Annotated in this window: 45 protein-coding genes; 29 read left to right on the top strand and 16 right to left on the bottom strand. The window is 72.2% G+C overall.

Annotated features, from left to right (window positions below; translation table 11 throughout):
- Window positions 1-115 precede the first annotated feature (115 nt).
- Window positions 116-226, bottom strand: a complete 111-nt coding sequence (locus ACZ7GZ_RS35225; RefSeq protein WP_470991048.1) for a keywimysin-related RiPP — start codon at window positions 224-226, stop codon at window positions 116-118.
- 437 nt (window positions 227-663) lie between these two features.
- Here ACZ7GZ_RS35225 and ACZ7GZ_RS35230 point away from each other — a divergent pair, with 437 nt between their 5' ends.
- Both ACZ7GZ_RS35230 and ACZ7GZ_RS35235 read left to right on the top strand, forming a co-directional pair.
- The gene (locus tag ACZ7GZ_RS35230) at window positions 664-846 is read left to right on the top strand and encodes a hypothetical protein (protein ID WP_471030634.1); all 183 of its coding nucleotides are present in this window, start codon (window positions 664-666) and stop codon (window positions 844-846) included.
- Between the two features lie 45 nt (window positions 847-891).
- On the top strand, window positions 892-2034 hold the full coding sequence (locus tag ACZ7GZ_RS35235; protein WP_471030730.1) for a glycosyltransferase 87 family protein: 1143 nt from the start codon (window positions 892-894) through the stop codon (window positions 2032-2034).
- On the opposite strand, the gene ACZ7GZ_RS35240 is transcribed toward ACZ7GZ_RS35235, so the two are convergent.
- Window positions 1983-3635, bottom strand: a complete 1653-nt coding sequence (locus ACZ7GZ_RS35240) for a DNA repair helicase XPB (RefSeq protein WP_471030637.1) — start codon at window positions 3633-3635, stop codon at window positions 1983-1985. The two genes, ACZ7GZ_RS35235 and ACZ7GZ_RS35240, sit on opposite strands and share 52 nt — an antisense overlap.
- A gap of 62 nt (window positions 3636-3697) precedes the next feature.
- Window positions 3698-6376, bottom strand: a complete 2679-nt coding sequence (locus ACZ7GZ_RS35245; RefSeq protein ID WP_471030640.1) for a helicase-associated domain-containing protein — start codon at window positions 6374-6376, stop codon at window positions 3698-3700.
- Window positions 6377-6500: 124 nt separating this feature from the next.
- Between ACZ7GZ_RS35245 and ACZ7GZ_RS35250 the strand changes: the two genes are divergently transcribed.
- Both ACZ7GZ_RS35250 and ACZ7GZ_RS35255 read left to right on the top strand, forming a co-directional pair.
- Window positions 6501-7613, top strand: a complete 1113-nt coding sequence (locus tag ACZ7GZ_RS35250; protein ID WP_471030641.1) for a hypothetical protein — start codon at window positions 6501-6503, stop codon at window positions 7611-7613.
- Window positions 7614-7678: 65 nt separating this feature from the next.
- Window positions 7679-8314, top strand: a complete 636-nt coding sequence (locus tag ACZ7GZ_RS35255) for an HAD family hydrolase (protein WP_471030644.1) — start codon at window positions 7679-7681, stop codon at window positions 8312-8314.
- On the opposite strand, the gene ACZ7GZ_RS35260 is transcribed toward ACZ7GZ_RS35255, so the two are convergent.
- A complete protein-coding gene (locus ACZ7GZ_RS35260) occupies window positions 8272-8541 on the bottom strand; it encodes a hypothetical protein (RefSeq protein WP_471030646.1) in 270 nt (89 codons plus the stop codon). The genes ACZ7GZ_RS35255 and ACZ7GZ_RS35260 overlap by 43 nt on opposite strands.
- A 171-nt stretch (window positions 8542-8712) precedes the next feature.
- Here ACZ7GZ_RS35260 and ACZ7GZ_RS35265 point away from each other — a divergent pair, with 171 nt between their 5' ends.
- Window positions 8713-9096, top strand: a complete 384-nt coding sequence (locus ACZ7GZ_RS35265) for a cold-shock protein (protein WP_023549364.1) — start codon at window positions 8713-8715, stop codon at window positions 9094-9096.
- 24 nt (window positions 9097-9120) lie between these two features.
- On the opposite strand, the gene ACZ7GZ_RS35270 is transcribed toward ACZ7GZ_RS35265, so the two are convergent.
- The 4 genes from ACZ7GZ_RS35270 to ACZ7GZ_RS35285 all read right to left on the bottom strand — a co-directional run bounded on the left by ACZ7GZ_RS35270 (window position 9121) and on the right by ACZ7GZ_RS35285 (window position 12719).
- Window positions 9121-9987 carry a 1,4-dihydroxy-6-naphthoate synthase gene (locus ACZ7GZ_RS35270; protein ID WP_471030648.1) on the bottom strand — a complete coding sequence of 289 codons (867 nt, stop codon included), beginning with the start codon at window positions 9985-9987 and terminating at the stop codon, window positions 9121-9123.
- A complete protein-coding gene (locus ACZ7GZ_RS35275; protein WP_471030649.1) occupies window positions 9968-10723 on the bottom strand; it encodes a futalosine hydrolase in 756 nt (251 codons plus the stop codon). Before ACZ7GZ_RS35275 ends, ACZ7GZ_RS35270 begins: the two co-directional genes overlap by 20 nt.
- On the bottom strand, window positions 10696-11169 hold the full coding sequence (locus ACZ7GZ_RS35280; RefSeq protein ID WP_471030650.1) for a DUF2771 domain-containing protein: 474 nt from the start codon (window positions 11167-11169) through the stop codon (window positions 10696-10698). Before ACZ7GZ_RS35280 ends, ACZ7GZ_RS35275 begins: the two co-directional genes overlap by 28 nt.
- Before the next feature lie 143 nt (window positions 11170-11312).
- Window positions 11313-12719: an MFS transporter gene (locus ACZ7GZ_RS35285; protein ID WP_471030653.1), complete on the bottom strand. Its 1407-nt coding sequence runs from the start codon at window positions 12717-12719 to the stop codon at window positions 11313-11315.
- Between the two features lie 308 nt (window positions 12720-13027).
- On the opposite strand from ACZ7GZ_RS35285, the gene ACZ7GZ_RS35290 reads away from it, so the two are divergent.
- The 4 genes from ACZ7GZ_RS35290 (at window position 13028) to ACZ7GZ_RS35305 (ending at window position 19370) form a co-directional block, all read left to right on the top strand.
- The gene (locus tag ACZ7GZ_RS35290; RefSeq protein WP_471030654.1) at window positions 13028-13954 is read left to right on the top strand and encodes a DUF3027 domain-containing protein; all 927 of its coding nucleotides are present in this window, start codon (window positions 13028-13030) and stop codon (window positions 13952-13954) included.
- Between the two features lie 150 nt (window positions 13955-14104).
- Window positions 14105-15106: an esterase/lipase family protein gene (locus ACZ7GZ_RS35295; RefSeq protein ID WP_471030656.1), complete on the top strand. Its 1002-nt coding sequence runs from the start codon at window positions 14105-14107 to the stop codon at window positions 15104-15106.
- Window positions 15107-15176: 70 nt separating this feature from the next.
- Entirely contained in the window at window positions 15177-18377 is a 3201-nt protein-coding gene (locus ACZ7GZ_RS35300) for a sacsin N-terminal ATP-binding-like domain-containing protein (protein ID WP_471030658.1), read from the top strand.
- Between the two features lie 162 nt (window positions 18378-18539).
- Entirely contained in the window at window positions 18540-19370 is an 831-nt protein-coding gene (locus ACZ7GZ_RS35305) for a hypothetical protein (RefSeq protein WP_471030661.1), read from the top strand.
- A gap of 99 nt (window positions 19371-19469) precedes the next feature.
- On the opposite strand, the gene ACZ7GZ_RS35310 is transcribed toward ACZ7GZ_RS35305, so the two are convergent.
- Both ACZ7GZ_RS35310 and ACZ7GZ_RS35315 read right to left on the bottom strand, forming a co-directional pair.
- Window positions 19470-21869, bottom strand: coding sequence for a cation-translocating P-type ATPase (locus tag ACZ7GZ_RS35310; RefSeq protein ID WP_471030663.1), 2400 nt, complete (start codon window positions 21867-21869; stop codon window positions 19470-19472).
- Window positions 21870-21915: 46 nt separating this feature from the next.
- The gene (locus tag ACZ7GZ_RS35315) at window positions 21916-22182 is read right to left on the bottom strand and encodes a DUF2530 domain-containing protein (RefSeq protein WP_471030666.1); all 267 of its coding nucleotides are present in this window, start codon (window positions 22180-22182) and stop codon (window positions 21916-21918) included.
- A gap of 167 nt (window positions 22183-22349) precedes the next feature.
- Here ACZ7GZ_RS35315 and ACZ7GZ_RS35320 point away from each other — a divergent pair, with 167 nt between their 5' ends.
- Window positions 22350-23801, top strand: a complete 1452-nt coding sequence (locus ACZ7GZ_RS35320) for an NCS2 family permease (protein ID WP_471030669.1) — start codon at window positions 22350-22352, stop codon at window positions 23799-23801.
- A 19-nt stretch (window positions 23802-23820) separates the two neighbouring features.
- On the opposite strand, the gene ACZ7GZ_RS35325 is transcribed toward ACZ7GZ_RS35320, so the two are convergent.
- Window positions 23821-24003: a ribbon-helix-helix protein, CopG family gene (locus ACZ7GZ_RS35325; protein WP_450794219.1), complete on the bottom strand. Its 183-nt coding sequence runs from the start codon at window positions 24001-24003 to the stop codon at window positions 23821-23823.
- A 154-nt stretch (window positions 24004-24157) separates the two neighbouring features.
- Between ACZ7GZ_RS35325 and ACZ7GZ_RS35330 the strand changes: the two genes are divergently transcribed.
- Window positions 24158-24595 carry a MarR family winged helix-turn-helix transcriptional regulator gene (locus tag ACZ7GZ_RS35330; RefSeq protein WP_076087155.1) on the top strand — a complete coding sequence of 146 codons (438 nt, stop codon included), beginning with the start codon at window positions 24158-24160 and terminating at the stop codon, window positions 24593-24595.
- 26 nt (window positions 24596-24621) lie between these two features.
- On the top strand, window positions 24622-25968 hold the full coding sequence (locus ACZ7GZ_RS35335; RefSeq protein WP_471030672.1) for an MFS transporter: 1347 nt from the start codon (window positions 24622-24624) through the stop codon (window positions 25966-25968).
- 87 nt (window positions 25969-26055) lie between these two features.
- Here the strand turns inward: ACZ7GZ_RS35335 and ACZ7GZ_RS35340 are convergent, their stop codons facing one another.
- The gene (locus ACZ7GZ_RS35340; protein WP_471030675.1) at window positions 26056-26571 is read right to left on the bottom strand and encodes a GNAT family N-acetyltransferase; all 516 of its coding nucleotides are present in this window, start codon (window positions 26569-26571) and stop codon (window positions 26056-26058) included.
- A gap of 39 nt (window positions 26572-26610) precedes the next feature.
- Here ACZ7GZ_RS35340 and thpR point away from each other — a divergent pair, with 39 nt between their 5' ends.
- Window positions 26611-27183 (top strand): RNA 2',3'-cyclic phosphodiesterase, encoded by a 573-nt coding sequence (thpR, locus tag ACZ7GZ_RS35345; RefSeq protein ID WP_471030677.1) that lies wholly within the window; start codon window positions 26611-26613, stop codon window positions 27181-27183.
- Between the two features lie 225 nt (window positions 27184-27408).
- Here the strand turns inward: thpR and ACZ7GZ_RS35350 are convergent, their stop codons facing one another.
- From ACZ7GZ_RS35350 to ACZ7GZ_RS35360, 3 genes are all read right to left on the bottom strand, one after another.
- Complete coding sequence (locus ACZ7GZ_RS35350) at window positions 27409-28413, bottom strand: aldo/keto reductase (protein ID WP_471030679.1); 1005 nt, start codon at window positions 28411-28413, stop codon at window positions 27409-27411.
- 44 nt (window positions 28414-28457) lie between these two features.
- Window positions 28458-29045, bottom strand: coding sequence for a Uma2 family endonuclease (locus ACZ7GZ_RS35355; RefSeq protein ID WP_471030681.1), 588 nt, complete (start codon window positions 29043-29045; stop codon window positions 28458-28460).
- 87 nt (window positions 29046-29132) lie between these two features.
- Window positions 29133-29816 carry an SGNH/GDSL hydrolase family protein gene (locus ACZ7GZ_RS35360; protein WP_471030683.1) on the bottom strand — a complete coding sequence of 228 codons (684 nt, stop codon included), beginning with the start codon at window positions 29814-29816 and terminating at the stop codon, window positions 29133-29135.
- A 112-nt stretch (window positions 29817-29928) separates the two neighbouring features.
- Between ACZ7GZ_RS35360 and ACZ7GZ_RS35365 the strand changes: the two genes are divergently transcribed.
- The gene (locus ACZ7GZ_RS35365) at window positions 29929-30921 is read left to right on the top strand and encodes a WD40 repeat domain-containing protein (RefSeq protein ID WP_471030686.1); all 993 of its coding nucleotides are present in this window, start codon (window positions 29929-29931) and stop codon (window positions 30919-30921) included.
- 97 nt (window positions 30922-31018) lie between these two features.
- Window positions 31019-31987, top strand: a complete 969-nt coding sequence (locus tag ACZ7GZ_RS35370; protein ID WP_471030689.1) for an alpha/beta fold hydrolase — start codon at window positions 31019-31021, stop codon at window positions 31985-31987.
- 67 nt (window positions 31988-32054) lie between these two features.
- Here the strand turns inward: ACZ7GZ_RS35370 and serC are convergent, their stop codons facing one another.
- Window positions 32055-33173, bottom strand: a complete 1119-nt coding sequence (gene serC / locus ACZ7GZ_RS35375) for a phosphoserine transaminase (protein ID WP_471030692.1) — start codon at window positions 33171-33173, stop codon at window positions 32055-32057.
- A gap of 157 nt (window positions 33174-33330) precedes the next feature.
- Between serC and ACZ7GZ_RS35380 the strand changes: the two genes are divergently transcribed.
- The 14 genes from ACZ7GZ_RS35380 (at window position 33331) to ACZ7GZ_RS35445 (ending at window position 52805) form a co-directional block, all read left to right on the top strand.
- On the top strand, window positions 33331-36306 hold the full coding sequence (locus tag ACZ7GZ_RS35380; RefSeq protein ID WP_471030695.1) for an FAD-binding and (Fe-S)-binding domain-containing protein: 2976 nt from the start codon (window positions 33331-33333) through the stop codon (window positions 36304-36306).
- 87 nt (window positions 36307-36393) lie between these two features.
- Window positions 36394-36594 carry an SCO3870 family protein gene (locus tag ACZ7GZ_RS35385; RefSeq protein ID WP_471030698.1) on the top strand — a complete coding sequence of 67 codons (201 nt, stop codon included), beginning with the start codon at window positions 36394-36396 and terminating at the stop codon, window positions 36592-36594.
- Between the two features lie 453 nt (window positions 36595-37047).
- Window positions 37048-39042 carry an ABC transporter ATP-binding protein gene (locus ACZ7GZ_RS35390; protein WP_471030701.1) on the top strand — a complete coding sequence of 665 codons (1995 nt, stop codon included), beginning with the start codon at window positions 37048-37050 and terminating at the stop codon, window positions 39040-39042.
- Window positions 39043-39133: 91 nt separating this feature from the next.
- On the top strand, window positions 39134-40099 hold the full coding sequence (locus tag ACZ7GZ_RS35395; RefSeq protein WP_471030704.1) for an EamA family transporter: 966 nt from the start codon (window positions 39134-39136) through the stop codon (window positions 40097-40099).
- An 877-nt stretch (window positions 40100-40976) separates the two neighbouring features.
- Window positions 40977-41219, top strand: coding sequence for a hypothetical protein (locus ACZ7GZ_RS35400; protein ID WP_471030705.1), 243 nt, complete (start codon window positions 40977-40979; stop codon window positions 41217-41219).
- A gap of 295 nt (window positions 41220-41514) precedes the next feature.
- Entirely contained in the window at window positions 41515-42309 is a 795-nt protein-coding gene (locus tag ACZ7GZ_RS35405; protein WP_471030707.1) for a TIGR03084 family metal-binding protein, read from the top strand.
- Complete coding sequence (locus ACZ7GZ_RS35410; RefSeq protein ID WP_471030710.1) at window positions 42306-43982, top strand: acyclic terpene utilization AtuA family protein; 1677 nt, start codon at window positions 42306-42308, stop codon at window positions 43980-43982. Before ACZ7GZ_RS35405 ends, ACZ7GZ_RS35410 begins: the two co-directional genes overlap by 4 nt.
- Window positions 43979-45577, top strand: a complete 1599-nt coding sequence (locus ACZ7GZ_RS35415) for an acyl-CoA carboxylase subunit beta (RefSeq protein WP_471030713.1) — start codon at window positions 43979-43981, stop codon at window positions 45575-45577. The genes ACZ7GZ_RS35410 and ACZ7GZ_RS35415 overlap by 4 nt, the downstream gene beginning before the upstream one ends.
- A gap of 5 nt (window positions 45578-45582) precedes the next feature.
- Window positions 45583-47427 carry an acetyl/propionyl/methylcrotonyl-CoA carboxylase subunit alpha gene (locus ACZ7GZ_RS35420; protein ID WP_471030715.1) on the top strand — a complete coding sequence of 615 codons (1845 nt, stop codon included), beginning with the start codon at window positions 45583-45585 and terminating at the stop codon, window positions 47425-47427.
- 7 nt (window positions 47428-47434) lie between these two features.
- Window positions 47435-48595: an acyl-CoA dehydrogenase family protein gene (locus tag ACZ7GZ_RS35425; protein ID WP_471030718.1), complete on the top strand. Its 1161-nt coding sequence runs from the start codon at window positions 47435-47437 to the stop codon at window positions 48593-48595.
- 23 nt (window positions 48596-48618) lie between these two features.
- A complete protein-coding gene (locus tag ACZ7GZ_RS35430) occupies window positions 48619-50187 on the top strand; it encodes a 4-coumarate--CoA ligase family protein (protein ID WP_471030720.1) in 1569 nt (522 codons plus the stop codon).
- Window positions 50184-50921, top strand: coding sequence for an enoyl-CoA hydratase family protein (locus ACZ7GZ_RS35435; protein WP_471030723.1), 738 nt, complete (start codon window positions 50184-50186; stop codon window positions 50919-50921). Before ACZ7GZ_RS35430 ends, ACZ7GZ_RS35435 begins: the two co-directional genes overlap by 4 nt.
- 4 nt (window positions 50922-50925) lie before the next feature.
- A complete protein-coding gene (locus ACZ7GZ_RS35440; protein ID WP_471030725.1) occupies window positions 50926-51525 on the top strand; it encodes a TetR/AcrR family transcriptional regulator in 600 nt (199 codons plus the stop codon).
- A gap of 245 nt (window positions 51526-51770) precedes the next feature.
- The gene (locus ACZ7GZ_RS35445; RefSeq protein WP_471030728.1) at window positions 51771-52805 is read left to right on the top strand and encodes an isopenicillin N synthase family dioxygenase; all 1035 of its coding nucleotides are present in this window, start codon (window positions 51771-51773) and stop codon (window positions 52803-52805) included.
- Window positions 52806-52961 lie beyond the last annotated feature (156 nt).

Consider the following 52961-nt stretch of genomic DNA (forward strand, 5'->3'; position numbering starts at 1 on the left):
CCTCAGAACTCGCAATGATTCGGAGACCTGGAGTGCTCACCTGCTGGCGGCTACGGACCGTAGTCTTCCCCACGGCCCGACAAGGCCCATTAGAGACCTTCGCTCGTCGCCGTGTTCAGTTCTTGCTCAGGATGAGCCGGTCGTTGCCGTTCCGCTGCAGGAGTCCGGTCTCCTTACGGAAGGAACCGAGTCGGACGAGGGTCGGTGCTTCGTAGGCCTTCTTCATGACTTGTTTCTCCTTACGGGTCGTCTTTCCGCCCCCCGAGGGCGGCCTGCCACCAGCTAGCCGGAGAGCGGGGCGGTCCGACAAGATGAAGGAGAAGAGTCGGATTGTCTGAATATTCTGTCCGTTCAGGGTGTGTTCGAGTGCTGAACGGGAGCGTGGCCGGCGGCCGCCCGTGCTCGGCAGATGCCGTCGGCGTGTGCCGGAGGAACGTTTTCAGGTGGACCGGAGCGCGGCCCGGAGGTCCGGACCGGAAGGGGCGCGGGAGGGGCTCGTGCGGGCGCACTCCAGCGCCGGGCCGTGAATCGGAATGCGGACCCCTAGGGGGCGATGCCGCCCGGCGTAGGGGGAGCACTCCATCCACCGGCGTACGCGAAGAACGGGAAGATTGGCTCTGTGGACCGATGCCGAACAGGCCACGTGAGAGCGACCATGAAGGCATGAGCGCAGCAACCATCCATCCGGTCCCTGTCCGCCCGCCGGCCGGCGCCACAGCCGTGGACGGCCCGCACCACCACCTGCTCGGCAACGCCCTGCGCGCCGTGAAGGTGTTCGCCGAGGCCGCGTTCGGCGTGGTCATCCTCGGCGAGTACGGCGAGGAAGCGGGCATACGCCGCAAGTAACCGCATAGGGTCGCGTCCGTGCCCCAGCAGACGGTGCGGAATCGGATGCCGACGCTTCTCCCGGCCGTCTCCCTGCCCGCCTCTGCGGCCCTCTTCCTCACCCTGTGCGTCCTGCAGCACGCGCCCATGGCCGATCTGCTCGTCTACCGGGCCGAGGGCGCGGCCGTGGTCCACGGCACCGGTCTGTACGGCTTCGCCGTCACCCGGTGGCGGCTCCCCGCGACCTACCCGCCCTTCGCGGCGGCCCTGTTCGTCCCCACCACCTGGCTCCCCCTCCCGTCCCTGAAGGCGGCCTGCCTCGCGGGCAACGCGCTCCTGCTCGCGACCCTGGTCGTCCTCTCGGCCCGCCTGGCCGGCCGGCGGATCTCCGTATCCCCGCTCTGCACGGCGACCGCCCTGTCCCTGTGGCTCGAACCGGTCTTCCAGACGCTCCTGTTCGGGCAGATCAACCTGGCCGTCACCGGCCTGGTGCTCTGGGACCTGACCCGGCCTCCGGGCGCCCGGGGCAAGGGCGTCGCCGTGGGCCTCGCGGCCGGGATCAAGCTCACCCCGGCGGTGTTCGCGGCGTACCTGTTCCTCAGAGGCCGGCGAAGGGAGGCGTGGACGGCGGTCGCGTCCTGCACCGGCACGGTCCTGCTCGGCGCCCTGCTGCTCCCGGCGGCGAGCGCCGACTTCTGGACCCGCCGGCTGTACGAGACGGACCGGGTCGGCAAGGCGTGGATCGTGGACAACCAGTCCCTGCAGGGCCTGATCGCCAGAGCGCTCGGCACCGCGGCGCCGGGACTCGCCTGGGTGCTGCCCGCGGTGGCGGTGGGTGCGGCGGGCCTGTGCCTGGCGGCACGCGTCCGCGAGGAACGGCACGGCGTCCTGCTCACGGCCTTCACGGCCCTGCTGATCTCACCGATCAGCTGGTCCCACCACTGGGTGTGGTGCGTCCCGCTCCTCGCGGTCCTGCTCGCCGAGGGCCGCATCCGGCTCGCGGCGGCCACCGCCACGGCCTTCACGGCCCGCACCCTCTGGCTGGTCCCGCACGAGGGCGACCACGACCTGCACCTGCCCTGGTGGCAACAGCCACTGGCCTCGCCGTACCCCCTGCTGGGGCTGGCGATGATCGCGGCGGCGGCGCTGCGGGCGGCTCAGCCCGTGCTGTCCTCGGTCAGGATCTCGTCCGCGTCCATGATCCGGTAGGCGTAGCCCTGTTCGGCCAGGAAGCGCTGGCGGTGGGCGGCGAAGTCCTGGTCGATGGTGTCGCGGGCGACGACCGAGTAGAAGTGCGCCTGGTGTCCGTCGGCCTTCGGGCGCAGGACCCGGCCGAGCCGCTGGGCCTCCTCCTGGCGGGAGCCGAAGGTGCCGGACACCTGGATGGCGACGGTGGCCTCGGGCAGGTCGATGGAGAAGTTCGCGACCTTGGAGACGACGAGCACGCTGATCTCGCCCTCGCGGAAGGCGTCGAAGAGCTTCTCGCGCTGGGCGTTGGAGGTCTCGCCCTTGATGACGGGCGCGTTCAGGTGCTCGCCCAGCTCATCCAGTTGGTCGATGTACTGGCCGATGACCAGGATCTGCTGGCCGGTGAACCGGCGGACGATCGCCTCCGTCACCCTCCGCTTGGTGTCTGTCGTCGCGCAGAAGCGGTACTTCTCCTCCGTCTCGGCCGTCGCGTACGCCAGCCGTTCGGAGTCCGTCAGATTCACCCGGACCTCGACGCAGTCGGCCGGCGCGATGTACCCCTGCGCCTCGATCTCCTTCCAGGGCGCGTCGAACCGCTTCGGCCCGATCAGGGAGAACACGTCCGACTCGCGGCCGTCCTCGCGCACGAGGGTGGCCGTCAGACCGAGCCGCCGTCGCGCCTGCAGATCGGCGGTGAACTTGAAGACGGGAGCAGGCAGCAGATGCACCTCGTCGTAGACGATCAGCCCCCAGTCCCGGGAGTCGAACAGCTCCAGGTGCGGATAGACACCTTTCCGCTTGGTCGTCAGCACCTGGTAGGTGGCGATGGTGACCGGCCGGATCTCCTTGCGTGTCCCGCTGTACTCACCGACCTCGTCCTCGGTCAGCGAGGTCCGCTTCACCAGCTCGTGCTTCCACTGCCGGGCGGAGACGGTGTTCGTGACGAGGATGAGCGTGGTCGACTTGGCCTGCGCCATGGACCCCGCCCCGACCAGCGTCTTACCGGCGCCGCAGGGCAGCACCACCACCCCGCTGCCCCCGTGCCAGAAGTTCTCCACGGCCTGCTTCTGGTACGGCCTGAGCGCCCAGCCCTCCTCCAGCAGCTCGATCGGATGCGCCTCACCGTCGACGTACCCGGCGAGGTCCTCGGCCGGCCAGCCCAGCTTCAGCAGCATCTGCTTGATCTGCCCGCGCTCGGAGGGGTGCACGACGACCGTGTCCGGGTCGATCCGCGCCCCGACCAGCGGACTGACCCGCTTGGACTTCAGCACCTCCTCCAGCACCGGCCGGTCGGTGGTGGTCAGCACCAGCCCGTGCGCGGGGTGCTTGCTGAGCGTGAGCCGTCCGTAGCGGTCCATCGTCTCGGCGATGTCCACGAGCAGCGCGTGCGGCACCGGATACCGGCTGTACTGCACCAGCGCGTCCACGACCTGCTCGGCGTCATGTCCGGCGGCGCGCGCGTTCCACAGCCCGAGCGGCGTGACCCGGTAGGTGTGGATGTGCTCCGGCGCCCGCTCCAGCTCGGCGAACGGCGCGATGGCCCGACGGCAGTCGTCGGCCCGCTCGTGGTCGACTTCCAGGAGCAGGGTCTTGTCGGACTGGACGATCAGTGGACCATTCACGCTCGGTACACCCTTTCCCTACGGCCAAACGTCCAGTGTGCCCTATCGGCCGGTGATCAGGGTCAGTCCTCCGCCAGCTCCGCCACCCCCGTGATCCGGTGCAGCGGATAGGTGCGCACCTCGTCCGCCGTGTGGTCGTACGCCGTGACGAAGCCGCCCTCGACACGGACCGGCGCGATGACGCGCTGGCTGGCGCTGCCCTCCGCGTTGACGTAGCCGATCCAGAGGGAGTCACCGGTCAGGACGGCGGCCTGCATGGTGGCGAGGGTCTCGGCGGAGGACGTGCGGGGCAGTTCGCCGCCCGCCAGGGGGGTTGCCGCCCCGGTGGGCTTGCGCGGGGTGGTGGCGGCCAGGTCGCCCGCCCGGATCGCGCGGATCGCCGCCGCGAGGAGCGTGCTGTCGGGCGCCGGCGGTCCGTCCGGGACCGGCTCGGGGGCGGTGCGCGGCGGGGTGCGGTGGGCGTGGGCGCGGGCGATCAGGACGTCGCCCTCGGCGGACTCGGCGGCCGGCGCGTAGCCCATCGCGCGCAGGCCCTCAAGCAGCGTCGCCGGATCGGACTGGGCGGCCAGCACGGTCGGGGCGAGGCGGCGCAGCCGCAGGGCCGCGGCGCGCCGGTCGGCCAGGATCTCGTTCAGCAGGGTGTCGTCGTCGCAGCGTACGTACGCCGATGCCGCGCCGACCCGCAGGTGGCCGTGTCTGCGGGCCATGTCGTCGATCAGATAGGCGAGCGGCTGCGGGACCGGGGTGCGGGAGTGCTCGATGAGGAAGGCGTGCAGATCGGCGGCGGTACGGCCGGCGTCCAGGGCCCGCCGCACCGACGCCGGGGTGAACCGGTACACGGTCGCGCCGCCCTTGGACTCGACGTCCGCGAGCACGCCCAGCAGGTCGGCGAGCGGTCGCCGCAGCGGACCGGGCGCCACCGCCGTCAGGTCGGCCTGGAGCAGCACGTGGTCCAGTGGTTCGGGGAGGAGAGGTGCGAGGAGGCGGGCGGCGGCGGCCGTCGCCACGGCCTGCTCGGCGGGGGAGAGCGGGGCGGGTCCGGCCGCCGGCCGGTGGTGATGGTGAACGGGCAGCTTGTCACCGGCTCCGGCGGGCTCGGCGGAGCCGCCCGGACCGGCCGCTCTGGCCGGCTTGGCCGAGCGGGCGCAGGACGCACCGGAGGCCGTGGAGCCTCCTGTGCCGGAGGCCGAGCGGGATGCCGCGGAGCCGGCCGCACCCGGGGCGCCCGACCCGCCACGCGAGCCCGTCGCCGCCGGGGCGCCCAGCAGCGCACGGCCGTGTGCCGACAGGGCGCCCCGCCCGGTGATGCCCAGGAGTTCGGCCTCGGACAGGGTCCAGCGGGCCAGCCGGGAGCGCAGGTCCTCCTCGCCGTCCGGCCGCTGGGGTCCGCGCAGTGGCCGTTCCCAGCGCAGCCGGGCCAGTACCGACTCGGGGTCGGGGGCCGCGCCCGCCGGCAGACCGGCCAGCAGCATCAGCACCCGGTGCCGCACCTCGGGCGCGGCCGAGCGGTCCAGACCCGGCCCGAGCGCCGCGAGCGTGCGGTCCTTGGCGTCCCGCCCGCCGACCAGCCCCGGCGTCCGGGTGGCCGTCAGCCAGGCCTCGGCGAGAGCGGCCCAGCGCTCGGCGGCGGGCCGCTCCAGCCACTCGTCGTAGGCGGGCGTGGCCGCGTACCGCTCGTCGGCCTCGCCGTCGGAGGCGACCATGCCCGCCGCGTACGCCAGCTCCACCCAGAACGCGGCGACCGGCTCGGACACGTCCAGGGCGACGGCGGTCCGCTTCAGATCCCGGACGCTCAGGCCGCCGGCCCGCAGTACGGCCGGACCGCCCTCGTCCCAGTCCTTCAGCAGTTCCTCGACGGTGGCGAGAGCGGTGTACGCCTGCCCAGCCGCCGTCGCGTCCACCACCTGCGGACCGTGGGTCGCAGCCGGCTCCACGGCGGGCGGCAGCGGCTCCGGCACGCGATGGGCGCGGCCCTCCCGCAGATGCAGGGCCACCTCGCGGGGCAGCACGACCGTGCCCGGCGCGGTCGGCAGCAGCAGACCGCGGTCGAGCAGCCAGCGCAGATGCGCGGCCGGATCCGGAGTGACCTGCCCGTACGGCGGCCCCCACACCAGTCGCGACAGCACCTCGCGGGCCGCCTCCGGGGCGCCGGCGAGGAGCCTGGCCATCTTCTTCCGGTCGGTGAACAGCGTGGTGAGCGCGGCCACGGCGGACACCGAGTCGTGCGTCGAGGGCAGTCCGGCCGCCGTGACGATCTCCTGGATACGGCCCGGCGACATCCCCGAGGCGGCCTCCAGCACGCTGGGCCCGAGCCCCGTCGGGGAGGGGTGCTGCGGGGAGGGCGCGAGCAACTCGCGGGCGGTCCGCACCAGCCGAAGCCGTTCGTCGTCGCCCCACACCAGCGCCTGCTCGCGCAGGGTGGCGAGGGCGTGCGGCAGCGCGGCGGCGACCGTGTCGTCCGCGCCGTACCCCGCCATCAGCCCGAGCAGCGTGTCGTACGACGCCGGGTCCGGGGCCACGGCCAGCGCCTCCGCCGTCTGCAGCGCGAACCGGTCCAGCCGCTCCAGCGCCCGCAGCACCGAGGCGCGGGTACCGGCGCGGGTGGCCAGCTGGGTGAGGTCGGTCGGGACGGGCGTGATGAGGTCGGGGCGGCTGCGCAGCAGCGCGGCCAGAAAGACGTCGTCCCGCGCGCGGAGCGCCTCCGCGAGGGAACGGGGGGCTGGGTGGGCCGCTTGGCTCATCTGACCCACGGTAGCGGTTACCGGTGTCGAGGGGGGCTCCCGCGGTTCCGGGGCGGGCTCGGCGCAGCGACTCTGCGCTAACGTCCTCACGGGGTCTCATCGCCGTCACCCCGGAGGGGTTCCGTTGGGGATCGAGAGCGACCAGGTCGTCTACGAGTACCTGAGCCGTGTCGGAGACATCGCTCATCAGCGGCAGCTGCCGTCGGCCACGCGCATGCGGCTCGTGTCGGAGCTGCGCAACGAGATCGACCGGGACCGGGCCAGGGCGACCGTGGACAGTCCCGCCGCGGTCCGCCGCATCCTGGAACGCCTGGGCACTCCCGACGAGGTCGTCGAGGCGGCGGGCGGCACGGCCGGTGCGTCCGGTGGGGCGAGCGGGTCCGGTGGGTTCGGTGCCGGGCGGGTCGCGCAGCCGCCCGCCGCCGTGCCGGTGCAGCCCGCGCCGGGCGCGCGCAAGCCGGAGCCGGCGGACGGCGATCGGGCCGCGGGCCGGGTGCGGTGGGAACAGGGCGGGGAAAGGCGCACGGGCCTGCGCCGCATCGTCCCCCGGCAGCGCCCGGCCGGACCCGAGCCCTCCGCCCCGCGCGACGCGCCGTCACCCCCGCACCTGGCCCCCGCGCACGAACTCGGGGACAGCGCCGTGCAGCCCGACTGGTGGCGGGTGGGCGGCAGTCCCTTCGGCGGCCTCGGCGGCCCTGGCGGCGTCGGCCGGCCGGCCGCCGAGACCGACTCGGTGCCGGGATTCGTCGGCGGTGTGGAGATCCCGGAGCTGCTCAAACGGCCACCGGAGCCGACGGAGGGGACACCGGCGCAGGCGGCCCCGGACACCATGGCGGCGGCGCCGGAGGCCACCGAGGCCGGGGCCGCCCCGCGCCGCCGCCTGCTTGCGCGCCCCGCGGCCGGCTGGACCAACCCCCTCCTGCTGCTGGCCGCCGCCGCGCTGGTCGCCGGTGCGGTGCTCGGGAACTGGTTCGCCCTGATCCTGGGCTGGGCGATCGCCTACGGCTCCCGGCGGCTGACCCCCGCGGAGACCAAGTGGGCCGTGATGGTCCTGCCGGGTGCGGCGGTCGTGGCGGGGCTGGCGTGGCTGTGGGGCCGGGACAACGGGCGCTGGGGCGAGCCGATCGCACAGGGTCATATGAACGATGCGATCGCCGGGACCTGGCCGTGGGTGGTCCGGGGCGCGGCCGTCGCCTCGGCGCTGTACCTGGTCTGGCGCTCGCAGCGGAGACGGTGACGAGCGCCCCGGAGGGGCGCGACCGGCCCGGACCGCCGGAGGCACCCGCTGACACAATGGCCCATATGACCTTCACCGTCGGCTTCGACCTCGACATGACCCTCATCGACTCCCGGCCGGGCATCCGCGCGTGCTACGTGGCCCTGGCGGAGCGGACCGGGACGTACATCGACGCCGATCTGGCGGTGACCCGGCTCGGCCCGCCGCTCAAGGAGGAGCTGGTCAACTGGTTCCCCGAGGAGCAGGTCGGGGCCATGGCCGCCCTGTACCGGGAGATGTACCCGTCCATCGCCATCGCCGCGACGCCCGCCATGGAGGGCGCCGCGGAGGCCATGGAACGGGTGCGCGCGGCCGGTGGCCGGACGCTCGTGGTCACGGCGAAGTACGAGCCCAACGCCAGGCTGCACCTGTCCCACCTCGGCATCGAGCCGGACGTGGTCGTGGGCGACCTGTGGGCCGAGCAGAAGGCGGAGGCGCTGCGCGAGTACGGCGCGGGCGTGTACGTCGGCGACCACGTCGGGGACGTGCGCGGGGCCCGTACGGCGAAAGCGGTGGCCGTCGGCGTGGCGACCGGGCCCTGTTCCGCCGACGAACTGCTCGCCGCCGGGGCGGACGTCGTCCTCGACGACCTGTCCGTCTTCCCCGCCTGGCTGACCGGCTACTGCGGCGCGGATCCGGAGTGGGAGGCGCCGCGCGTCTGACGCCGGGCGGCGGTGACGGACCGCAGGACACCGGCACCGGCGACCAGGAAACCGACCGCCATGAGCATGCTCAGGCCGAACATGTAGGTCGGGAAAGGTTTTGCGCCGAGGAACAGCGGCGCCACCGTGACCAGAGCGGCCACGGCACCGATGAAGAAGACGATCGCCCCGGCGCGGATCAGCCCGTCACCGGGCGCGGCGGAATTCGTTTGGGTTTTGTCACGCACCGGACCAGGGTAGTTCCCAGCGCGAGAGAACAACCGGGGGACGTCTTGTCACCCGCCCCGAGACCATTAGCCTTGGTAGCGGCGGGTCGTGGTCGACCCGCTCTACTGCTATCAAGAGCACTTTCGAAGCAGTGGCAGTTTTCCCAACGAGTACGAGGACGAGGACAGACGGTGCCGACCGGGCGTGTCAAATGGTTCAACAGCGAGAAGGGCTTCGGCTTTCTCTCCCGCGACGACGGCGGTGACGTCTTCGTCCATTCCTCGGTTCTCCCCGCCGGAGTCGATGCACTCAAGCCGGGACAGCGCGTGGAGTTCGGCGTCGTCGCCGGTCAGCGCGGTGACCAGGCGCTGTCGGTGACCGTGCTGGAGCCGGCGCCGTCGGTCGCCGCCGCCCAGCGCAAGAAGCCCGACGAGCTGGCCTCGATCGTGCAGGATTTGACGACCCTCCTCGAAAACATCACGCCGATGCTCGAGAAGGGCCGCTACCCCGACAAGGCCTCCGGCAAGAAGATCGCCGGCCTGCTGCGGGCGGTCGCCGACCAGCTGGACGTCTGAGCCGGCGCGGAAGGAGAACCCGACCTACGGGAACGCAAGCGCATCCGGGCCGAGGGGCGGCACCAGCCCCTCGGCCGCCGCACGTGTGAGCAGGCCACGGATCGCGGCGTAGCCGTCCTCGCCGAGGCCGGCGGTGAACTCGTTCACGTACAGCCCGATGTGCTGGTCCGCCACGGCCGGGTCCATCTCCTGGGCGTGCGCCATGACGTACGGCCGGGACGCCTCGGGGTCGTCCCAGGCGGCCCGCACGGAGGCGCGGATGGAGTCGGCGAGCCGGGCCAGCGCGCCGGCGCCCAGTGAGCGCTTGGCGATGATCGCGCCGAGCGGGATCGGCAGCCCGGTGGTCCCCTCCCAGTGCTCGCCCATGTCGGCGAGCTTGTGCAGCCCGTAGTTCCGGTAGGTGAACCGGGCCTCGTGGATGACCAGACCGGCGTCCACCTTGCCGTCCCGTACGGCCGGCATGATCTCGTGGAACGGCAGGACGACGATCTCGCCGACCCCGCCGCCGGGCAGGGTGTCCGCCGCCCACAGGCGGAACAGCAGATACGCCGTCGACTTCTCGCTGGGCACCGCGACCGTACGGCCCGTCAGATCGAGGCCCGGCTCCCGCGTGAGTACCAGCGGCCCGCAGCCCCGCCCCAGCGCACCGCCGCACGGCAGCAGCGCGTACGCGCCGAGGACGTACGGCAGGACGGCGTACGACACCTTCAGTACGTCGAACTCGCCGCGCTCGGCCATGCCGTTGGTGATGTCGATGTCGGCGAAGGTGACGTCCAGCGCGGGGGCGCCGGGGACGCGGCCGTGGGCGAGGGCGTCGAAGACGAAGGTGTCGTTGGGGCAGGGGGAGTACGCGATCTGCAGCGGTCGGCTGTCAGGGCTCAGTGGGCTCATGTGCTGTCCAACTCTCCAGTGCGGGTGCGCACTTCCCGAACGCCTCGGTGAGCGCGCTGAGGGCGTCGCCGATACGCCAGGCGGCGCGGTCGCGCGGGCCGACGGGGTTGGAGACCGCGCGCAGTTCCAGTACCGGCACCCCGTGCGCGCCGGCCGCCTCCGCCACCCCGAAGCCCTCCATGCCCTCGGCGAGCGCGCCGGGGTGCCGGGCGCGCAGGGCGGCGGCGCGGGCGGCGGTGCCGGTGACGGTGGAGACGGTGAGGATCGTGCCGGTGCGGGCGCCGGTGGCCTCGGACACGGCACGGACGGCGGAGCGCGGCGGGCGGTGGGTGACGGTCCCGAAGCCCAGCTCGGTGACCGGAAGGAAGCCGTCGGCGGTCTCGGCGCCCAGGTCGGCCACGGTGATCGCGTCGGCGACGACGAGCGAGCCGACGGGCGCCCCGGGCGGGAAGCCGCCGCCGATCCCGGCCGAGACGACCAGGTCGTACGGGGCACCTTCCAGGGCGGCGGCGGTCAGGGCGCCGGCGGTGGACGCGGCGGCGAGGGCCGGACCGACCCCGGCGGCGAGCAGGTCCCAGCCCGCGGCGGTACGGCACAGGAGCGCGCCGGGGAGCCGCACCTCGGTCACGGCCCCGGGAAACGCCCGTGCCACCGCGTCCCGCTCGGCCGGGACCGCGGTGGCGACGAGGACGCGCACGGAAGCCGTGATCAGGCCTTCTTCAGCTTGAACGACCACATGCCGAGGTTGGACTTGTCGCCCATCCGGATCGTGACCGTGTTGGTGTCGCCCTGGGTGCCGTACTGCTGGTTGAAGAACGCGCTGCCCGGGATGGTGCGGTAGGTCTTCTTGCTGACGTCGGTGAACTGCTGGCCGTTGACCAGGACGATCCAGCCGGCGTCCGCGATCTTCGGGTCGACGCCGAAGCGGACGGTCTCGTCCTGGTCGACCTTGATCGACTCGGCCTTGTCGACGTTCTTGACGCACTGCGCCAGCGACTTGGCGTCCAGCGCCTTGCCGTCGTTGTAGCAGGTGGCCTCGGAGTTGACCGAGTCCTTGCCGACGGTGACCGTCGAGACGGGCGACGGCTTGTCGCAGGCCGACAGGGCGAGCAGTCCGGCGGAAACGGCGCCGGCAACAGCGACGGCGCGGCGGCGTCGCACAACGGATTGCAGCGTGGTCATGGCCGAAGGCTATCGGGCGCCCCGAGCCCTCCGCCCACGCGGGGTGCGGCGTGCCCGGTTCGTTACGCCAGCCGGTCCTGCGGGCCGGACACCGTGTCCGGTTCGTTATGCCGGGAGCGGGCGGGAAGGCGGGCCGTGGAAGGTCAGGCCACGCGGGGCCGTGGTCGGCCGCCGTGCCGGGCCGAGGCGAGCAGCCCCTTGAGCGTGGCCAGCCAGCCGACGGCGACGAACGACGCGCCGATCAGCAGGCCGAGGGTCCCGTTGAGCGGCAGCACGATACCGACGGCGCCGCCGAACACCCACGCCATCTGCAGCAGCGTCTCGGAGCGGGCGAACGCCGAGGTGCGCACCAGCTCCGGCACGTCCCGCTGGATCAGCGCGTCCAGGGCCAGCTTGGCCAGCGCCTGGGCGAATCCGGCGACGGCGGCGAGGCAGGCCACCAGGAACGCCCCGAAGAACAGGCCGGCCACGATCGCCGTGCCCAGCACCACCGCGACGACGGTCACGATGATGACCTCGGGCGCACGTGACTTCAGCCAGGCCCCGACGGCCGTGCCCAGCGCGTTGCCCGCACCGGCGGCCACCCCGACTATCCCCAGCGAGACCGCCGCGCTCTCGCCGGTCAGCGGATGCTCGCGCAGCAGGAAGGCGAGGAAGAAGATCAGGAAGCCGGACAGGCAGCGCAGGGCGGCGTTGGCGCCGAGCGCGTGCGTGACGGCGGGGCCCACGGTCCGCAGCCCCGGCCGTCTCACCTGGTCCCTCCTGCGCTGCGGCCCGTGCAGATGCTGCTCGTCGGCGGCGAGCAGGGCCACGTCCTCGCCCTTGGCCGAGTCCACCTTGGGCGGCAGCGAGAACGACAGGAACGTTCCCCCGACGAAGATCACAAAGGCGCCGTAGAGCGGCCAGGGATCCCCGGTCTGGTGCAGCCCCGCCGCGACCGGGGCGGCGACACCGGTGGCCAGCAGCCCGGCGAGGGTGACCCGCGAGTTGGCCTTCACCAGCGAGAACCGGGGCGGCAGCAGCCGCGGTACGACCGCGCTGCGGACCACGCCGTACGCCTTCGACGCGACCAGCACCCCCAGCGCCGCGGGATACAGCTGCAGGCTCCCGCTCGCCACGGCCCCCGAGATGACCAGCGCGAGCAGCGCACGGGCCAGCATGGCCCCGGCCATCGCGGCGCGCCGCCCGTGCGGCAGCCGGTCGAGGAGGGGGCCGATGACCGGGGCGAGCACGGTGAAGGGCGCCATCGTGATGGCCAGGTACAGCGCGACCCGCCCCCGCGCCTCGGCGGTCGGCACGGAGAAGAACACGGTGGAGGCGAGCGCCACGGTGATCATGACATCGCCGGCGCCGTTCACCGCGTGCAGCTCGATCAGCTTGCCCAGCCCCGACTCGCCCGCACCCTGCGCGTGCGTGGCCTTGCGGATGCCCCGCGCGGCACCGGTGACCGGGAAGTGCAGGGCACGCCCGACAGAGCGGACGGCGCCACCGACCCGGCTCGCGCCGCCACCCCGAACACCACGCCTGTCCGCGGTCGCCACGTGCTTCATAGTGCCCCGAGAAGGCGACGGATAGTGCGGTACGGCGCGCACGGCGGCCAACCGTGCCGCTGATCCGGCGACTTCCGGGCGCAACGGCACGAGTGGGGCGCAGGACCGGGTGGGAAAACCTGCCGCGTAGCGGCGACCAATCCTGTTCGGTGTAGCGTGCGTATCTCAGCCATAACGCAGAATGGATGGCAGAGGTGCGCCCGAGCGCGCGGATGCAGACGTCGATGCGGTCCCCCGGTCCGCTCCGTCGGCAGGCCCGCCGGAGGCAGCCGCACTCGACGAGACGGCGTAGGAGAGAAGCGATACCTGTGAGCGCAGCGACCACGCGAAGCCGCACCCCCGACCGCTTGTGCGCCGAGGCCGTCGACCTCGCCCGCGGCGCCGCCGAGGAGGCCGCCGCGCCCGGCGTGGTCGGCGAGCACGCCGGCCTGGTGTCCGAGGGCGACCGCGTGGTGACGCACTTCTTCGAGTGCAAGGAGCTGGGCTACCGCGGCTGGCGCTGGGCCGTGACCGTGGCCCGCGCCTCCCGCGCCAAGGTCGTCACCCTCGACGAGGTGGTCCTCCTCCCCGGCCCCGACGCCCTGCTCGCCCCCGAGTGGGTCCCATGGAGCGAGCGCCTGCGCCCCGGCGACCTCGGCCCCGGCGACCTGCTCCCCACCGACCAGGACGACCTGCGCCTGGAGCCGGGCTACACGGGCGAGGACGAGCCGCTGCCGAGCGCGGCGGTGTCCGAGGAGATGGCGGAGCTGGCGGAGGCCGAGGACGCCGACGTGACGCCGGGCGCCCCCGCCGCCCAGCCGACGACGCCCTCCCGGGGCTCGATCGCCGCGGTGGCCGAGGAACTGGGCATGCGCCGGGCCCGAGTCCTCTCGCGCTACGGCCTGCACGTCGCGGCCGACCGCTGGGAGGAGTCGTACGGCCCGAAGACCGCGATGGCCCAGGCGGCCCCGGCCACCTGTATGAGCTGCGGCTTTTTGACCCCCATCGGCGGCTCCCTCGGCCAGGCCTTCGGTGTCTGCGCCAACGAGTTCTCTCCCGCCGACGGCCGCGTGGTCTCCTTCGCCTACGGCTGCGGCGGCCACTCGGAGGCCGCGGTCATGCCCAAGCCCCCGCGGCCGGCTCCGCCGGTCATCGACGAGACGAGGGTCGACCCCTTCCCCCTGCGCCCCGCCCGCGACTCCGGCTCGGTCCCGGAGACGGGCGACGAGGAGACGGCGGAACTGGGCCACTCCTAGCCGGCCGGCTGGGCGCCTCACGGGCTGGTCGGGTGAAACGGGCTGCTCCATAGGAGGCGCTCAGCGCGGTTGTTCAGCCCCACAGGGGCCCCACTCCTTGATCATCGCCGGGGTCGGCGCTCGGCCGGCACCGAGGCGAGGAGTGGTCCGATGGCGGATCGGCGTGTGTTCCGGAGGCGGTGGACCCGGCGGCGCGGCAGGTGGGCCGCGGTGTGTGCGGGCCTCGCCCTCGCGCTGGGCCTGGGGCAGGGCACGGGAGTTGCGGCGGGCGACCCCGCGCCTCCGGTACCGCGGGGGAAGATCCTCGCCGCCCCCGTGGCGTGGGCCGGGGGCATCGTCCACCCGGACGCGCCGCCGGCCGGTGCCGACGACTGGAGCTGCAAGCCCTCGCGCGAGCACCCGCGCCCGGTCGTCCTGCTGCACGGGACCTTCGCGAACGCCTATGACGACTGGGGCCTGATGTCCCCGTACCTGAAGCAGCTGGGCTACTGCGTCTTCGCGCCCGACTACGGCGCGCCGCCCGGTTCTCCGATCAAGGGCACCGCGCACGTACCGGACTCCGCCCGGGAGATCGCCGGCTATGTCGACCGCGTACTGAAGGCCACGGGCGCCCCCCAGGTCGACCTGGTCGGGCACTCCCAGGGCGGCGGTGTGACGCCCCGCTGGTACCTGCGGTTCGACGGCGGCACCGACCCAGCGCACCCGCAACGGAACAAGGTGCACAGCCTCATCGGCCTGGCGCCGTCCAACCACGGCACGACCGCCTCCGGCCTCGGCACCCTCACCACCAGGCTGGGGCTCAACCCGACCGTGTCCGCCGTCGCCGGACAGGCGTACTCGGACCAGATGGTCGGTTCCGAGGTGAACACGGAGCTGGACCGGGGCGGGGACACGCGGCCAGGGGTCGACTACACCGTCATCGCCACCAGGAACGACGAGGTCGTCACCCCGTACACGCAGCAGTTCCTGACCGCGGGACCGGGCGCGACCGTCAAGAACATCACGATCCAGGAGATCTGCCCCCGGGACCTCTCCGAGCACGTCTCGATCGTGTACGACTCCAACGCCGCGCAACTCGTGCGCAACGCCCTCGACCCCGCCCACGCCCAGTCCGTCGGCTGCGGCCTCTCCCTGCCCGTGCTCGGCGGCTGACCGCACCCGGGCCCCGGCCGCCCCGGGCGCGCTGTACCTTCGTGCTCACGTCGACGAGGAGAGGGTGAACGTGAGCAGCAAGTACGTGCGGCCGGCGGCCGAGGGGGCCGATCCGTTCGGGACGGCCCGGCTGCGCCGTGGTGTTCTCGACGCCTGGGCCACCAGCCCCGCCCGGTTCCGCGAGGACGCCAACGCCGAGGAGGACCTGGTCCTGGGCGGCTACCGGGACCGCCTCGTGGTCGAGCTGGCGCAGAACGCCGCCGACGCCGCCGCCCGTGCGCGCACGTCCGGCCGGCTGCGGCTCACGCTCCGGGACGGGGTCCTCGTCGCCGCAAACACCGGTGCCCCGCTGGACGCGGCCGGTGTCGAGTCGCTGTCCACGCTGCGCGCCTCGGCGAAGCGGGACGCCGACGTCAGCCACGGTGCCGTCGGCCGGTTCGGGGTCGGGTTCGCGGCCGTGCTGTCGGTGACCGACCAGCCTGCGATCGTCGGACGGCACGGCGGGGTCCGGTGGTCCCTGGCCGAGGCCCGGGAGCTGGCCGCTGACACCGCGCGGCACAGCCCCGGACTGGGGGACGAGGTCCGGCGCCGTGACGGGCACGTACCGCTGCTCCGGCTGCCCTTCGCCGCCGAGGGCACCGCCCCGGAACCGTACGACACCGCCGTGATCCTGCCCCTGCGGGACACGGCCGCCGCCGATCTCACCGAGCGGCTGCTGAACGCCGTCGACGATGCCCTGCTCCTCGCCCTGCCGGGGCTGGAGGAGGTGGTCATCGAGGTCAACGGCGATCAGCCGCGCACGCTGAGGCGTCGTACCGATGGCGCCGTCACCGTCGTGGAGGACTCACGGGAGGGAAGCACGCGGTGGCGCACCGCTGCCGCCCATGGGCCGCTCACCCCCGACCTGCTCGCCGACCGGCCCGTGGAGGAGCGGCTGCGGCCCCACTGGTCGGTGACCTGGGCCGTGCCCGAGGACGAGGCCGGGCGTCCGCTGCGCCCTCGTACGACCGCCGTCGTGCACGCGCCCACCCCCAGTGACGAACCCCTCGGCGTCCCCGCCCTCCTCATCGCCTCCTTCCCCCTCGACACCACCCGCCGGCACCCCGCGCCCGGCCCGCTCACCGACTTCCTGGTGCAGCGCGCGGCCGACGTCTACGCCGAACTGCTCGCCGGCTGGCGGCCGGTGACGGACGGGATCATCGACCTCGTGCCCGGGCCGCTCGGCAAGGGCGCGCTGGACGGGGCGCTGCGCCAGGCGGTCCTGGAACGGCTGCCGCGGACTGAGTTCCTCCCGCCCGCCCACCCGGCGTTCCTCCCGCCCGCCCACCCGGCGTTTCTCCCGCCCGCCCACCCGGCGCCCGAAGCTCGTGCGAAGGAAGAGGGCGACGAGCTTCCGGAGGCGCTGCGGCCCCGCGACGCGGAGGTCGTGGAGGGCGCCGGGGCGGACACCGTGCGGGTGCTCGCCGAGGTGCTGCCCACGCTGCTGCCCGCCGGTCTCGAACGGCGGGTCGAGCTGCGCACCCTCGGCGTCGCCCGGCTGCCGCTCGCCGACGCCATCGACCGGCTCGCCGGGCTGGAGAAGGACCCCGACTGGTGGTGGCGGCTCTACGACAGCCTCGCCGGGGTCGACCCGGACCGGCTGTCCGGGCTGCCCGTGCCGCTCGCCGACGGGAGGACCACCATCGGGCCCCGGCAGGTGCTGCTGCCCACCCCGGACGGCGCCCGGATCGACGCCGACGTCCTCGGGCGGCTCGGGCTGAAGGTCGCCCACGAGGAAGCCGTGCACCCGCTGCTGGAGAAGCTGGGCGCGCTGCCCGCCACCGCGCGTGCGGTGCTCACCACCCCGCAGGTGCGGGCCGCCGTCGCCGCCTCGCTGGACGAGGAGGGCCCGACCGGGGGCTGGGAAGAGGACGCTCCGGATGCCGAGGAGCTGGCCGACACCGTGCTCGGGCTGGTGCGCGACGCGGGTCTGGAACCCGGGGACGAGCCCTGGCTCGGTGCCCTCGCGCTGCCCGACGAGGACGGGGAGCTCGCCCCCGCCGGTGAACTCGTCCTCCCCGGCAGCCCGTTCGCCCGGGTGATCCGCGAGGGGGAACTCGCCGCCGTGGACCACGACCTGGCCGGGAAGTGGGGCGAGCAGCCGCTGGCCGCCTGTGGGGTGCTCGCGAACTTCGCGCTGGTCCGCGCCGCCGACGTCGTCCTCGACCCGGACGAACTGGAGCCCCGTGAGAGCGACTTCGCCGAGCCCGACGACGCCGGGCTGCTGGACGCCGTCGACGTGTGGTGCGAGGACATCATCGACCGCTTCCCGGACAGCCCGGTGCCCCCGGTCGCCACCGAACTGGTCGCCGTACGCGATCTGGACCTGGTGGACGACGAGCACTGGCCCCAGGCCCTCGCGCTGCTCGCCCAGCCGCCGCTGCGGGACGCCCTCACCCAGCCGGTCCGCATCCTGCTGCACGACGGCACGCACGAAACCGTACGGCCGTACACCGCGTGGTGGCTGCGCGGTCATCCCGTGCTGGACGGCCGTCGCCCGGCCGGTCTCCTCGCGGCCGGCGGGGATCCGCTGCTGCGCGGGCTGTACGACGAGGCCGACGCCACCGGGTTCGAGGACGAGCAGGTGCTGCGGGCGCTGGGCGTGCGCACGTCCGTGGCGGCCCTGCTGGACGAGCCCGGCGGCGCCGCCGAGCTGCTGGACCGGCTGGCCGACCCGCAGCGGCCGGTCACGTCGGCCCAGCTGCACGGACTGTACGGGGCGCTGGCGGAGCTGGACCCCGAGCAGGTGACCCTGCCGGACGAACTGCGGGCCGTGACCGACGGGCGCGTGGAGGTCGTGGACGCCACCGAGGCCGTCGTGGTCGACTCGCCGGACCTGCTGCCCTTCACCTCGGGGATGCCGCTGCTGCCCGTCCGGCCGGCCCGGGCCGCGGAGCTGGCGGAGCTGTTCCAGGTGCGGCGGCTGAGCGAGTCCGTCACCGGCGAGGTGCACTCCGAGGGCACCGAGCACGAGGTGCCGCAGCCGGTGCGGCTGCTGCTCGGGCCGCGTACGCCGCGCACGTACGTCGAGCACGGGGAACTGGTCGTGGACGGCGTGGAGATCGACTGGCGGCTCACCGACGACGGGGTGCTGCACGCGGCCACGCTGGAGGGCGTCGCGGCCGGCCTGGCCTGGGCGGCGGGGCAGTGGCCCCGGCGCTTCGAGGTGGCGGCCCTGCTGGAGGACCCGTCCCGGACGGAGGAACTGGCCAGGGACCGCTGGTTCGACTGACCACCTCAATTCGCTGCAGTAAACATCCCGTCATGGAAGCGCAATCCGGCCATAAAATCTGGCCGGATTGCGCTCTTGCCGTACAACCAGTCCCCGGGGTCACGGATCTGATCGTGCGAGTCGACCGACTCCACGATCACTTCTCCCTCCAGGGGAACGCACATGCGCATACGTGCCACCGTGGCCGCCGTCTCCGGCGCCCTGGCCCTCACCGCCCTCGCAGTCCCGGCCGCACAGGCCGTCACCGACTCGGGCACGCCGTACACCCTGAACGCCAGCTTCTCGAACGTCACGATCGCCAAGGCGATCAAGGTCGGCAGCACCAACAAGGTCAGTGCGACGTACTCGTACACGCTGACCCACGGCTCGGACGTCGACATCACCGCGAGCGACTTCTACACGGACGCCTTCCTGTACCACGGCACCTACAGCGACTCGTCCCCCGAGCTGTACGGCGACAACCCGGCGACCTGCACCGCCACCTCGTCCACCACCGCCACCTGCACCGGCACGGTGGACATCTACCCGACCGACGCCGACCCGAAGATCGCCGACGCCGGTACCTGGAACGTGGCCGCCGAGGCCGTCGCCTTCAACGGCCAGGACCAGAACAACCCCGACATGAGCAAGGTCGGCTACACGGACCAGAGCGGCCTGGGGACCACCCTGGTGCAGCGCTACTCGAAGCTGACGACCACCGTCAGCTCGACGTCCGTCTACAAGGGCAAGACCTTCACGGCGTCCGGCAAGCTCTCCCGCGCCGACTGGGACGACAACCTGTACCACGGCTACGCGAACCAGCCGGTCAAGCTCCAGTTCCGCAAGGCGGGCACGAGCACGTACACCACGGTCAAGACGGTGTACACCGACGCCTACGGCAACCTGAAGACGTCCGCGACCGCGAACTACAGCGGCTACTGGCGTTACAGCTTCGCCGGGACCACGACGACTCCGGCGGTCAGCGCCACAGGTGTGTACGTGGCCGCGAAGTGAGGTAGCGCCCCGAAGGGGCGCGGGGAACTGCGCGAGCAGCCACGGCGGACCCGCAGTTCCCCACCGGCGTCGGCCACCCAGGACCTCGTCGGCTCCCGCTCAGCGCAGCGCCTCGCGGCGGTCGGCCCACTTCCACAGGAACTCCAGGGCGACCGCCGCCACCACCGCCATGCCGACGGCGGTCCACGGCATCTCCGGGCCGACCAGCTTCAACGCGAAGAAGTCCTGCAGCCCCGGGACGGTCAGGACCAGCACGAACGCCGCACCCATCGCGGCCACCAGGGTCACCCGCCACCAGGTGTAGGGGCGGGCGACGATCGCCAGGATCCACATGGAGACGAGGAAGAGCGTCAGGGTGGCCGCACTCGTCTCGGCGTCCAGCTCGCCCGGCCCGGTGTAGGAGTGGCGGGCGATCAGGTACATCGCGAAGGTCGCCACCCCGGCCACCACGCCGCCCGGGATCGAGTACCGCATCACCCGCCGTACGAAATGCGGTTTCGCGCGCTCCTTGTTGGGGGCCAGGGCCAGGAAGAAGGCCGGGACGCCGATGGTGAGGGTGGAGAGCAGGGTCAGGTGCCGGGGCAGGAACGGATACTCCACCCGCCAGCACACCACCAGGACCGCCAGCAGCACCGAGTAGACGGTCTTCACCAGGAACAGCGTCGCCACGCGGGTGATGTTGCCGATCACCCGGCGGCCCTCGCCCACCACCGACGGCAGGCTCGCGAAGCTGTTGTCCAGCAGCACGATCTGCGCCACCGCCCGCGTCGCCTCGGAGCCGGAGCCCATGGCGACCCCGATGTCGGCGTCCTTCAGGGCGAGCACGTCGTTCACGCCGTCGCCGGTCATCGCGACGGTGTGCCCGTGCGACTGGAGCGCGCCGACCATGTCCCGTTTCTGCCGCGGGGTGACCCGCCCGAAGACGGTCCCCTCGTCCAGCGCCTCGGCCATGCCGGGCCGGTCGGCCGGCAGGTGCCGCGCGTCCACCGTCGTACCCGCCAGGCCCAGCTCGGCGGTGACCGCGCCGACCGACACCGCGTTGTCGCCGGAGATGACCTTGGCGCGGACGTCCTGGTCCGCGAAGTAGCGCAGGGTGTCGGCCGCGTCGGGCCGCAGCCGCTGTGCCAGGACGACCAGGGCGGTGGGGCGGGCGCCGTGGGCCGGCTCGGGGTCGTCCAGGTCACGGCTCGCGCGGGCCAGCAGCAGCACCCGCAGCCCCTGCTCGTTCAGGCGCTCGGTGGCGGCCAGCGCCGGGTCGCCGTCGGCGAGCAGGACGTCCGGCGCGCCGAGCAGCCAGGTGCTGGTGTCGCCGTCGGCCTCGCTGAACGCGGCCCCGCTGTACTTGCGGGCCGAGGAGAAGGGCAGCGACTCCACGCAGCGCCAGTCCTCGCTGTCCGGGTAGGCGTCGATGATCGCCTGGAGGGAGGCGTTGGGGCGCGGGTCGGACTCGCCGAGCGCGCCGAGCACCTTGCGTACGTACCCCTCGTCGGCCCCGTCGAGCGGCCGTAGCTCGGTGACGTCCATGCCGCCCTCGGTGAGCGTGCCGGTCTTGTCCAGGCAGACGGTGTCGACGCGGGCCAGTCCCTCGATCGCCGGCAGCTCCTGCACCAGGCACTGCCTGCGCCCGAGCCGGATGACACCGATCGCGAAGGCGACGGAGGTGAGCAGCACCAGCCCCTCCGGGACCATCGGAACGATGCCGCCGACGGTGCGGGCGACGGAGTCCTTGAAGCCGGTGCTCTTGACGACGAGCTGGGTGATGACGAGTCCGGCCGCCGCCGGGACCATCATCCAGGTGACGTACTTGAGGATCGTGGAGATGCCGGTGCGCAGCTCGGAGTGGACCAGGGTGAAGCGGGAGGCCTCCTCGGCGAGCTGGGCGGCGTAGGCCTCGCGGCCCACCTTGGTCGCCTGGAAGGCGCCGCCGCCCGCGACCACGAAGCTGCCGGACAGGACGGGGTCGCCGGGGCGTTTGACGACGGGGTCGGCCTCGCCGGTGAGCAGCGACTCGTCGATCTCCAGCCCGTCGGCCTCCGCGCACACCCCGTCGACCACGGCCTTGTCACCGGGGCCGATCTCGATCAGATCGTCCAGCACGATCTCGTCGGTGGCGACCTCGGTGGCCCTGCCGTCCCGGCGTACGGTCGGCCGGGCCTCCCCGATCACCGCGAGCGAGTCGAGCGTCTGCTTGGCCCGCCACTCCTGGACGATGCCGATACCGGTGTTGGCGAGGATCACGAAGCCGAACAGGCCGTCCTGGATGGGTGCGACGAACAGCGTGACCAGCCAGAGCACGCCGATGATCGCGTTGAACCGGGTGAAGACGTTGGCCCGGACGATCTCCCCGAGCGACCGGCTGCTGCGCACCGGCACGTCGTTGACGAGGCCGCGGTGGACGCGGTCCGCGACCTCGGCGCCGGTCAGCCCGGCCGAGGGTCTCTTCGGCAGTGCCACGGGGTGCACAGGGTCGAGTTCGGCGCCCGCGTCTATGTGGCTCATGCCATCGACGGTACGTGCGGATTTGCCCCGTTGCCCGCTTTACGGGTTACTCGGCCGGCGCCGTGTTCGGGCCGGCCGCCTTCTTGATCGCCGCGTCCCGCCTGCGGACGTACCAGACACCGATCAGCCCCAGGCCGCCCCCGGCCAGGCAGGTCCACAGCCACCACAGGTGCCCGTGGTCGTCGAACCAGCCGTAGAACGGCAGCTGGACCAGGAAGAGCACGAACCACACGATCGTGCCGCCGGTGATGGTGGCGACCACGGGCCCCTCCAGGGGCTCCGGCGCCTCGTGCTTGGGGGTCCACTTGGCCATGCGCACAGCTTAAGCGCCGCCCTTAGCTGCCGTCCCCCCGTTGGTCTACGCGCGGAGATAGCGATAACGCAGTCATACGTTCATACTGAAACCGTTTGCCTTTGACCACTTCCGCTCGTATGAAACTCCAACCGGCTCGGGGGACCCGGTCGGAGATGAGGTCTCGCATGTCCACCTCGGCACCCGCCAAGGCGCCCACCCCCGAGAAGCCGGGCGGTGCGCCCGCATTCGGCGCCCTCGACCGCTACTTCAGGATCTCCGAGCGCGGCAGCTCCGCCGCCCGCGAGATCCGCGGCGGTTTCGCCACCTTCTTCGCGATGGCGTACATCATCGTGCTGAACCCGATCATTCTCGGCAGCGCGAAGGACATGTACGGGCACCACCTGGACAACGGCCAGCTGGTGACGGCGACCGCGCTCACGGCCGCGTTCACCACCCTGCTGATGGGCGTCATCGGCAACGTGCCGATCGCGCTCGCCGCCGGCCTCGGCGTGAACTCGGTCGTCGCCCTCCAGCTCGCGCCCCGCATGTCCTGGCCGGACGCCATGGGCATGGTGGTCCTCGCGGGCATCGTGGTCATGCTGCTGGTCGCCACGGGGCTGCGCGAGCGCGTGATGAACGCCGTGCCGTTCGGCCTGCGCAAGGCGATCTCGATCGGTATCGGCCTGTTCATCATGCTGATCGGCCTGGTCGACTCCGGCTTCGTCACCCGTATGCCGGACGCCGCCCAGACCACCGTCCCGCTGCAGCTCGGCACGGGCGGTCATCTGCACGGCTGGCCGGTGCTGGTCTTCATCCTGGGCACGCTGCTGACCTTCGCGCTGATCGTCCGCAGGACACCGGGCGCGATCCTGATCTCGATCGTCGGCATGACCGTCCTCGCGGTGGTCCTCAACGCCGTCACCACCATCCCCTCCTGGGGTCTGACGGTCCCGAAGTGGCCGGGCAACCCGTTCTCCAGCCCCGACTTCGGCCTGGTCGGCCAGGTCAGCCTGTTCGGCGGTTTCTCCAAGGTCGGCGCGCTGACCGGCGTCCTGTTCGTCTTCACGGTCCTGCTGTCGTGCTTCTTCGACGCGATGGGCACGATCATGGGCGTCAGCGACGAGGCCAGGCTGACCGACGCCGAGGGCTACATGCCGGGCATCAACAAGGTCCTCTTCATCGACGGCCTCGCGGTCGCGGCGGGCGGTGCCAGCTCCTCCTCGGCCACCACCGCGTTCGTGGAGTCCACGGCCGGGGTCGGCGAGGGCGCCCGTACGGGCCTCGCGAACGTCGTCACGGGTGGCCTCTTCGCCGTCGCGCTGTTCCTCACCCCGATCGCCACGATGGTCCCGTCCCAGGCGGCCACCCCGGCGCTGGTCGCGGTCGGCTTCCTGATCCTGTCGAACTCGATCAAGGAGATCGACTGGGCGGACTACACCATCGCGATCCCGGCGTTCGTGACGATGCTGATGATGCCGTTCACCTACTCGATCACCAACGGCATCGGCATGGGCTTCATCACCTTCACGGTCCTGCGCCTGGCCGCCGGCCGGTTCCGGGACATCCCGGTCGCGATGTACGTCGTCTCGGCGGTGTTCACCTTCTACTACCTGATGCCGGCCCTGGGCCTGACCTGAGCCATGGCTCTCCACGGTGTCAGGTGACGCCGTAGAACCTCTCCGTCTCCTCGACGGCGGCCTGGAACCGCTCGTCGAAGTCGCCCCGGATGAGCGTGCGGACCACATAGTCCTGCACGCTCATTCCTCTTTTCGCCGCGTGCTGCCGGAGCCGTTCGAGCAGCTCCCCGTCCAACCGCAGGCTGAGCACACTGGTCCCCATGTCTACGAGGGTCGCCACATCCGGCCATCCGGCGCGTCACTTTCCTGAACCGACTCACTCATATGGGTGATCGTCGGAGTCAGTGGCGGGCATCACGCGGTATCGGGTGTGTCGCGGTGGTCTTTAGCGAGAGTAATGAGTTACTCTAAAGAACATGCCGGACCTCACCCATGGCGACGACGCAGCCGCCGTGAACTCCCTCCGCTCCGCCGTGATGCGGCTGTCCCGTCGGCTCAAGCACCAGCGGGTCGACGAGTCGCTGAGCCCCACCGAGATGTCGGTGCTCGGCACCCTCTTCCGCTGCGGCTCGGCCACCCCGGGCGAGCTGGCCCGCAAGGAGCACGTCCAGCCGCCGTCGATGACCCGCATCGTCGCGCTGCTCGAAGCCAAGGGACTGGTCCGGCTGGAGCCGCACCCCGAGGACCGGCGCCAGAAGGTCGTCACCCAGACCGAGCAGGCCGAGGCGATGCTCGAGGAGAGCCGCCGCAAGCGCAACGCGTTCCTGGCCGGTCTGGTCGAGGGCCTCGACGAGGACGAGTGGGCCGCCCTGCGCGCCGCCGCCCCCGTGCTGGAGAAACTCGCACACCTGTAAGCAGCCATCCGAGGAGGCGAACGCTTTTGAGTACGGGATCCGGAACACCTTCCGCCCCCGCACCGACCGCCACTACCAACCCCACCCCCCGCACGTCCTCGATGTTCAGCTCGCTGAAGATCAGGAACTACCGCCTCTTCTTCATCGGTCAGGTCGTCTCCAACACCGGTACCTGGATGCAGCGCATCGCCCAGGACTGGCTCGTCCTCAGCCTCACCGGCTCCTCCGCGGCCGTAGGCATCACGACGGCCCTCCAGTTCCTGCCGATGCTCCTGTTCGGCCTCTACGGCGGTGTCCTCGTGGACCGCCTCCCCAAGCGCCCCACGCTGCTGGTCACGCAGGCCTCGATGGCCCTGACGGGCCTCGCCCTCGCGTTCCTCACCCTCTCCGGTCACGTCCAGGTCTGGCACGTGTACGTCGCCGCCTTCGCCGTCGGTCTCGCCACGGTCGTCGACAACCCGGCCCGGCAGTCCTTCGTCTCCGAGATGGTCGGCCCCGCGCAGCTGCAGAACGCCGTCAGCCTGAACTCCGCGAACTTCCAGTCCGCCCGCCTGGTCGGCCCCGCCGTCGCCGGCCTCATGATCACCGGCGTGGGCACCGGCTGGGCGTTCCTCGCCAACGGCCTGTCCTTCGCCGCGCCCGTCACCGGCCTGCTGCTGATGCGCGCCCGTGAACTGCACGTGGTCGAGCGCGCGCCGCGGGGCAGGGGCCAGCTGCGCGAGGGCCTGCAGTACGTGGCCAAGCGGCCGGAGCTGATCTGGCCGATCGTCCTGGTCGGCTTCATCGGGACCTTCGGCTTCAACTTCCCGGTGTGGCTGTCGGCCTACGCGGACGACGTCTTCCACTCCGGCGCCGGCTCCTACAGCCTCTTCAACACCCTGATGGCCGTCGGATCCCTGGTCGGCGCCCTGCTGGCCGCCCGGCGCGGCACGGCCCGCCTGCGCGTCCTGATCGCCGCCGCGCTGGCCTTCGGCACGCTGGAGGTGGTGGCCGCGCTGGCACCGTCGTACTGGCTGTTCGCGCTGCTGATGGTCCCGATCGGCGTCTTCGGCCTCACGGTCAACGTCACCGCCAACACCGCGGTCCAGATGGCCACCGACCCGGCCATGCGCGGCCGGGTGATGGCCCTGTTCATGATGGTGTTCATGGGCGGCACGCCGCTGGGCGCGCCGGTCGTCGGCTGGATCACCGACACCTACGGCGCGAGGGTCGGTTTCGTCGCCGGTGGTGTCGTATCGGCCACCGCGGCCGGAGTGATCGGCCTGGTCCTGGCCCGCATCGGCGGCCTGCGGCTCACGGTGGGCTGGCACCACGGCCACCCACGGGTCCGTTTCGTGCCGCGGGAGCGGGAGGAGCTGGCGACGGCGGCGTAAGGACCCGGGGGGCGGACGGCTGCCGGGCGGCTCCGCCGTGGCCGGTCGCGCGGTTCCCCGCGCCCCTTCGGGCTCAGCGGCACCCCGCTACAGCACCCTCCGGGCCAGCAGCATCCCCGGCCACTCGTCCTCTCCGACGGTGAAGGGCCTGACCCGGGTGAACCCCTGGCGCTCGTAGTACGCGACCAGCTTGCCGTCGTCGCCCGCGTAGCAGTCCACCCGCAGCAGCGAGATCCCGGCCCGCCGCGTCTCCTCGGCCGCGTGCGCGAGCAGCGCGGCACCGGCGCCGAGACCCATGAAACGGCGGTCGGTGGCGAAGAGGTGGATGTACCGCTCGGGTTCGCCGGCGGGCTCCAGGTACGGGCCGGGGGCCTTGCTGAGGGTGAGCGCGGCCGCTGGGACGCCGTCCACCTCGGCTATGTACGGTGTGCCCGCGGCGGTGTACTGGTGCACCAGTTCCACGGCTCGCTCGCTCGTCGACCACGGCTCGGTGCCCCACTGGCCGGTACGGCCCTGTGAGACCAGCCACTCCACGGCGCTGTCGAGCATGCCGAGGATCAGGGGAGCGTCGTGGGAGCCGCCGGTGCGCACGGTGATCGTCATGGGCTCATCATGCCGACCCGATTCTGCGAAGGTGAAGGAATGAGACTCTTCGCCGCGGTGCTCCCCCCGGAGAACGTCGTCCATGAACTGGCCGTCGAGGTCGCCAGGTTGAAGAGCCGGCCCGGCGCTGAGCGGCTGCGCTGGACGGGCCGCCCGGGCTGGCACTTCACCCTCGCCTTCTACGGCGAGGTCGCCGACGATCTCGTACCCGACCTGTCGGACCGCCTGGCCCGCGCCGCCCGCCGTACGGCCCCCTTCGCCCTGGCACTCTTCGGCGGCGGCCAGTTCGGGCACGGCAAGGCCCTGTGGACGGGCGCCTCCGGCGAGGTGGAGGCGCTGCGGCTGCTGGCCGACCGGGCGGAGTCGGCGGCGCGGAAGGCGGGTGTGCCGATGGGGGAGCACCGGCGGTACAAGGCCCACCTGACGGTGGCGCGGAGCCGGGACTCGGTGGACGTACGGCCGTATGTCGAGGCGCTGCGCACCTTCGGCAGTCGTACCTGGACCGTGGACGAGTTGGTCCTGGTCCGCAGCCACCTGCCGAGATCCGGGGTGGCGGGGGAGCAGCCCCGGTACGAGGCGGTTGCCCGCTGGTCCCTGGGCGGGGCCGGTTAGGCTCGGTCACGTGGACCCGAAAACCCGGAACCGGATCATGGCCGGTGTACTTGTGCTGATGTTCGTGGTGGTGGCCGTTGCGGCGGCCGTCAGGTAGCGGCTTGGCCGGGGAGGGGCGGGAACTGCGGCCGGTTTGCCGGGCGCATGCCCGTCGTGGCCGGTCACGCGGTTCCCCGCGCCCCCTTCAGGGCGCTGCCCCGCACACGGCTGCGAACAGAATCCGCATCACCAGGCGAAGGCCTCCGGGGACGGCCCCGGGCCCGGGAAGATCTCGTCCAGGCCGGCCAGCAGCTCCTCGCTCAGCTCCAGCTCGGAGGCCCTGATCGCCGAGTCCAGCTGTTCTGCCGTACGCGGACCGACGATGGGCCCCGTCACGCCCGGACGGGTCAGCAGCCAGGCGAGGGCCACCTCGCCGGGCTCCAGGCCGTGCTTGTCGACCAGGTCCTCGTACGCCTGGACCTGGGCGCGGGCGGTGGGGTTCTTGAGGGTGTCGGCGGCCCGGCCGGAAGCGCGGCGGCCCCCCTCGACCTCCTTCTTGATGATCCCGCCGAGCAGTCCGCCGTGCAGCGGCGACCACGGGATGACCCCGAGGCCGTAGTCCTGCGCGGCCGGGATGACCTCCATCTCGGCGCGCCGCTCGGCGAGGTTGTACAGGCACTGCTCGCTGACCAGCCCGATGGTGCCGCCGCGGCGGGCGGCGGTCTCGTTGGCCTGGGCGATCTTGTAGCCGGGGAAGTTGGAGGAGCCGACGTAGAGGATCTTGCCCTGCTGGACCAGGGTGTCCATCGCCTGCCAGATCTCTTCGAACGGCGTGTTCCGGTCGATGTGGTGGAACTGGTAGAGGTCGATGTGGTCGGTCTGCAGCCGCTTGAGGCTGGCGTCCACGGCCCGGCGGATGTTCAGCGCGGAGAGCTTGTCGTGGTTGGGCCAGGCGGCCTGGCCGGGCTGGGCGTCCAGGGCCATGTTGCCGTAGACCTTGGTGGCGAGGACGACCTTGTCGCGACGGTCGCCGCCCCTGGCGAACCAGTTCCCGATGATCCGCTCGGTCCGCCCCTTGTTCTCCCCCCAGCCGTACACGTTGGCGGTGTCGAAGAGGTTGACGCCCGCGTCGAGCGCCGCGTCCATGATCGAGTGACTGTCGGCCTCGTCGGTCTGCGGGCCGAAGTTCATGGTCCCGAGAACGAGTCGGCTGACCTTGAGTCCCGTGCGTCCTAGCTGCGTGTACTTCATGGTCCTCTAGCCAACGGCTTGAAGTGCGCTCTAGGCAAGCGGCTTCAGTCGCGGGGCAGTTCGTCGGTCTTGAAGGTGAGGCGGAGGGGGGTGGTGGTCATATCGACGTCGGTTCCGTAGTCGACGCGCAGTTCGCAGGTGTAGGCGCCCTTCTTGGGCTCGGTGTACACGTGGCACCGGCCCTGGTAAGGGTCCGCGACGAGGTACACGGGGATCTCGGCCACCGCGTAGGCGGTCTTCTTGGGACCGTAGTCGTTGTGGGCGGTTCCCTTCGAGATGACCTCGGCGACGAACTCGATGTCTTCGTACCGCCAGCGACCCTCGTCGTCCTTCGCGGCACCCTCGCGCATCTTGGCCACGTCGGGGCAGAAGCCGTTCTTGGGTCCAGGGAAGTCGATACGGACGTCCGTGAAAATCCGCGCACGCCTCCCGAAGCGGTCCTCAAGTGCCCAGATGATGTGGCGAATGGTCTCCCAGTGGACGTCCCGCTGCGGCGTCATGAAGATGTCGCCCCCGACGATCTCGACCTTGTATCCCTCGGGGGTGGTCCGCTCGAGCGACTCGAACAGGTCGTCCAGAGTCAGCTCGCCGCTCTCCTCGGCCATCTCGATCCTGTCTTCGAGGGCGGTCATCGTGGCGCTCCTCCCCGGCCGCACACGGACGAGTGCAGCCGCGCACTTCAACGATACGCACCGTGACCAGGCGACGCCGGAATCAGGTCAACCCGTTCCAGCCGCGTACGCCTGACCGACCCCCCAGGCCCCCCACATCGCCCCCGCGAAGGCCTCCGCGATCCGGTGCTCCCCGCTCGCGTTGGGATGCGTCCCGTCGTACGTGTCGGCGTGGATGTCGTACCCCTCGGGCGGCGAGGCCAGCAGGATCGGGGAGCGGGGTTCGTCCAGGTCGGCCACACACTTCGCCAGCAGGACGTTGAAGAGGTCCACCTGCTCGGCGAAGGAGGCGTCCGCCTCGGCCCGGACGTTCGGGATGACCGGGAGCAGGACCATGCGGATGCGCGGGGCGGCCTCGCGGGCGCCGGTGACGAAGGCCCGTACGTTCTCCGCCGTCTGTTCGGCGTTGGTGTAGAAACCCAGGTCGATCAGGCCGAGGGAGACCAGGAGCACGTCCGCCCGGTGCCGTCGTACCGCGTCGCCGATCAGGGGTGCCATGTGCAGCCAGCCCTCGCCCCAGCCCGCCAGGTGGTGGCGCGGGAAGTCCGGATCGGCGTACGCGTACGACGTCGGGGCGTCGGCCGACTTGTCGTACAGCTCCTCGCGCGGGCCGACGAAGGTGAACGGGCCGCCGTACGTGTCGCGCAGGTGCTGCCACAGTCGGTAACGCCATGTGTGCTCGCCGGCGCTCCCGATCGTCATGGAGTCACCTACGGGCATGAACCTGAGCATCCGCTCATGATGGACGATCACGCACACCCATGGGGTGTGAGGCCCACCACGTACGACGGACCCCGGCGGTACCCGCCGGGTGAACCCCCGGGGGGAATGGCAGGCTTGCGGCATGCGTCGATCGTTCGCCGTTCTCGCCGGGGTGCTGCTCGCCGGCGCCTGCACGCTGCCCGCCTCCGCCGCCGACGGGGACGGCGACCAGGGGTTCACCCTCAAGGACCCCCGGATCACCGAGTCCAGCGGGCTCGCCGCCTCCCGGCTCCACCGCGGCATCTACTGGACGCACAACGACAGCGACGACGGGCCGTACCTCTACGCCGTGGACAGCCGGACCGGGAAGACCGTCGCCCGGGTCACGCTGCGGGGCATCGGCTCCCCGCGGGACGTCGAGGCCGTCTCCATCGGGCCGCACAACGAGATCTACCTGGGCGACATCGGTGACAACCTCGGCGGCAAGTGGCCGTACGTGTGGATCTACCGGCTGCCCGAGCCGAAGCAGCTGAAGGACCAGACGGTCACCGCGACGCAGTACGTCGTGAAGTACGCGAACGGGCCGCGGGACGCCGAGTCGCTGATCGTCCACCCGAAGACCGGGCGGGTCTACATCATCGACAAGAAGCAGGACGGCGGGCACCTGTACGAGGGCCCGGCCGCCCTCTCCACCTCCGGCGCGAACGTCTTCAAGCCGATCGCCCCCGTCGACCTCTGGGCCACGGACGCGGCCTTCTCGCCGGACGGGCGGCAACTCGCCGTGCGCGGGTACTTCGGCGGGATCTACTACGACTGGAACGGCGGTCGTATCCAGCGCGCGGGCGAACTCGAGGTGCCCCTGCAGGGACAGGGGGAGGGCGTCACGTACTCCGTCGACGGGACCGAGCTGCTGTACAGCAGCGAGGGCGCGGACAGCGCGGTGGTGGCGAAGGGCGCGCCGGGCCGCTCCGCCGCCAAGTCACCCTCGGCCGGCGGTGGTTCGGCCACGGCCGGGGGTGGGACCGGCGGCGGGTTCGGGATCGGAGGCAGCGGGAGTCTGACGGTCGGTGCCGTCGTCGTCGCGGTCGGAGCGCTCGTCCTCTTCGGGATGCGGGGCCTGCGGCGGCGCGGCTGAGGCCCCGGGCGCAGACGCCGGGGTCTTGGCGTCAGTCTGCCGGAGTTGTCCGGCTCGGACCGTAACTGCATGTACGGTGCAGACGTATCCTCGCGCCATGGTTCAGCACCGCATGGTCGACGTGAACGGTATCCGGCTGCACGTCGCGGAGGAGGGCGAGGGCCCGCTCGTCGTGCTGCTGCACGGCTTCCCCGAGTCCTGGCACTCCTGGCGCCACCAGTTCGGCCCGCTGGCCGCCGCCGGGTTCCGGGTCGCCGCCCCCGACCAGCGCGGATACGGCCGCAGTGACCACCCGCAGGACGTGGACGCGTACAGCATCCTCCATCTCGTCGGGGACGTGATCGGGCTGATCCACGCCCTGGGCGAGAAGCAGGCGTTCGTCGTCGGGCACGACTGGGGCGCGCCCGTGGCGTGGCACACCGCGCTGCTGCGGCCCGACGTGGTGCGCGGGGTCGCGGGGCTGAGCGTGCCGCCGCCGTTCCGCGGGGAGAGGCCGCCGCTCGTCGCCATGCAGGAGCGGTTCGGCGGGCGGTTCTACTGGAACTACTTCAACCGGCCCGGGCTCGCGGACGCCGAGTTCGCCAAGGACACCCGTACCGCCCTGCGCAAGCTGTTCTCCTCCGCCTCCGGTGACGCCCCCGACGCCGGCCGCCCCGACCAGGCCCTGGTGGCCGACCCGGAGCGGGGCTGGCTCGCGGACATGACCGACCCGGAGGTGCTGCCGGACTGGCTCAGCGAGGAGGACCTGGACGAGCTCACCGAGAGCCACGCCAAGGGCTTCACCGGCGCCCTGAACTGGTACCGCAACCTGGACCGCAACTGGGAGCTGACCGCGGCCTGGCACGGCGCGGTCGTCAGCCCGCCCGCGCTGTACCTGTACGGCGACCGCGACCTGGTCCCGGCGTTCCCGGGCATGCCCGAACTCATCGCGGGGCTCCCGGAGTTGATGCCCAACCTGCGCCGCGAGCCGATCCTGCTGCCGGGCTGCGGCCACTGGACGCAGCAGGAGCGGCCCGAGGAAGTGAACGCCGCGCTGATCGAGTTCCTGACGGAGCTGCGGGGCTGAGGCCGCCCGCGACACGGGAGAGGGGCGCCCGGTGTGCACCGGGCGCCCCTCCTGTGTACCGAAGTGATCAGAGCCGCTCGATCACGTAGTCGACGCACTTCGTCAGCGCCTCGACGTCCGCCGGGTCGATCGCCGGGAACATCGCGACGCGCAGCTGGTTGCGGCCGAGCTTGCGGTACGGCTCGGTGTCCACGATGCCGTTGGCGCGCAGCACCTTGGCGACGGCGGCCGCGTCGATCTCGTCGGAGAAGTCGATCGTGCCGATGACCTGCGAGCGCTTGGCCGGGTCGGCGACGAACGGGGTGGCGTACTTGGACTCCTCCGCCCAGGAGTACAGGCGGCTGGAGGAGTCCTTGGTGCGGGCCGTGGACCAGGCGAGGCCGCCCTGGCCGTTGAGCCACTCCAGCTGCTGGTTCAGCAGGAACAGGGTGGCCAGCGCCGGGGTGTTGTACGTCTGGTTCTTGCGGGAGTTGTCGATCGCGGTCGGGAGCGAGAAGAACTCCGGGACGTGGCGGCCGGACGCGTGGATGCGCTCGGCGCGCTCGATCGCGGCCGGGGAGAAGACGCCGATCCACAGGCCGCCGTCGGAGGCGAAGGACTTCTGCGGGGCGAAGTAGTAGACGTCGGTCTCGGCGACGTCGACCGGGAGGCCGCCCGCGCCACTCGTCGCGTCCACGAGGACGAGCGCGCCCTCGTCGGCCCCTTCGACCCGCTTGATCGGCATGGCGACGCCGGTCGAGGTCTCGTTGTGGGTGAAGGCGTAGACGTCGACGCCCGCCTCGGCCCGTGCCTCGGGGTGGGTGCCGGGGTCGGTGGAGACGACGGTCGGCTCGGCCAGCCAGGGCGCCAGCTTGGCGGCCTTGGCGAACTTGGAGGAGAACTCGCCGAAGCTCAGGTGCTGGGACTTGTTCTCGATCAGGCCGTGGGTGGCGATGTCCCAGAAAGCGGTCGAGCCGCCGTTGCCGAGTACCACCTCGTAGCCCTCGGGGAGGGAGAACAGGGAGCTGATGCCCTCACGGACCTGGCCCACCAGGTTCTTGACGGGGGCCTGGCGGTGGGAGGTGCCCAGGAGGGACGTACCGGTGGCGGCGAGGGCGTCCAGCGCCTCGGTGCGCACCTTGGAGGGGCCCGCGCCGAAACGTCCGTCGGCGGGCTTGATGTCAGCGGGGATCTGGATGTCGGCCACGAGTCGGAGGGTATCCCGCTGGGCGAAACCGGGCGCAACAGCGTCCGTCGGATGAGACAAGATCGCCGAAGCGTGGACTTGTGAAGTAGTGCGACGATATGCGCTGGCCTGTGGAAAACTTTCGGTGACTGTCCGTGAGCGGAGGCATCCTGGACGCATGACGGATCACTCGGGTCTCGAAGCGCAGCTGCGCGGCGCCGTCCGGGGCGAGGTCGGTTTCGACACCACCTCCCGGGCGCTGGTCACCATGGACGCGTCCAACTACCGGCGTGTCCCGCTGGGCGTGGTCGCCCCCAGAGACGCCGACGACGTGGCCGCCGCGCTGGAGGTCTGCCGGGCGCGCGGGGTGCCCGTGGTGGCGCGCGGCGGGGGCACGTCGATCGCCGGTCAGGCGACCGGCACCGGAGTGGTGCTGGACTTCACCCGGCACATGAACGGCCTGCTGGAGCTGGATCCGGGCACTCGCACGGCCGTCGTACAGCCGGGGCTCGTCCTCGACCGGCTCCAGGAGGCCGCCGCCCCGCACGGCCTGCGCTTCGGCCCGGATCCGTCCACACACAGCCGCTGCACGCTCGGCGGAATGATCGGCAACAACTCCTGCGGCTCGCACTCGGTGGCCTGGGGGACGACCGCGGACAGCGTGCGCGAGCTGTCCGTCATCACCGCGCCGGGACGCCGGCTGCGGCTCGGTCGCGGCTGGGCGGGCGCACCGGAAGGGCTGCGCGAGCTGACGGAGGGCGAACTGGCCCGGCTGCGCACCGGATTCCCGGACCTGCCCCGCCGCATCTCCGGATACGCGCTGGACGCGCTGCTGCCCGAGAAGGGCGCGGACGTCGCCCGCTCCTTCTGCGGTTCGGAGGGCACCCTCGGCGTCCTCACCGAAGCGGTCGTCCACCTGGTGCAGGCCCCACGCGCGCGTGCCCTGGCCGTGCTGGCGTACGGCGACGAGAGCGCCGCGGCCGAGGCCGCCGCCGGGCTGCTGCCGCTCGGCCCCCTGACGGTGGAGGGCATGGCTGCCGACCTGGTGCGCTCGCCGGCCGGACTGCCCGCGGGGGGCGCCTGGCTGTTCGTGGAGACCGGCGGGGAGTCACCGGCCGGGGCACGCGCGCGTGCGCAGGACATCGTCCGAGCGGCCGACGTGGTCGACTCCCTGGTGGTGACGGACCCGGCCGCCCAGCGTGCCCTGTGGCGCATCCGCGAGGACGCGAGCGGCACGGCCACGCGGATGCCGGACGGCAGTGAGGCATGGCCCGGCTGGGAGGACTGCGCGGTGCCGCCCGCCCGGCTCGGCGCCTATCTGCGGGACTTCCGCGCCCTGCTGGCGGCGCATGGCCTGCGCGGCACGCCGTACGGCCACTTCGGCGACGGCTGCATCCACGTCCGTATCGACTTCGACCTGCTCACCGAGGCCGGCATCGGCCGCTTCCGCCGCTTCTCCGGGGAACTGGCCGACCTGGTGGTGGAGCACGGCGGCTCGCTGTCCGGGGAGCACGGCGACGGGCAGGCCCGCGCGGAGCTGCTGCCGCGCATGTACGGCGCCGAGACGGTCCGGCTCTTCGAGCGGGCCAAGGCGGTCTGGGACCCCGACGACCTGCTCAACCCCGGCATGCTGGTCCGCCCCGCCCCGCTCGACGCCAACCTCCGCTTCTCCGTGCTGCCGCGAGGGCCCGTCGACGTGGCCTTCGGCTATCCGGCCGACGGCGGCGACTTCCGCGCGGCCGTCCGCCGCTGCGTCGGCGTCGCCAAGTGCCGTACGACCGCGGCGGCCGGCCCCGCCGTGATGTGCCCGTCCTTCCGGGCGACCGGCGAGGAGGAGCACTCCACGCGCGGCCGGGCCCGGCTGCTGCACGAGATGCTCGCGGGTGAACTGGTCGGCGACGGCTGGCGGTCCACGGAGGTCCGGGACGCCCTGGACCTGTGTCTGTCCTGCAAGGGCTGCCGCTCCGACTGCCCGGTCGGCGTGGACATGGCCACCTACAAGGCGGAGTTCCTGCACCACCACTACGCCGGCCGCCGCCGTCCCGCCGCCCACCTCAGCATGGGCCGCCTGCCGCAGTGGCTGCGCTGGGTGGCCGCCACCCGCACGGCCCCGCTGCTCAACGCCCTGGCCTCGGTGGGGCCGTTGGCCCGCGCCGGGAAGCGGCTGGGCGGGATCGCGGTGGAGCGGCAGATTCCCCGGCTGGCGACGGAGACGTTCACCGGCTGGTGGCGCCGGAGAAAGCCGGCGCGGGGTCCGGTGCCGGGGACGGGTGGTCCGGTGCCGGGGCCGGGTGGTCCGGTGCCGGGGCCGGGTGGTCCGGTGCCCGAGGCCGGCGGCTCCGGGACGGGCGACCTGGTCGTCCTCTGGCCGGACACCTTCACCGAGCATCTGTCCCCCTCCGTCGGCCGGGCCGCCGTCCGGGTGCTGGAGGCCGCCGGCCTGCGCGTGACCCTGCCGCCCACCCTCCTCCCCCGCCGGGGAGAGATCGGGGACGGCCGCACCCGGGCCGCCACCGCACTCCTCACCGCCCGCCGGGCCCGGGTCTGCTGTGGCCTCACCTACATCTCCACCGGCCAACTGGACCACGCCCGCAGGGTGCTGCGCCGCACGCTCGACCTCATGGAACCGGTGCTGCGGGCCGGCGTCCCGGTCGTCGTCCTGGAACCGAGCTGCGCGTCCGCCCTGCGCACCGACCTGCCCGAGCTGCTGTCCGACGACCCCCGGGCGGCCCGGCTCGCCTCGCTGGTCGAGACGTTCGCCGAGGCTCTGGAACGGCACGCCGGACACTGGACCCCTCCCGTCGTCGGCCGCCCGGTCGCCGGCCAGACCCACTGCCACCAGCACGCGGTGCTCGGCGACGGCCCCGACCGCCGCCTGCGCGAGTCCGCGGGCCTCACCGGCGAGCTGAGCGGAGGCTGCTGCGGCCTCGCGGGCAACTTCGGCTTCGAGAAAGGCCACTTCGAGGTGTCGGGAGCCTGCGCGCAGGAGCAGCTCCTCCCCTCTGTCCGCGCGGCGCCCGAGCGGACGGTGATCCTGGCCGACGGCTTCTCCTGCCGCACCCAACTGGAACAGCTGGCCGGAGTGCGGGGCCGGCATCTGGCGCAGGTGCTGGCGGAGGCAATGGAGGGGCAGGAGGAGGAGCCGGGGACTTGAGGGGCGTTCGATAAGCCAAGGGCGGTTCGGCGGCAGATACATAGACTCGGGATCGACCAGTCGTCTCGCAGTTCAGAGGAACTACCCATGAACAAGGTCCCGTTCGCATCCTTGACCGGCGTGATCACGGCGCTCGGCACGGCTCTCGCCTTCCTCACGCTCCAGCTCCGCTCGCACGGCTACGAGCCGTACGTCGAATCCGTGGCCACCGCCAGCGTCGTGATGTACGTCACCGCGGCTCTCGTCGCGGTGACGTGGGTCCGTGCCGGTCGTCAGCACTCGAACTGAACCTCTTCGACGGAGGGGCCGGCGGCCGGGGGTTCATAGGGCTGCGCTCAGGTTCATAAGAGAACTCTCAGCTTCGCACGGGTCTCTCAGGAACCTCAAAGGTATTCACAGCAGCCCCCTTGCCAATTCTGGGCTGGTGGCTACCGGGCGGCGTGTAGCTTCTTCGGTGTCGGGTTCCGGACGCGGAATTCGGCACCACACACGAACAGTGCGACATTAGGAGTCGGAATGAGCCTCAAGAAGCTCGCCCCGCTGTCCCCGAAGCCGAAGAAGCAGCTGCCCCCGCCGCCCCCGCCGAAGCCCAAGAAGAAGCACGCGCCGAAGCCGCTGCCCGGCCAGCACCGTTGATCCGGCGCTGAACTGAAAGGGGCCGATGGTGCACCGTCGGCCCCTTTTCTCTTTCTTCCGGGAAGGTGATTCGAGAGGAGAATCCAATGGCTGACGGAGAATTCAATGACGGGCGAGAGTGACGAGGGTGACGAGTTCGAGTACGAAACTCCCACCGTTCCCGCCCGGACGGCGTTCCGCCGTTTCTGGCCGCTGACAAAAGGGCTCAGGAAATGGCTGCTCCTCGTGTGGGTGTGCACGGTGCTCGCCGCGCTCGCCGAGACCGAGGCCATCCTGCTGTTCAGCGACCTCACCGACCAAGCCCTGCAGAAGGGCTCACTGGCCGCGTTCTGGGGCCCGGCGGCGAAGTGGCTGGGCGTCGCGGTGCTCGGCGCGCTCGTCGCGTACGCCGGCAACTCCCTCGCCGCCTGGGCGACCGAGCGGTTCGTGATGCGGCTGCGCGAGCACGTCTTCGACCACGTCCAGCGACTGCCCCCGCACTTCTTCCAGCGCCACCGCCAGGGCGATCTGCTCTCCCGGCTGACCAGCGACGTCGAGGCGATCGAGACGATGGTCGTGTCCGGCCTGGTCGGTGCCGCCTCGGCGGCCTTCTCCGCCCTCTTCTACGCGGTCGCCGCGTTCTGGCTGCGCTGGGACCTGGCCGCCGCCACCTTCGTCCTCGCGCCCCTGTTCTGGCTGGCCGCCCGCCGCTTCTCCGGTTCCATCAAGGACGTCTCCCGCGAGGGCCGGGCCGCCGACGGCGCGATCACCTCCGTGGTGGAGGAGTCCCTCGGCAACATCGTCCTCACCCAGGCCTACGACCGCCGGGACGCCGAACGCCGCCGGCTGCACGAGGAGGCCAGCGCCTGGTTCCGCGCCTCGGTCCGCTCCACCCGTCTGAACGAGGCCTACGAACAACTCGTCCAGGTCATCGAGACGGTCTGTGTGCTCGCCGTGATCGGTATCGGCGCCTGGGAGATCTCCAGGGGCCGGATGACCCTCGGCCAGCTCCTCGCCTTCGCCGCCTTCCTCGGCTACCTCTACCCGCCGGTACGCGGCCTCGCCCAGCTGGGTCTCACCGTCACCGCCGCCACGGCGGGCGCCGAACGGCTCATCGAGATCCTCGACGTCCATCCGTCGGTCACCGACCCGCGGCGCCCTTCGGACGGGGGCCGTCCGGACGGAACCGTCGAGGTCCGGGACGTGACCTTCCGCTACCCGGGCGCCGAGCAGAGCGCCCTCGAAGGACTGTCCTTCTCGGTGAGTCCCGGCGAGCTGGTGATCGTCACCGGTCCGAGCGGCGCGGGCAAGTCCACGGTGTCCAAGCTCCTGCTCCGCTTCTACGACCCGGACGCGGGCGAGGTCCTGCTCGACGGCATACCGCTCCGCGGCTTCCCGCTGTCACGCCTACGTGAGTACGTCACACTGCTTCCCCAGGAGACCCTGGTGCTGCACGACACCGTGCGCGCCAACATAGCCTGCGGCCGGCCCGGCGCCAGCGACCAGGCGATCGAGGAGGCGGCGAAGGCCGCGGACGCCCACGACTTCATCGTGCGGTTGCCCGACGGTTACGACACACAGGTGGACCCCCACTCGGCCCGCCTGTCCGGCGGCCAGCTGCAGCGTCTGGCCATCGCCCGCGCCGTCCTGCGCGACGCCCCCGTCCTGGTCCTGGACGAGCCGACGACCGGCCTGGACGCGATGGCGGCCCGCCGCGTCGTCAAGCCCCTGCGCCGCCTGATGACCGGCCGCACGACGATCATGATCACCCACGATCTCAACCTCGCCCCCGACGCCGACCGCATCCTCGTCGTCGACCGGGGCCGGATCGTGGAGACCGGCCGCCACGACGAACTCCTCGCCCGGGGCGGGGCGTACGCACGGCTGCACCGCTCGCAGAACAACGCGACGACGGACACCGGTGAGCTGCGCATGCCGCTGTGGGAGGAGGAGCAGGCGCCGCGGCCGGCCCCCGCGCACGAGTCCGGACAGGGGTACGAGGCGCACGCATCCGCGGAGACCTGGCGCCGGCCCGGCCGCGAGCCGTACGGAAACGTGCCGTCGTACCTCCCCGACGGCCGCCCCCTGTTCCGCGACGAGCAGCCCTGGCCCGGTATCTGACAGCCGCTGGAGTTCCACCATCCGGGACAGTGCCGTAAGGGGTTCACGCTCCTGTCGAAGTCCATTACCCTGGACTTGGCAGTACATCGCGATGAACAAACCCGATCAAGCACCAGGACCGCCCGTGACCGTCACCTCCAGCACCACCCCGCAGACCCCGGTCACCCCTGTCCCCGGACCGCGCCGCTTCGGCTCGCTCGGCCCGGTCGGACTGGTCCTGTCCGGCGGCATCTCCGTTCAGTTCGGCGGCGCCCTCGCGGTGACGCTGATACCCCGGGCCGGCGCACCGGGCGTCGTCACCCTGCGCCTGCTGGCTGCGGCGGCGGTCCTCCTGCTCTTCTGCCGCCCCCGGCTGCGCGGCCACTCCCGCGCCGACTGGGGCACGGTCGTCGCGTTCGGTGTCGCCATGGGCGCGATGAACGGCCTCTTCTACGAGGCGGTGGCCCGTATCCCGCTGGGCCCGGCGGTCACCCTGGAGGTCCTCGGCCCCCTGACCCTCTCGGTCCTGGCCTCCCGCCGCGCGATCAACGCGCTCTGGGCGGGACTGGCCCTGCTCGGCGTCTTCCTGCTGGGCGGCGGAGGCTTCAGCAACCTCGACCCCATAGGTGTCGCATTCGCCCTGGGCGCCGGAGCCATGTGGGCGGTCTACATCCTCTTCAGCGCCCGTACGGGCCGCCGCTTCCCCCAGGCGGACGGCCTGGCCCTGGCCATGGCGGTGGCGGCCCTCCTCTTCCTCCCGATCGGCATGGCCGCGGCAGGCCCCCGCCTGCTCAACCCCACCACCATGGCCCTCGGCTCCGCGGTGGCCCTGCTCTCCTCGGTCCTCCCCTACACCCTCGAACTGCTGGCCCTGCGCCGTCTGCCCGCCTCCACCTTCGCGATCCTGATGAGCCTCGAACCGGCGCTCGCGGCAACGGCCGGGTTCCTCGTCCTCGGTCAGTCCCTGTCCCTTCCGGAGGCGGGCGCCATCGCCCTGGTCATCGCAGCGAGCATCGGCGCGGTCCGCACCCAGGTGGGCAGGGGCAAGGCCCGCGTGGAACCGGCCCCGGAGGCCTGACGTCCCGATCCGGCGTCATGCGGCTCCATGCCGGGACCGTCCGGCCCAGGTCGACCACCGTCTGACCGTGACCGGTGCCGGCCGCCTGCCCCACCTGGTGAGGGCGCTCGCCGACCGGTCCCTCGCCCACCGCCCCGCCATCGCCGCATCCCCGGCGCCACAGCGGTTGTCGGTACGCCGACGTGCTGCGCGAGCGGGAGATCCCCGGGGCGGGCCCAGCGGCGTGACGAACCGGGGACCACGTCCGAAGGAGCCCTGGAAATCGCCGGGTTCAAGCATGGCCGGCACGCTCCGCAGGTCGCCGAGACGGATCCCGTCCCGCTGATCGCCGTGGCCCAGCTGTACCGGCGAGATGCGCCCGGCCTGCCCGACCTGGGGCTGTTGTGGCGCCACTCGCAGGACGTCGGCCCGCTCCTGACCGGGCAGCCGGTCCCCGAGGTCGTCGGCCGCCCTCGAACACCTCCCGGTGCCCTGTGTGTTGAGCCCCGAGGCCATCGCGGACTTTCCTGGTTCGAAGAACTCTCTCCACGCCCTCCGACGGGAAGGTCGTAGTTGCATCCCCTATAAGGACCAACGGGGCGCGGACCGTGGCGCCAGTCCCGAAGCAACCCGGGTGCCGACGCGGCGAGTTCGGTTCAGGCCCTCGGGTGAAGATGAGCCCCGGATGTGTTCGACGAGCCCGTCACACCCTCGCTGACCACCCGTTTTCCCTCTGCCGCACAAGATGTGAGGGGCTCACTGGGTGATGTGCCGCGTATAGCGGTCAGCCGAGGCCGGCGTATCCCCGGAAACCCGTTCAGATCCGCCCCTGACGGGGGCTCACCCGCTCGGATGCGCTCGGCGAGCGACTGGTTGCAAGGGTGTGCATGGTGAGTTCATGAACACTACACCTCGCTCCAAGAAGGCCGTTTCCCGCATTCCGCGAGTATTCGCGGTGAGTGCCGCCGTGGGCATCGCTTGCGCGGCGGGGGTGGCAACCGCCACATCCGCCGTGGCCGCGACACCCGCCACGCACGTCGCCACCAAGGCCGCTCCAGCCTACGGCCACGGCGGCGGCGGGGACGGCGAGCACTTCCAGTGCGGCAACGGCCTCCTCGACCTGCTCAACTTCTGCAACTGACGGACGACCGGCGGTAGTTCCCGGCCGCCAAGCACACAACCGCACATGAAAGAAGTCCACCCACCCATCCATCCCAGGGCGGTCAGGAACAGGGAAAGGATCCCTTTTTCTGACCGCCCTGCCGACCGCAACCACCGGCAACGCGGCCGTGGTGGCGAGGATCCGCGCGGCAGGGCGCCTCGCCGCGGAGGAGGGGGAGCAGCACGCCACCGACCGGGAGTCCGGGCGGCCACGCGGCTCCCATTTTCATGCAAGCGTGCTTGATTGTTTCTGGGGTCGCTGCCATGCTCCCCTCATGGCCGACCCCACGCCCGTCATCGACGACCTGCGCGCGGAGAGTGAGGAACTCGACCGGCTCACCGCCGGATTGAGCCCCGGACAGTGGGCACTCCCCACTCCCGCGCCGGGCTGGACCCTCGCCCACCAGATCGCCCACCTCGCCTGGACCGACCGCTCGGCGCTGCTGGCCGTCACCGACGCGGACGCCTTCCGGGCGCTGGTCGAGAAGGCGCTCACCGCCCCTGACTCGTTCGTGGACCAGGGCGCGGAGGACGGCGCCCGTCTGCCGCCCGCCGAGCTGCTGGCCACGTGGCGGACGGGACGTGACGCGCTCGACCGGGCCCTGCGCGCCGCCCCACCCGGTGCCCGTTTCCCCTGGTACGGCCCGCCCATGTCGGCCGCCTCCATGGCCACGGCCCGCCTTATGGAGACCTGGGCCCATGGGTTGGATATCGCCGACGCGCTGGGTGTGGTCCGCCCACCCACCGATCGGCTCAGGCATGTGGCCCGGCTCGGGGTGCGGACCCGCGACTTCGCCCACACCGTCCACGGGCTCACTCCACCGGCCGACGAGTTCCGTGTCGAACTCGTCGCTCCTTCCGGGGAATTGTGGACATACGGCCCGGAAGGCGCACCGCAACGCGTCACCGGTCCCGCCCTCGACTTCTGCCTCCTCGTCACCCAGCGCGCCCACCGCACCGACCTCGCCCTGACCGCCGTCGGCCCGGACGCCGACCGCTGGCTGGACATCGCGCAGGCCTTCGCGGGCCCGCCCGGCACCGGCCGCCCGCCGAAGGGGGCGCCGGCGTGACGGTGCTGCGCATCGGCAACTTCTCCGGCTTCTACGGCGATCGCGCGGGCGCCCTGCGCGAGATGCTCACCGGCGGCGAGGTGGACGTCCTCACCGGCGACTACCTCGCCGAACTCACCATGCTGATCCTCGCCCGCGACCGGCTGAAAAACCCCTCCGCCGGATACGCCCGCACCTTCCTGCGCCAGCTGGAGGACTGCCTCGGCCTGGCCCGGGAACGCGGCGTGAAGATCGTCACCAACGCGGGCGGACTCAACCCGGCCGGACTCGCCGACGCCGTACGGGAGTCGGCCGACCGGATCGGCATCCCCCTCCGGGTCGCGCATGTCGAGGGTGACGACCTCACCGCCCGCCACCCCGGCGCCCTCGCCGCCCACGCCTACCTCGGCGGCTTCGGCATCGCCGAGTGCCTGCGCGCCGGCGCGGACATCGTCGTCACCGGGCGCGTGACCGACGCGGCCCTGGTCACCGGGCCCGCCGCCGCCCACTTCGGCTGGGGTCCGGGGGAGTACGACCGGCTCGCGGGCGCCGTCGTCGCCGGGCACGTGCTGGAGTGCGGGACGCAGGCCACCGGCGGGAACTACGCGTTCTTCCGGGAGGCCGACATGCGCCGGCCCGGCTTCCCGCTCGCCGAGATCCACGCCGACGGCGGCAGTGTCGTCACCAAGCACCCCGGCACCGGGGGCCTGGTCGACGTCGGCACGGTCACCGCCCAGCTGCTGTACGAGACCGGGGGCGGCCGGTACGCCGGGCCGGATGTCACCGCCCGGCTGGACACCGTACGGCTGAGCCAGGACGGCCGGGACCGGGTGCGGATCGAGGGCGTGCGCGGGGAGGCGCCGCCGCCGACGCTCAAGGTCGGCCTCAACCGGCTCGGCGGCTTCCGCAACGAGGTCGTCTTCGTCCTCACCGGGCTCGGCATCGAGGCCAAGGCGGAGCTGGTGCGCGAGCAGCTCACCGACGCCCTCACCAAGGCGTCCCCGGCCGAGGTCCGTTGGGAACTGGTCCGCACCGACCGGGCCGACGCCGACACCGAGGAGACCGCGAGCGCCCTGCTGCGGCTCGTCGTACGGGATCGGGACGAGCGGGTCGTCGGGCGGGCGCTGAGCGGGGCCGCCGTGGAGCTGGCGCTCGCCAGCTACCCGGGCTTCCATGTGCTGTCCCCACCCGGAAAGGGCGACCCTTATGGGGTCTTCGAGGATGTGTACATCCCCCATGGTGCCGTAGACCATAGGGCCGTCCTCCACGACGGACGCCGTATCGCCGTGGCCCCGCCCGAGGAGACGCGCCCCCTGGAAGACGTACCGGTGCCGGCTCTCCCGGAACCGCTCCCGCCTGGTCCGACCCGGCGTGCGCCGCTCGGACTGGTCGCCGGCGCCCGCAGCGGGGACAAGGGCGGCAACGCCAACGTCGGCGTGTGGGCCCGTACCGAGGACGCCTGGCGGTGGCTCGCGCACGAGCTGACCGCCGAAGGGTTCCGGCAGCTGATCCCCGAGAGCCGGGACCTGCCCGTCACCCGGCATGTGCTGCCGAACCTGCGCGCGGTCAACTTCGTCGTCGAGGGCATCCTCGGCGCGGGCGTCGCCGCCCGGCACCGCTTCGACCCCCAGGCCAAGGCGCTCGGCGAATGGCTGCGCTCCCGCCACCTGGACATTCCGGAGGCCCTGCTGTGACCACCCTGACCTCGGCCCTGGACCCGGGCAGCCCCGACCACCGGGCCCATCGCGAGGCCATGCTCGCCAAGCTCGCCGAACTCGACGCCGCACACGCCAAGGCGCTCGCGGGCGGCGGCGAGAAGTACGTGCAAAGGCACCGGAGGCGCGGCAAGTTGCTCGCGCGGGAGCGGATCGAGCTGCTGCTCGACCCGGACACGCCGTTCCTGGAGCTGTCCCCGCTCGCCGCCTGGGGGAGTGACTACCCGGTGGGCGCCTCGCTCGTCACCGGCATCGGCGTGGTCGAGGGCGTGGAGTGCCTGATCACCGCCAACGACCCGACCGTGCGCGGCGGCGCGAGCAACCCGTGGAGCCTGAAGAAGGCCCTGCGCGCCAACGACATCGCCCTCGCCAACCGGTTGCCCTGCATCAGCCTGGTGGAGTCGGGAGGTGCGGATCTGCCGTCGCAGAAGGAGATCTTCATCCCCGGCGGCGCGGTCTTCCGCGACCTCACCCGGCTGTCGGCGGCCGGGATCCCGACGATCGCGGTCGTCTTCGGGAACTCCACCGCCGGGGGCGCCTACATCCCCGGCATGTCCGACCACGTGATCATGGTCAAGGAGCGGGCGAAGGTCTTCCTCGGCGGTCCTCCGCTGGTGAAGATGGCCACCGGCGAGGAGAGCGACGACGAGTCCCTGGGCGGCGCGGAGATGCACGCGCGCGTGTCCGGCCTCGCCGACTACTTCGCCGTGGACGAGCCGGACGCGCTGCGGCAGGCGCGGCGCGTGGTCGCCCGCCTGGGCCACCGCAGGGCGTACCCGGACCCCGGCCCGGCCGAGCCGCCCCGGTACGACCCCGAGGAACTCCTCGGTATCGTCCCCGGCGACCTCAAGATCCCCTTCGACCCGCGCGAGGTCGTCGCCCGGATCGTCGACGCCTCCGACTTCGACGAGTTCAAGCCGCTGTACGGGACGAGTCTGGTGACCGGCTGGGCGAGCCTGCACGGCTACCCGGTCGGGATCCTCGCCAACGCGCAGGGTGTCCTGTTCAGCGCGGAGTCGCAGAAGGCAGCCCAGTTCATCCAGCTCGCCAACCAGCGCGACATCCCGCTGCTCTTCCTGCACAACACCACCGGCTACATGGTCGGCAAGGAGTACGAGCAGGGCGGGATCATCAAGCACGGCGCGATGATGATCAACGCGGTCAGCAACAGCCGGGTCCCGCATCTGTCCGTCCTCCTGGGGGCGTCGTACGGCGCCGGGCACTACGGCATGTGCGGACGCGCCTACGACCCCCGATTCCTGTTCGCCTGGCCCAGCGCCAAGTCCGCCGTCATGGGCCCGCAGCAGCTCGCCGGCGTGCTGTCGATCGTCGCCCGGCAGTCGGCCGAGGCGAAGGGACAGCCGTACGACGAGGACGCGGACGCCGCCCTGCGCGCGCTGGTGGAGCAGCAGATCGAGTCCGAGTCGCTGCCGATGTTCCTGTCCGGGCGGCTGTACGACGACGGCGTCATCGACCCGCGCGACACCCGCACCGTCCTCGGCCTGTGCCTGTCCGCCGTCCACACCGCGCCCTACCAGGGCACGCGCGGCGGCTTCGGCGTCTTCCGGATGTGAGGTCCATGATCCAGACCCTGTTGGTCGCCAACCGCGGCGAGATCGCCTGCCGGATCTTCCGCACCTGTGGTGAGTTGGGAATCCGGACGGTCGCCGTGCACTCGGACGCAGACGAGAACGCGCTGCACGCGCGCGTGGCCGACACGGCGGTACGGCTGCCGGGCGCGGCGCCCGCCGAGACGTATCTGCGCGGCGACCTGGTCGTGAAGGCGGCCCTGGCCGCCGGCGCCGACGCCGTGCACCCCGGCTACGGCTTCCTCTCCGAGAACCCCGACTTCGCCCGCGCCGTCCTCGACGCCGGTCTGACCTGGATCGGCCCGCCTCCGGCGGCGATCGAGGCGATGGCGTCCAAGACGCGGGCGAAGAAGCTGATGGGGCTCGCTCCCCTGGCCGAGGTGGGGGAGCCAGACCTGCCGGTGCTGGTGAAGGCGGCCGCCGGCGGCGGGGGGCGCGGGATGCGCGTCGTGCGCCGCCTGGAGGAGCTGGACGCCGCGCTGGAGGGCGCGCGCGCCGAGGCTGCGAGCGCCTTCGGCGACGGCGAGGTGTTCGTCGAGCCGTACGTCGAGAACGGCCGGCACGTCGAGGTGCAGGTGCTCGCCGACGCACACGGCACGGTGTGGGCGCTGGGCACCCGCGACTGCTCCCTCCAGCGCCGCCACCAGAAGGTCGTCGAGGAGGCGCCGGCGCCCGGGCTCTCGGCGGAGCTCGACGAGGAGCTGCGCACGCTGGCCGTACGCGCCGCGCGCGCCGTCGCGTACGTCGGCGCGGGCACGGTGGAGTTCCTGGTGGCCGACGGCAGGGCCCACTTCCTGGAGATGAACACCCGTCTCCAGGTCGAACACCCCGTCACGGAAGCCGTGTTCGGCCTCGACCTGGTCGCCGAACAGATCCGCATCGCGGAGGGCCACCCCCTCGCAGCCGACCCGCCACGCGCGCGTGGGCACGCCGTCGAGGCGCGCCTCTACGCCGAGGACCCGGCGAACGGCTGGGCCCCGCAGACCGGCACCCTGCACCGCCTGACGGTCCCCGGCGCCCGCCTCGACACGGGCTACGGCGACGGAGACGACATCGGCGTCCACTACGACGCCATGCTCGCGAAGGCCGTCGTACACGCCCCCACGCGCGCGGAGGCGGTCCGCAAACTCGCGGGTGCCCTGGAGCGCGCGGTGATCCACGGCCCGGTCACCAACCGGGACCTGCTGGTGCGCTCGCTGCGCCACCCGGAGTTCACGAGTGGCCGCATGGACACCGGCTTCTACGACCGCCACCTCGCCGACCTCACCGGGCCGGCCCCCGACCCGTACGCCCCCCTGGCCGCCGCCCTCGCCGACGCCCACGGCCGCTCCCGCTTCGGCGGCTGGCGCAACGTTCCCTCGCAGCCGCAGGTCAAGCGGTACGGGATGGCGGGGCGGGAACACGAGGTCCGCTACCGCCACACCCGGCAGGGGCCTACGGCGGACGGGGTGCGGGTCCTGCACGCCGGGGAGGGCCTGGTCGTCCTCGAAACCGACGGTGTGCGGCGCCGGTTCGAGGTGTCCGCCTACGGCGACGAGGTGTACGTCAACTCCACCCGCCTGACCGCCCTGCCCCGTTTCCCCGACCCCGCCGCCCAGCTCGCCCCGGGCTCCCTCCTCGCCCCCATGCCGGGCACGGTCGTACGCGTCGCCGAGGGCCTGACGGAAGGGGCAACGGTTCAGGCCGGCCAAGGCCTCATATGGCTGGAGGCGATGAAGATGCAGCACCAGATCTCGGCGCCCGTCACGGGAACGCTGACGGCCCTGCCGGTAACCGTCGGACAGCAAGTGGAGCCAGGAACGTTGCTGGCTGTAGTCGAGGAACCCTCTTCCTAGGAGCCCCATGACTCCCGTCATCGAATCCGAAGAACACCAGGCCCTGCGATCCGCGGTAGCCGCCCTCGGCAAACGCTACGGCCGCGAGTACCTGGTACAGGCCGTCGCCGAAGGCAAACCCCCCACCGCGCTGTGGTCCGAAGCAGGAAAACTCGGCTATCTGGGCGTCAACCTCCCGGCGGAGTACGGCGGTGGCGGCGCGGGCATCGCCGAACTGGCCACGGTCCTGGAGGAGCTGGGCGCCGCCGGCTCCCCCCTCCTCATGCTCGTCGTCTCCCCGGCCATCTGCGGAACCGTCATCTCCCGCTTCGGCACGGAGGCCCAGAAGCAGACATGGCTCCCCGGAATCGCCGACGGCACCCGCCTCATGGCCTTCGGCATCACCGAACCCGACGCCGGCTCCAACAGCCACCGCATCACCACCACCGCCCGCCGCGACGGCACCGACTGGCTCCTGACCGGCCGCAAGGTGTTCATCTCCGGTGTCGACATGGCCGACGCCGTCCTCATCGTCGGCCGCACGGAAGACGCCCGTACCGGACGCCTCAAACCCTGCCTGTTCATCGTCCCGACGGACGCCGAGGGCTTCCACAAACGCCCGATCGACATGGAACTGGGTGCCGCCGAGAAGCAGTTCGAGCTGGTCCTGGACGACGTACGGCTCCCGGCGGACGCCCTCGTCGGCGACGAGGACGCCGGCCTGCTGCAGCTCTTCGCCGGGCTCAACCCCGAGCGCATCATGACGGCGGCCTTCGCCATCGGAATGGGCCGGTACGCGCTCGCCAGAGCCGTCGAGTACGCCCGCGACCGCACCGTCTGGAAGACGCCCATCGGCGCCCACCAGGCCATCGCCCACCCCCTGGCGCAGGCGCACATCGACCTGGAACTGGCCCGGCTCATGATGCAGAAGGCGGCCCACCTCTACGACACCGGCGACGACCTCGGCGCGGGCGAGGCCGCCAACATGGCCAAGTACGCGGCCGGGGAGGCCTGCGTGAAGGCCGTCGACCAGGCCGTCCACACCCTCGGCGGCAACGGGCTCACGCGGGAATTCGGGCTCGCCTCGTTGATAACGGCCGCACGCGTGGCTCGTATTGCTCCGGTGAGCCGGGAGATGATTCTCAACTACGTCTCCCACCAGACCCTGGGTCTGCCCAAGTCGTACTGATCGCACCTGTGCGAGGAGGAACCGTGTTCCGCAGCGAGTACGCAGACGTTCCGCCCGTAGCGCTCCCCATCCACGACGCCGTCCTGGGGCACGCCGCCGACTTCGGCGCACGCCCCGCCCTCATCGACGGCACGGACGGCACCACCCTCACGTACGAGCAGCTGGACCGGTTCCACCGGCGCCTCGCCGCCTCACTCGCCGACGCGGGCGTCCGCAAGGGCGACGTCCTCGCCCTGCACAGCCCCAACACCATCGTCTTCCCGACCGCCTTCTACGCCGCCACGCGCGCGGGCGCCTGCGTCACCACGGTGCACCCGCTCGCCACGCCCGAGGAGTTCGCCAAACAGCTCGGCGACAGCCGCGCCGGCTGGATCATCACCGTCTCACCCCTGCTGGAGACGGCCCGCCGCGCCGCCGAACTCGCGGGCGGCGTACGGGAGATCTTCGTCTGCGACAGCGCGCCCGGACACCGCTCCCTGATCGACATGCTCGCCACCACCGCCCCCGAACCGCACATCACCATCGACCCGGCCGAGGACGTCGCCGTGCTGCCGTACTCCTCCGGCACCACCGGCATCCCCAAGGGGGTGATGCTCACCCACCGGCAGATCGCCACCAACCTCGCCCAGCTGGAGCCGGCCGTCCCGACCGGACCCAACGAGCGCATCCTCGCCGTACTGCCGTTCTTCCACATCTACGGCCTCACCGCCCTGCTGAACGCGCCCCTGAGGAAGGGCGCCACGGTCGTCGTCCTGCCCCGCTTCGACCTCGAGACCTTCCTCGCCGCGATCGAGAAGCACCGCATCACCGGCCTGTACGTCGCCCCGCCGATCGTCCTCGCCCTCGCCAAGCACCCCGCGGTCGCCCGCTACGACCTCTCCTCCCTCAAGTACGTCATGAGCGCCGCCGCCCCGCTGGACGCCGCCCTCGCCCGCGCCTGCGCGCAGCGGCTCGGCCTGCCCCCGATCGGCCAGGCCTACGGCATGACGGAACTGTCACCCGGTACCCACGTCGTCCCCCTCGACCGGCTGCACGACGCCCCCGCCGGCACCGTCGGCAGGCTCATCGCCGGCACCGAGATGCGGATCGTCTCCCTCGACGACCCCGGCAAGGACCTCGGCACCGGCGAGGCCGGCGAGATCCTGATCCGCGGCCCCCAGGTGATGAAGGGCTACCTCGGCCGCCCCGACGTCACCGCCGCGATGATCGACACCGACGGCTGGCTGCACACCGGTGACGTCGGCCACGTGGACGCGGACGGCTGGCTCTTCGTCGTCGACCGCGTGAAGGAACTCATCAAGTACAAGGGCTTCCAGGTGGCCCCCGCCGAACTGGAGGCCCTGCTGCTCACCCACCCCGGCATCGCCGACGCCGCCGTCATCGGCTCCTACAACGACGACGGCAACGAGGTCCCGCACGCCTTCGTCGTCCGGGCCGAGGCCGCCGAGGACCTGACCGAGAACGAGATCATGCTGTACGTCGCCGAACGTGTCGCCCCGTACAAGCGCGTGCGCCGGATCACCTTCCTCCACGCCGTCCCCCGCGCCGCCTCCGGAAAGATCCTGCGCCGACAGTTCAGGGAGCACACGTGACCGCGCCGATCGGCCGCACGCGCGCGCGTGCCGTCGAAAGCCTCAGCCTGGACGCCACCGACACCCGTAACGCGCTCTCCGCGGCCCTCGTCGGCGGCCTCGCCGACGCCCTCACCGACTGCGGCAGGGACCCCGACGTCCGCGCCGTCGTCCTCACGCACACCGGCACCACCTTCTGCGCCGGCGCCGACCTGCGCGACCCGCCCCGGCCGGACGCGCTGGTCTCCCTGCTGCGGCAGATCGTCGAGCTGCCCAAACCCGTCGTCGCCCGGGTCACCGGACACGTCCGCGCCGGCGGCCTCGGCCTCCTGGCGGCCTGCGACATCGCCGCCGCCTCGCCCCAGGCCACCTTCGCCTTCACCGAGGTCCGCATCGGCGTGGCTCCCGCGGTGATCTCCCTGCCGGTCGTCCCGCGCGCCGACCCCCGCGCCCTGGCGCGCTACTACCTCACCGGCGAGCGCTTCGACCCCGCCGAGGCCGTGCGCGCCGGCCTGCTCACGACGACCGGCGACGACGTCGACGAGGTACTCGCACCCGTCCTGGACGGCCTGCGCCGCTCCTCCCCGCAGGCCCTGGCCGAGACGAAAAAGCTGCTCACGGCTAGGGTGCTGGAAACGTTCGACCGGGACGCGGCGGAGCTGACCGCGCTCTCGGCCCGGCTGTTCTCCTCCGCCCAGGCCCAGGAGGGGATGACGGCCTTCCTGGAAAGACGGGATGCGGCATGGGTGGTGTGACCACATGAGCACGACGGTGGAACGCGACCGCGTACCCAAGCAGGACCGCAGCCGGGCCACCCGGCAGCGGCTCCTGGAGGCCGCCGTGGCCTGTCTGGCCGACCACGGCTGGGCGGGCTCCACCGTCGCCGTCGTCGCCGAACGCGCCGGCGTCTCCCGCGGCGCCGCCCAGCACCACTTCCCGACCCGCGAGGACCTGTTCACGGCCGCCGTCGAGTACGTCGCCGAGGAGCGCTCCACCGCCCTGCGGGCGCTCTTCCCGGCCGGCCCCGCCGACCGCCGTGCCGTGGTCTCGGCCCTGGTCGACCTCTACACCGGCCCCCTCTTCCGCGCCGCCCTGCACCTGTGGGTCGCCGCCTCCGACGAGGACCAGCTGCGCACGCGCGTGACCGAGCTGGAGGCCCGTGTCGGCCGCGAGACCCACCGCATCGCCGTCGACCTCCTCGGCGCCGACGAGTCCCGTCCCGGCGTCCGCGAGACCGTCCAGGGCCTGCTCGACATGGCCCGCGGCCTCGGCCTCGCCAACCTCCTCACCGACGACACCGCCCGCCGGGAACGGGTCGTCGCCCAGTGGGCCGACCTGCTGGACCGGGCCCTGGGCTGAGCCCGTGCCGGTGCCGAGCCGGTGAAGTGGGCCACACCCGTATCCGGCAGGGGACAGTACCCTTGCCGCATGCTTCCGATGCTCGTTCGCCGCCGCCACGTGGACTACGTGCGCGTCACGAGCATGGGCTGTCGCCATTCGGCCTGATTCAGCCCCCTTTTTCTCCCCCTTCTTACGGCATCCTGGGCGCCGCCCCCTACCCTCGGCGGCCTGCCCGTGGCCCACACACCCCTGTGGACGCACCCATGACGACGCACACCCCGACGACGACCTCGTCGTACGCCCAGCTCCCCGTGATCGACCTGTCGGCCGCCGACCGCGGCCCCCAGGCCCGCGCACTGCTCCACGCCCAGCTGCACAGCGCCGCGCACGACGTCGGCTTCTTCCAGCTCGTCGGACACGGAGTGACCCCGGCCGAGACCGACGCGCTGCTCACCGCCATGCGCGCCTTCTTCGTCCTCCCCGAGGCCGACCGCCTCGCCCTCGACAACCTCAACTCGCCTCATTTCCGCGGCTACACGCGCACCGGCGACGAACGCACCGCCGGCGCCCGCGACTGGCGCGACCAGCTCGACATCGGCGCCGAACGCCCCGCCCGCGCCCCCGCCCCCGGCGAGCCCGCGTACTGGTGGCTGCAGGGCCCCAACCAGTGGCCCGCCGCCCTGCCCGAACTGCGCACGGCGGCCCTCGCCTGGATCGACAAGCTGAGCGCGGTCGCCCACCGCCTCCTGCACGAGCTCCTCACGGCCATCGGCGCCCCGGCCGGCTTCTACGACCCGGTCTTCGGCGACCACGCCCACCCGCACCTCAAGCTCGTCCGCTACCCCGGCAGCGCGGGCGACGGCACCGACCAGGGCGTCGGCGCCCACAAGGACTACGGCTTTCTGACCCTGCTCCTGCAGGACACGGTCGGCGGCCTCCAGGTCCAGCGCGAGGACGGCCGCTTCCACGACGTCCCGCCCATCGACGGCGCCTTCGTCGTCAACCTCGGCGAACTCCTGGAGGTCGCCACCAACGGCTACCTCCTCGCCACCAACCACCGCGTGGTGAGCCCACCCGGAGCGACGGAGCGCTTCTCGGTGCCGTTCTTCTACAACCCCCGCCTGGACGCGAGGGTCGAGCCCCTGCCCTTCCCCCACGCGTCGAAGGCCCCGGGCATCACAACGGACCCGACGAACCCCCTGTACGCCGAGTACGGCTACAACGAACTCAAGGGCAAGCTGAGGGCACACCCGCTGGTGGCGGAGCGGCATCATGCGGAGTTGCTGACCGCGGTGTGAAAGACGGGCCCCGGAGGGGCCGTCTTTCAGGGACGCGGGGGGGGAGCCCCCCGCGGCCCCCCCCCGTGTGTCCCGCCCGCCACCAAAAACCCGCAACCCCCCCCCCTCCCCCCCCACCCCCTCCCCACGGGAGTTCCCCGTACACCGCGATATTCT

Source organism: Streptomyces sp. NPDC037288 (assembly GCF_055603265.1).

Excerpts from the sequence above, each read along its gene's own strand:
- ACZ7GZ_RS35360 (WP_471030683.1), bottom strand. The coding sequence starts at position 29,816 with ATGCTCAGGTTCATGCCCGTAGGTGACTCCATGACGATCGGGAGCGCC.
- ACZ7GZ_RS35440 (WP_471030725.1), top strand. The coding sequence starts at position 50,926 with ATGAGCACGACGGTGGAACGCGACCGCGTACCCAAGCAGGACCGCAGC.
- ACZ7GZ_RS35285 (WP_471030653.1), bottom strand. The coding sequence starts at position 12,719 with ATGAAGCACGTGGCGACCGCGGACAGGCGTGGTGTTCGGGGTGGCGGC.
- ACZ7GZ_RS35420 (WP_471030715.1), top strand. The coding sequence starts at position 45,583 with ATGATCCAGACCCTGTTGGTCGCCAACCGCGGCGAGATCGCCTGCCGG.
- ACZ7GZ_RS35400 (WP_471030705.1), top strand. The coding sequence starts at position 40,977 with ATGAACACTACACCTCGCTCCAAGAAGGCCGTTTCCCGCATTCCGCGA.
- ACZ7GZ_RS35270 (WP_471030648.1), bottom strand. The coding sequence starts at position 9,987 with ATGAGCCCACTGAGCCCTGACAGCCGACCGCTGCAGATCGCGTACTCC.
- ACZ7GZ_RS35340 (WP_471030675.1), bottom strand. The coding sequence starts at position 26,571 with ATGACGATCACCGTGCGCACCGGCGGCTCCCACGACGCTCCCCTGATC.
- thpR (WP_471030677.1), top strand. The coding sequence starts at position 26,611 with ATGAGACTCTTCGCCGCGGTGCTCCCCCCGGAGAACGTCGTCCATGAA.
- ACZ7GZ_RS35310 (WP_471030663.1), bottom strand. The coding sequence starts at position 21,869 with ATGAGCCACATAGACGCGGGCGCCGAACTCGACCCTGTGCACCCCGTG.
- ACZ7GZ_RS35365 (WP_471030686.1), top strand. The coding sequence starts at position 29,929 with ATGCGTCGATCGTTCGCCGTTCTCGCCGGGGTGCTGCTCGCCGGCGCC.
- ACZ7GZ_RS35280 (WP_471030650.1), bottom strand. The coding sequence starts at position 11,169 with ATGACCACGCTGCAATCCGTTGTGCGACGCCGCCGCGCCGTCGCTGTT.
- ACZ7GZ_RS35320 (WP_471030669.1), top strand. The coding sequence starts at position 22,350 with ATGTCCACCTCGGCACCCGCCAAGGCGCCCACCCCCGAGAAGCCGGGC.
- ACZ7GZ_RS35325 (WP_450794219.1), bottom strand. The coding sequence starts at position 24,003 with ATGGGGACCAGTGTGCTCAGCCTGCGGTTGGACGGGGAGCTGCTCGAA.
- ACZ7GZ_RS35230 (WP_471030634.1), top strand. The coding sequence starts at position 664 with ATGAGCGCAGCAACCATCCATCCGGTCCCTGTCCGCCCGCCGGCCGGC.
- ACZ7GZ_RS35235 (WP_471030730.1), top strand. The coding sequence starts at position 892 with ATGCCGACGCTTCTCCCGGCCGTCTCCCTGCCCGCCTCTGCGGCCCTC.
- ACZ7GZ_RS35315 (WP_471030666.1), bottom strand. The coding sequence starts at position 22,182 with ATGGCCAAGTGGACCCCCAAGCACGAGGCGCCGGAGCCCCTGGAGGGG.
- ACZ7GZ_RS35380 (WP_471030695.1), top strand. The coding sequence starts at position 33,331 with ATGACGGATCACTCGGGTCTCGAAGCGCAGCTGCGCGGCGCCGTCCGG.
- ACZ7GZ_RS35350 (WP_471030679.1), bottom strand. The coding sequence starts at position 28,413 with ATGAAGTACACGCAGCTAGGACGCACGGGACTCAAGGTCAGCCGACTC.
- ACZ7GZ_RS35425 (WP_471030718.1), top strand. The coding sequence starts at position 47,435 with ATGACTCCCGTCATCGAATCCGAAGAACACCAGGCCCTGCGATCCGCG.
- ACZ7GZ_RS35295 (WP_471030656.1), top strand. The coding sequence starts at position 14,105 with ATGGCGGATCGGCGTGTGTTCCGGAGGCGGTGGACCCGGCGGCGCGGC.
- ACZ7GZ_RS35370 (WP_471030689.1), top strand. The coding sequence starts at position 31,019 with ATGGTTCAGCACCGCATGGTCGACGTGAACGGTATCCGGCTGCACGTC.
- ACZ7GZ_RS35245 (WP_471030640.1), bottom strand. The coding sequence starts at position 6,376 with ATGAGCCAAGCGGCCCACCCAGCCCCCCGTTCCCTCGCGGAGGCGCTC.
- ACZ7GZ_RS35395 (WP_471030704.1), top strand. The coding sequence starts at position 39,134 with ATGAACAAACCCGATCAAGCACCAGGACCGCCCGTGACCGTCACCTCC.
- ACZ7GZ_RS35225 (WP_470991048.1), bottom strand. The coding sequence starts at position 226 with ATGAAGAAGGCCTACGAAGCACCGACCCTCGTCCGACTCGGTTCCTTC.
- ACZ7GZ_RS35355 (WP_471030681.1), bottom strand. The coding sequence starts at position 29,045 with ATGACCGCCCTCGAAGACAGGATCGAGATGGCCGAGGAGAGCGGCGAG.
- ACZ7GZ_RS35255 (WP_471030644.1), top strand. The coding sequence starts at position 7,679 with ATGACCTTCACCGTCGGCTTCGACCTCGACATGACCCTCATCGACTCC.
- ACZ7GZ_RS35390 (WP_471030701.1), top strand. The coding sequence starts at position 37,048 with ATGACGGGCGAGAGTGACGAGGGTGACGAGTTCGAGTACGAAACTCCC.
- ACZ7GZ_RS35305 (WP_471030661.1), top strand. The coding sequence starts at position 18,540 with ATGCGCATACGTGCCACCGTGGCCGCCGTCTCCGGCGCCCTGGCCCTC.
- ACZ7GZ_RS35330 (WP_076087155.1), top strand. The coding sequence starts at position 24,158 with ATGCCGGACCTCACCCATGGCGACGACGCAGCCGCCGTGAACTCCCTC.
- ACZ7GZ_RS35445 (WP_471030728.1), top strand. The coding sequence starts at position 51,771 with ATGACGACGCACACCCCGACGACGACCTCGTCGTACGCCCAGCTCCCC.
- ACZ7GZ_RS35405 (WP_471030707.1), top strand. The coding sequence starts at position 41,515 with ATGGCCGACCCCACGCCCGTCATCGACGACCTGCGCGCGGAGAGTGAG.
- ACZ7GZ_RS35385 (WP_471030698.1), top strand. The coding sequence starts at position 36,394 with ATGAACAAGGTCCCGTTCGCATCCTTGACCGGCGTGATCACGGCGCTC.